Genomic DNA, 57,671 nt, shown 5'->3' on the forward strand with positions numbered 1-57,671 from the left:
GGAATCTCTCAAGCTATTGCCATGTTACCTGGAATTTCACGTTCAGGAGCTACTATTTCAACATCTGTATTATTAGGTGTAGACCGAACTAAAGCTGCTCGTTTTTCTTTTTTAATGGTGGTACCTTTAATTTTAGGAAAAGTTGCTAAAGATATTTTAAGTGGAGATATTAACTTTCAAAGCTCAGAGATCGTTCCATTATCTGCTGGATTTGTTGCTGCTTTTATCTCTGGATTATTAGCGTGTACTTGGATGATAGCCTTAGTTAAAAAGAGTAAATTATCATATTTCTCATTATACTGTGCTATTGTAGGTTTAATTGCCATTGGCTATTCTTTATTTTTCTAGATGACTGCAGAAGATTACAAAAACGGACAGGTTTTACTAATTGATAAACCTTTAGAATGGACTTCCTTTCAGGTAGTGAATAAACTTCGCTGGCATATTCGTAAGCATTTTAATATCAAAAAAATTAAAGTGGGACATGCTGGAACTCTTGATCCTTTAGCTACTGGCTTGTTAATTATTTGTACTGGAAAACAAACCAAAAACATTAACAAATATCAAGGGCAAGTAAAAGAATACACAGGTACGTTTGTTGTGGGTGCTACCACTCCTAGTTATGATTTAGAAACTGAAATTAACGAAACATTCCCTACAGAGCATATAACAGAAGAGTTACTACACAAAACTACTGAGCAGTTTATTGGTAAAATTCAGCAAAAACCACCAATTTTTTCAGCTATTAAAAAAGATGGAAAGCGTTTATATGAATTAGCTCGAAAGGGTGAAACTACTGAAATTAAGGCTCGCGAAGTGGAAATCAACGAGTTTGAAATCACCAAAATTGATTTACCTAACGTAGAATTTAGAATTGTATGCAGTAAAGGAACTTATATTCGCTCTATTGCCAACGATTATGGGGAAGCGTTAAATTCTGGAGCACATTTATCTGTATTACGAAGAACCAAAATTGGAGATTTTTCTGTTGATAACGCACAAAGTGTTGATGAGTTTATCAATAGCCTATAAAAATCTACTATACCAGCTTTCTGTAATAGGTACTTCCCAATAATTTTCTAATTCTATTTTAGTTTGCACTAAATTATCAAAAACTATTGTTTTAGCTGATACAGACTTCTTTTTAAGCAGCTTTTTAAACTCTTTGACGTCTTTGTACTGAATAAATTCTCCTTGCTTAAAACACACATTCATTTTATCTAACAACTCCACTTCATGTTCCTTTTGTAGTTGTAAAATAAATGCCACTTGTTTATCAATATCTTCATTCGTTAATACTAAACCTTCTTCAACAGAAAAAATAATGAAACGATTGTATTTTAACTCAAAAGAAGCTTTGAAATCAGTATCTTCAGGCTTCCACTCTTCTACAAAATGGTGTAATTTTTCTTTTAGCCCGTCAATTTCTTGTGGGTAAAATTTTCGACTTGATGGGTATACCCAAACTTTTGCCTCTTCTGATAAACTACTGAATTCTACAAACATATTTATTCATTATGAGCGCAAAGATACAGAAAACAATTCCCCTTTTTGATGAAAAACAAAAAGGGGAATTTCTAGTTATTTTATACACTTTATTACTGAAGCATTGATATAAGATCTTCTTGTGTATTTTCTCCTTTATTTTTATTGTACCAAACTTGTAAATCTGTTTTAAAATCAGCATCTAAACTACCATGTTTTTCTTTATAATCAACAACCATTTTTGTTGCTTCGGTAGGTCTTGGTCCCCAAGTATTGATTACTTCGTTCTCTTTATTTAAAGCAATCAATTTAGGAATTGATCTTCCTCCATTCGTTAAAAATTCATCCATCAACTCTAAGTTTTCGTCTCGTAAAACTAGTTTTAAATTAATGTTTGGATTTTCTTCTGCTATTTTATTTATTACCGGTAGGTTTTGCGCTGCATCACCACACCATCCTTCTGTTAACACTAACCAAGTTTGCGGCTCTTTTACATCTTTAATTTTAGCTAGTGTTTCTTCAGTTAATTTTACCGTTTTGTCTAAACGCTTCATACGTTTATCATTTAACTTACTATAGTTTAATAAATCATCTGATTGATTAGGTCCTGTAGATTTTCCTTGTGCTATTAAGTCACTTACTAAATCTCTATATTCACTATAAGAGAATGCCTTTTCTAAGCTATTTTGAATAATTTTTTTCATCGTAAATGTATTGTTATTACAAAAGTATTTTATCTATAATAAATCTTAGGTAACCTAAGTTACAATTCATTATAAAACTTGAATAACATAGACGAAAACATAAATACAACCTTACACTTTTGCTGATTCTTCAGTCTTAGCTTGTAAATTGGTAATAATATCTTTAGTCATAGAAGCTAAGTCAAACTGATGTCTCCATCCCCAATCTTTTCTTGCTGCTGAATCATCAATTACTTGAGGCCAACTATCAGCAATGGCTTGTCTAAAGTCTGGATTATAGGTGATGGTAAACTCTGGAATGTATTTTTTAATTTCTGCAGCTATTTCAGCTGGTGTAAAACTAATTGCTGCTAAGTTGTATGAAGTTCTTGTTTTAATATTTTCTTCATCTGCTTGCATTAACTGGATAGTTGCATTGATAGCATCGTCCATGTACATCATTGGTAAACGTGTATTTTCTGACAAAAAGCACTCAAAAGTTCCTTTTTTCAATGCATCAAAGTAAATATCAACAGCATAATCAGTCGTTCCTCCACCTGGTAACGTTTTCCAGCTTATAATTCCTGGATAACGAATGCTTCGTACATCTACCCCATATTTATCATGGTAATAATTACACCAATGCTCTCCTGCTACTTTACTTATTCCATAAACCGTAGAAGGTTCCATAATGGTTTGCTGTGGCGTATTCATTTTTGGTGATGTTGGTCCAAAAGCAGCCATTGAACTAGGCCAGTATATTTTTTGAATATATTTTTCTCTTGCTAACTCTAACACCGCTAATAAGGAAGTCATGTTTAAATCCCAACCTTTTAATGGGTACTTTTCAGCAGTTGCTGATAACATTGCAGCCATTAAGTATACTTGAGTTACTTTATGTTTTTGAACAACACTTAAAATTTGCTCTTGATTAGTAGCATCGATGATTTCAAAAGGCCCTGAGCTCATCATTTCTGCATTTCCTTCTCTAATATCGGAAGCTATTACATTATCTGCTCCATAAATAGCACGTAATTTTTGGGTTAATTCTGTTCCTATTTGCCCGCAAGCTCCTAAAATTAATATCGTTTCACTCATTTTAAATTATTCAAAAATAGATGTTTGCAAAGTTATTAAATTTAAGATTTCGCAAAAAGCATTTGCTCTTTTTTAACTATCTACAAAAGGGATAGCTAATTTACTGATTTCAAACTTCTAATTTAATTCTGTAAAGAATACCAAGTAAAATATGTACTTTTATCGCTTAATTATTTTATTAAAATGAGTCGTTTTTTATTTGTTATTGCTTCATTATTAATTTCAGTTACTTCTTGTAAAAAAAAGAATGAGCAAAAAGAAGAGTTACCTACCAAAACTGAAATGAACATTTCGGTTGAGCATACTGATTACTCTAAAATAAATGAAAAGTACGTTGACGAAATTAAGCCTTGGAAAGAATATTTTATTGTTGAGGATTTTTTGCAAGAGTTGAAAAACACAACTCCTACTGAAGCTTTAAACAATGCTTTAGAGTTAAAAACACTTACAAAACAACTAAAGGACAGTTTAAATATAGAAACTCTAAAAACACCTGCCTTTAAAGCTCGTATTAATGTTTTTGAAAATGAAACTTTACGTTTAGCAGATATGACCTTTATTCCATCAATTTCTGCCAATCAGGTTAACAGTCAGGTTGAAAAAATTATGATGCTTTTTAGCAGTGTTAACGATAAGATTAATACAGTTTACACTAAGAAAAAGTTTGATAGTGAAATAAATCTTGATAGTCTATTTAAGAATCAATAGTTTTTAAGGCTTCGTATATTAAACTACTTTCAAACCCTCTGTATAAAAGGTAGTCAACAATTTTCTTTTTTCTTTTAAAGTGATTTGTTTCAGAAACTGATACATTCTTTTTTTCGACCAAATTATACAAGGTTTTGATATATTCCTCTTCGTCGATTTCTTTCAGGGCTGATTTAATATTATAAGCAGAAATATCTCTAAATTTCAATTCTCTAACGATTCGGTCTTTTCCCCATTTTTTTATTCTAAATTTTCCTCTTGCAAAACTTTTTGCAAAGCGTTCTTCATTTAAAAAATTATGCTCTAGTAAGTGTAATAAAATATGTTCTCTTGCTTCTGGAATTAACTTATACTCTTGCAATTTCTGTTCTACTTCTTTATGACATCGGTCTTGATACACACAATACTGCTCAATCTTTCTTTTTATTTCTTCAACTGTAAAAACGGGTTTATTCATAGCACGAAAATATAAAAAAGGGTTAAAAGCAACTTACTTTTAACCCTTTTTACAGTTAACAAAAAATCAATTATAAAACGCTACGTAACCACATTTTAAACTTAGTGATTAAGTAGAATAATATCGGTACTACAATTAATGTTAAGAAGGTTGCTATGAATAATCCATAAATAACTGTCCACGCTAATGGACCCCAGAAAATCACATTATCTCCTCCAACATATATGTGCGGATTTAACTCACTAGCTAAGGTAAAGAAGTTAATATTCAACCCTGTTGCTAATGGAATTAATCCTAAAATAGTTGTTATTGCTGTTAATAATACTGGGCGTAAACGTGCTTTACCTCCTCTAATAACAGCTTCACCTAAAGTATCTACGTCTACAAATTCATCAGAAGATAAACCATGCTCTACTTTCTTTCTATCTATCAGTAACTGGGTATAGTCGAGCAGTACTACCCCGTTGTTTACAACAATACCCGCTAAAGATATAATTCCCATCATGGTCATCATAATTACGAATGGTTTTGCCGTAATAATTAATCCTCCAAATACACCTATTAAACTTAAGAAGATTGCTAGCATGATGATTGCTGGCTTAGAAACTGAGTTAAACTGGAAAATTAAAATCAAGAAAATTAATCCTAACCCTCCAAAAAATGCTTTCATTAAGAACGCCATTTGCTTGTTTTGTTCTTCAATTTGCCCAGTATAATCTACTTTTACTGAATCTGGTTGTTCAGTAAACGTCTTCATTTCATTTTGAATTTTTGATACAATTGCAGCTGCATCTGTATATCCTGGAGCTAAAGCTGAATATACCGTTACTACTCTTTTTACATCTTTATGTTTAATAGCGCTAAACCCAGAAGTATTTGTTTGTTCTGCTACTGCTGATACAGGAATTTCTTTAATCATCCCTGAAGACATGTCTCTAAAAGTAATTTTTTGGTTAAAAATTGCACTTTTATTATACCTGTTTTCTTTATTAAAACGAACGTAGATATCAAAATCATCACCATCTTCTTTATAAATTCCCGCTTTAGAACCAAAAATAGCATTACGCAATTGGTTTCCTACTTGCGATGAACTTACCCCTAATTCTCCTGCCTTTTTACGATCAACGTTTACTAACATTGATGGTTTAGATTTGTTTACATCAATCTTTAACTCATCAATACCTGCAATACTTTTTGAGTTGATAAAGTCTCGCATTTTTTCAGCAGTGTTGATTAATTCTGCGTAATCTTCTCCTTCCAATTCGATATTAATTGGATATCCTGCTGGTGGACCTACTGCTTCTTTTTCTACAGAAATTTCTAATCCAGGGTAAATTCCTCTTAGTGCTTCGGTTACTTTTCTTTGTAATTCTTTACTATCGGCTCCTCTACGGAATTTATATTCACGCATAGAAGCTGTAATTTTTCCTCTATGAGGCATTTCTGCGGTTGAACCTCCATCAGTTTGTGGATTTCCCGATCCCGCTCCTACCTGAGAAACAGCACTTTCTACTAAGAAATTATAACCATTATCAACATATTCTGGTGAGTTTAAAACTTTATATACACGCTCTTCCAAATCTTTCATAATCAGATTTGTCTTTTCAATGTCAGTTCCTTGAGGGTACTCGATATACACAATAATCTGGTTTGGTGTATTATCAGGGAAAAACTCAACTTTAGTACGTTGACTTCCTATTGAAGCTCCAAAACCTCCAAAAGCAATAAATAATAAAACTAACGTACCTAACGAAATAATGTAAGGCCTCCAACCTCTTAGAGCTCCTCTTAACATTTTTTCATAAAAACGTTCCCAACGCGGTAATACAGTATTTTGAAAACGATTTGCCCAAGGGCGTAGAGCTAATCGATACACCCACAACATAATGGCTGTAAATATCATTACCGTTCCTAACGCCCTATACGTTCCTCCTAAAAGTGCTATCAATAGCCCTATCACTGCCATTACTGATGACAAGATTATGATACGTCTTAATGGCATATTTTTATCTTCAACACTCATAAATTGTGATACTAACACTGAATTAAAAAATATTGCCACAAACAATGACGAACCTAATACTACAGATAATGTTACAGGGAAATAAATCATAAACTGCCCCATGGTTCCTGGCCACATTCCTAATGGAACAAAGGCTGCCACTGTAGTTAAGGTTGAGATAATAATTGGAAATGCGATTTCTCCAATTCCCTTTTTGGCAGCTTCAATTCTAGGCATTCCTTCATCCATTAAACGGTATACGTTTTCAACAACAACAATTCCGTTATCTACCAACATTCCAAGTCCCATAATTAATCCAAAAAGAATCATGGTATTCATGGTATATCCTAGCCAACTCAATATCATTAATGACATAAACATTGACATTGGTATTGCAAATCCAACAAATAGGGCATTTTTGAACCCTAAGAAGAACATCAGTACTAAAACTACTAGGATAACACCAAAGATGATATTATTTACCAAATCATCTACCTGACCAATAGTTTTTGAAGATTGATCGTTAGCGATGGTTACTTTTAAATTACTCGGAAATACATTGGCTTTGGTATCTTCTACTATTCTTTGAATTTTCTCAGCAGCCTCCACCATGTTTTTTCCTGAACGTTTTTTAACATCCAGCATCACTACTGCTTCTCCAAACTCACGTGCATAGGTAGTTTTATCTTTATCTTTAAAAGAAACCTTTGCTATGTCTTTAAGGTAAATTGAGTTTCCTTTTTCTGATTTTACGACAAAGTCTTGTAATTCTTGTGGATCTTCAATCTCTCCTAAAATTCTAACAGTACGTCGCTGTCCACTAGCAATTAAATTACCGGCCGACATTGTTAAGTTACCTCCATTTATCGAATTGATAACATCTTGGAAACTTACTTGTGCTGCCATCATTTTGTAAATATCAACAGCTACCTCAACTTCTTTTTCTTCTGCACCACGGATATCTACTTTTTTAATCTCTTGTAAATCTTCAATTTCATCTTCTAAATACTCACCAAATTCTTTTAATTTATCTACTGGATAATCTCCCGAGATATTAATGTTTAAAATTGGCATTTCTTCAGAGATACTTAGCTCAAAAACATTTGGCTCTACTTTAGCTCCGTTAAATGTAGGCCAATCTTCACCTGAAGTTTCTTGATCTATTTCATCTTTTACCTTTTGTTTAGCTTGATCTACTGATATGTTTTCATCAAACTCAACAATTACCATTGAGTAATCTTCTTGCGATGTAGATGTAATTTCTACTACATTACTTACCGTTTTAAGTCTATCTTCTAACGGATCAGTTATCAACTTCTCAATGTCTTCTGCTGTATTTCCTGGATAGAGAGAACTTATATAAATTTTGGTTTCTCTAATTTCTGGGAAATTTTCTCTTGGCATACTTAAAAAGGCAGAAATACCTGTTATAAGTATCATAACCATCATTACATAGATAGTTGTTTTATTATTTATTGCCCAAGAAGATAAACCAAACTCTTTATCTACTTGCTTTTTTTGTTTTTTATCAGTCATTAGACGAATAATTTTTGGTGTCTTATTTTGCTTCTTCTGAAAGAGTTAATACCTTAACCTCTTGTCCGTTTTTTACACTACGAGCTCCCTCTTCAATAATTTTCGTTCCGCTTTCAATTCCGCTTAAAACTTCAATAATATCTCCTTGCGTTTTCCCTGTAGTTATAATTGTTTGCTTAGCTGTTCCGACCTCATCTTTGATATCTTCTACCACATACACATACTGTTCTCCATTAGCATTTTCTGAAATAATACTTTGAGGAATTAAAATTGCTTTCTCATTAGAGTAATCGTTGATTTTTAACTTTGCTGTTAAGTTAGGCTTAATCTTACCCTCATGGTTAGGCACACCTACTTCTACCTTGAATGTTCTATTTGCTGGATTGATAAAGTTACCTGCTTGACGAATTTTAGATGTTAACTTTTCTCCTAATACTGGGAACTCTACTTCTACATTTTTTCCTTTTTTAATAGAAGTAATATAACTTTCAGGTACATCTGTTTCGATATACATGTTTTTTAAGTTTACAATTCTAAAAACTTCTGACCCCATTCCTGGAGCAACTACAGTTCCTTGCTCTTTAATTACATCATCAATTACTCCTGAAAAAGGTGCAGTAATTACCGATTTTGCTAATTGTCTTCTTAATTGACTAACCGCATTGGTTTGTGCTTCATAATTAGTTTTTGCCTGTAAAAACTGAATTTCAGATCCTATTTTTTGATCCCACAAACGTTTTTGGCGTTTATATGTTGTTTCTGCTAATGCTGCTTGTGCTTCAATTTGCGCTAATTGATTAGCCAAACCTCCATCGTCAATTTTTGCTAAAGCTTGTCCTTTTTTAACATACTGTCCTTCTTTCACATAAATACGTACTAGAAGTCCAGGCATTTCTGGATAAATTAACACATTTTGTTTTGTTTGTACAGCTCCTTGCAATTCTAAATAATGATCAAAAACCTCTTCTTTTGCTGAAAGAACTGTAATTAATGGAACTTTTTTATTCGTGTCTAACTCTGAAATTTTATCATTTAAAACCTTAATTTCATCAGATAGTGTTTGCATTTGTGTATCTAACGACGCTTTTTTCTCTCTAATTTTAGCTAAATCGTTAGATGCTATTACGTCTTGTACAGATTGCTCTTTTTTACCTCCACATGAGGCTAAAAGCAATGTAATTGCGAATAGTGAATATATTTTTCTCATTATAGTTGATTTTATTTTAGTGGTATGTTTAATGCGTTTTCTAATTGTGCTTTCTTAGCAATTACGTTCAACATTGATTGTACATAATTGTTCTGTTGTGTGTATAACTGATTTTGTGCTTGTAGTAAATCGAAGCTTGAAGAAATCCCTTCAAAAAACTTTACTTGTTGCTTTTTTTCTATTCGTTCAGCTAATGCTAAGTTTTTCTTCGCTGTTTCGTAATTTTCAATTCCTAATTGATACTCGCTTTTAGCTCTTTGTACTTGTAAGTTTAACTTTTGCTTTGCTTCTTCTAATCGAATGTCTGCATTTTCCAATGCTATTTTTGCTTGCGCTGTTCTTGAACTTCTTCCCAAACTACTAAAAATAGGTACATTTAAGGTTACTCCAAATAACGAATAGTCAAACCACTTTTGATTGCTATCTAAGAAATTAAAATCGTCTGAATTGGCATTAGCTCCATAGTTTATAAACGCTGATAAGCTTGGTAAAGCTTTACTCTGCTCCAACTTCATTAGCAAACGCTTACTTTCTCTATCATTTTGAGCAATTTTAAAATCTATATGATTATCAATATTAAATTGAGTAGCTAATAAACTTAAATCGGTATTATCAATAACCAGATTATCTAAGGAAGAAGTTAGTGTTAATTTTGTTTCAATCGAGTTTCCTAAAGAAACATTCAGCATTTGGTATGCTATTTCTTTTAATCGTTCAGTGTTTCTTAAATTACTCTCAACATTACCTAAAGTAATTTGTAATTGCTCTACGTTTTCTAATTCTGTTAACCCATTGTCATAGGTTTTCTGGGTTTCATTCAAGTTTTTCTCTAATATCTTTTTGTTATTTTCTAAGATTTCAATTGACTTTTCTGTAACTAATACATTTCCATAAGCATTAATAACAGCTTCGCGTGTTGCTAACTCTGTTTTTACCTTTGCTTGTTCTGAAATTTTCAAGTATGTTTTTGCTGATTGCAGCCCTACTAAATATGACCCGTCAAATAACAGCTGTGTTAACGTTACTGAAGCATTCATTGTTTGTTTTGTTCCAAACCTTAAAGGAACGAATCCTGTTGGAATTACAACTTGTTTTCCGTTTCTAATTACTCCATCAAAATATTCCTCTACCACATCTATTGTGCTTTGAGTATTATCAAAAGCTGCTACTGGTAATAAAGACACCTGTTGTTTTAGCCAATTTTGATATTCTACTTTCCCGTTTATTTGTGGTAAACCAATAGTAGTAGTTTCCCATTTTTTCTTCTTAGCTGCTTCAATATCGTTTAAAGATACTTTATTATCGTAACTGTTCTTTATAGCATAATCAATTGCCTCTTGCATTGATAAACTCATTTCTTTTTCTTGAGCAATTATATACCCTGTAAAAAAGAACACAAATACACTATATATGTATTTCCTCATTATTTTTAGTTTTTGTTTATGTTTTTTAATTGTTTCTCTAATTCTTTTACTCCTTTTGGAGTCGCTATCGCTCTAATATGATATTCTAAAATTTCATATTCAATTTCCATAACCTCTTGCATATCGTTGCTATACAATTCACTTTCAAACACACCAAAAACTAATGTAAAGTAAAAATTTACTAAAAGGTCTCCTTTTATGTTTGTTCGGTACAAACCTTGTTCAACTCCCTTTTTTAAATTATCTACGTTACAATCTCTAAACATACAAACTTCTCGTTCTATTAGTTTTGTATAGGTTTCTGGATAGTATTTTTTTAGTTGGTACATAGGGGAAGTTTTTGCATTTTTAAACATTTCTTTAAAAATTGCCTTCACAGCAAACTCCTCTTCTACAGCATTGTAATTTTGGCTTTTGACCATCTCAATCGTTTCACTTATTGTATTATGAACCGATTCTGTGCTAGCATCTACCAAAGCTGTTTTATTTGAAAAGTACTTGTATAATGTTTTTTTAGACATGCCAAGTTCTTTCGCTATATCATCCATCGTTGTGCTTTTAAACCCTAAGGTTAAAAACATTTCTCCTGCTTTATTAATTATTTTATTTCTCATAATCGGATGCAAATGTACAACAGGAAACTTCAGAAACAAAAAAAGTTTCCAAGGTTTTAAACTTTTTTAACATGTAGGTTATAGTTAAAATTTATCTTTACCTTATTTTTACAAAAATTTTCAGATTTGGACATATTATCATATCAATCAGACTTTATAACTTTTTTAGAATCTCAGAAGTTTACAAAAGAGCCTAAAAATCTTTATCAACCAATAGATTACATCTTGAGATTAGGAGGAAAAAGAATTCGCCCAGTCTTAACTTTAATTGCTGCTGATATTTTTTCTAATAACTATCAAAAAGCTCTACCTGCTGCATTTGCTGTTGAAGTTTTTCATAACTTCACTTTAGTACATGATGACATAATGGATGATGCTCCTTTAAGAAGGGGAAAGGAAACTGTACACGAAAAATGGAATATAAATACAGGTATTTTATCTGGTGATGCTATGCTTATTTTGGCATACCAATATTTTGAAAATTATGAGCCTGAAGTTTTTCAAAAACTTGCACAATTATTTAGCAAAACTGCTTTAGAGGTTTGTGACGGTCAGCAATTAGACGTTGACTTTGAAACTAGAAATGATGTAACCATTAATGAGTACATTGAAATGATTACATTAAAAACATCTGTTTTAGTTGCTGCTGCTTTAAAAATGGGCGCTATTGTTGCTAAAGCTGACGAAGAACAAGCTCAACATTTATACAATTACGGTTTAAATTTAGGAATCGCTTTTCAACTACAAGACGATTATTTAGACACCTTTGGTGATCCAGATTCTTTTGGAAAACAAGTAGGAGGAGATATTATCGAAAATAAGAAAACATATCTTTATTTAAAAGCTTTAGAAGTTGCAAATAGTTCTGACAAAGAAAATTTACTAGATCTTTACAATAGAAAGCAAAAAAATAACACTGAAAAAGTAGCTATTGTTTCATCTATTTTTAGGAAAAACAACATCCCAGAAGAAACACACAAACTTATTGAGTACTACACAGATAAGTCTTTCGAAAGCTTAAATTACCTTAACATTTCTGATCAACATAAAGAAGGGTTACGTACTTTTGGAAAAAATTTAATGAGCAGAAAAGTGTAAAAAAATAGGTGTTTATTTAAAAAAAGTTTTATTTTTGCAATCCAAATTTAACAGGTCCTATAGCTCAGTTGGTTAGAGCACCTGACTCATAATCAGGGGGTCCATGGTTCGAGCCCATGTGGGACCACCTTCTAATGAGTCCAAGTACTAAAAATAGTATTTGGGCTCTTTTTTTTGCTTTAAAATCAAGCATTTACACAAAAACACATTCATTTCAACTCATTTACAAAAGTTAAAAACCATATACAATCTATAAAATGGGTTGCAATTTGGGTTGCAACTCTAAAGTTTTGGGTTGCATATTATTTACTTAAAAACCAAAGAATTAACTAATGACAACAAATAATTATAAAATACTATTTATGATTGCACGTAGCAGAATAAATAAAAAAGGCTTAGCCCCTATTCTATGTAGAATAAACTATAAAAAGAAAAGAAAACCTTTTGCCACAGGGTTATTCATAAATCCAAATCATTGGGTAAGTAAAAAGCAAAAAGCTCATCCTCCTAATGAAGAAAACAACTTTATCAATACACAACTAAGTCTGATTACTCAAAAAGTAAATCAGGCTTTTTTGTTTTTACAGGTTAATAAAACAGATTTTGATGTAGATGATATTTATTTAAAATATAAGGGAGAAGACACAAAACAAGAGAAAACTATTTTAGAAGTATTTGAAATCCATAATAAGCGTGCAGAAAAGCTTATAGGTAAAGACTATGTATTACCAACCATATGGAAGTTTAAACAATCTAAAAACCTATTAAAAGACTTTATACTACACAAATACAAAAAAAGTGATTACTTATTTAAAGATTTAACCTATAACTTTATTACTGAATATGAATTTTACTTAAAAACAGAAAAGAAATTAGCCCAATCAACAACTTGTAAAGCCATTCAGAGATTTAGAAAGATTATTAAAATCGGATTAGCTGAAAAGTATTTACAAAGTGACCCTTTCCTTTTATACAAATGCAAAAGAATTAAAACAGAAATTATATTCTTAACTACCGATGAGTTAAAGAAACTAGAAAAACACAAATTCAAACAACCAAAACTACAGCAGGTAAAAGATTTATTTCTGTTTTGTTGTTATACAGGATTAGCATTTGAAGAAATGTCAAATCTAAACTCAAATCATATTATAAAAGGTTATGATAAGAATGACTGGATTGAAATGAAAAGGAAAAAGACTAAAACTAAAATTTCAATTCCATTATTACCTATTGCAAATAAGATTTTGAAGAAGTACAATTACAAGTTCCCTAATATATCAAACCATAAATTTAACTCCTATTTAAAGGAGATAGCAGATATAGTTGGTATTAACAAACATCTTACTCATCATATTGCTAGAAAAACTTTTGCTACAACAGTCTTACTATATAATGGAGTACCTATGGAAATTGTTTCAGAATTATTAGGACACTCTAAAGTCAGTATAACACAAGAATATTATGCTAAGGTCATAAAGAAAAGTATTAGCAACGAAATGAAACTTCTTAAAAAGAAGCTCTAGATACGGAAAACCTCATAATTATCAACCAAAACATTTATAGCTTTAGCTTTTAAAATTAAGTGTTATTTTTACAATTGAAAATATAAATATAGGTGTTTACTTATAACAAGCTCCTTAATCAGGAATCCGCCAAATTTCTTTAGAAATCACAGGGGCAGTACAATAAGTAGATACACACTCAATTCGGGTGTGTTATCTCTGTGCTGTTTAGTGTGGTTTAGGTTCTTGGCGGAGCCTCTGATTAGCTGAATAAGTAGGAGAGCACACCTTTCTTTTTTACTAACAATTCTGTTAGCTTCTCCACAGAAACAAATATTATTAATTATGAAAAATATTTTAATCTTATCATTAACTCTATTTACTTTATTATCATGTTCATCTGATGATGAAACAGTAGATGCTACAACAATTTTAGGAACTTGGAAATTAATTAGTCATTCAGATTTAACTACTCTTCCAGATTGTATGAAAAACTCTGCAATAAATTTTAAATCAAACAATACATTATCAGGTATTGCATATGAACCAAACGGAAATAACTGTGATCAAAACAATGTTACAGGTAGCTACTCAAAAGAAACTGAAACCTTATATAAAATAACAATCTCTAACGCTAATTCTGACACAGAAATAACAGCAGAATTAAACACTAATAAACTGATTTGGAAAGAGAAAAGCCCAACCAAAACAAGAGTGTTGAATTTTACAAAAAACTAGCTTAAACCTCATGAAATCAAACACAACAAATCTGCTTTATTTCAAGAATTTAATGGGTGTTTGTACTATTAAATGTAAAGGTTGTCATTATAAAACAGAAGAATTTACAGTGCATGTAAAACTGAATGTAAAAGACCCACATCAATGTCAAGAATGCGGAGTAATTTCAGAGACAAAAGAAGCTATTTGTAATCATACCGATTCAATATCTAAAACTGAACCGATATTTTGCTTAAAGTGTAAATCCACTAATATAACACCTACTATAGAATATATTTAATTATGGAAAAAACACTACTGTTGTTACTTTTACTTTTCTCCAATATTGTAGCTTCTCAAAATTTCAATGGAGAATATAAAAGTTACTTAACTAGTTTTAAAAACGAATTAGACAACACAAAGAATTATAAAGAAAAGGCAGAGTTTAATCTTTTAATTACTGATACTTATATAGTGATTCAAGATATAAGACTACCAGAAAAACCTCTTATATATAAATGCAAGAAACCTCTAAAAAGTTTACCTAATTTATATGTAAAAGAAAAGTGTATTAACGAGCATTTAGAAAATAATTCAACTTCTACAATTACATTTTATAGAAAAGAAAACAACTTAAATATAATGACTTCAGATATAAACTCTAGTCAAGTTTTCTTTGGATTACAAAAAACAATTAAAAAATGACATTTCTTTTAAAAAGAATATTAATTCTAATTATGTTTTATTCTATTACCAGTTGTAATAGTCAAACGAAAGAGACTTTTAAATTTGAATATTTGAATGCAAACAACGACAAGTTAAAAGATTCAACTAAACTAAAATTAAAGTTTTACTTCAATGAGTATTCATTGAAAAGAACTAATAAATATTTATCCAATCTTGAAAGTTTTAAAAAATTAAAACAGAGATTGAGTAAAAAATCAACATTTTCGTATTTGAAAGATTTTGATGAATCTTATTATGCCCCTAGTTATTTAAAAAGGAAAAAAATTAAAAACAAATCTGGTTTTACTGACTTTGTATTAGACACCCTTTTTTATGAAAATATTAAAATTGAAAGTTTAAAGTTTATTTCCGAACAACATTATGACAGAATAGAAAACTTAAGATTAACCAGATTAGAATACGACAAAAATATCAACAGTATAATTAAGTTTGAGTATAATTTAAAATCACCGATTTATTTTATTGGCAATAAAAATAAAATAAGATTTAATATCAACTTCTTAAATATTTCTTCAAAAGACATTAAGTCTTTTAAAGGAACTATTTTTATTAATAATAACGAAATGGAAAATATTTTTAGAGCTAATATAGATTCAAAAATATTGCCTTATCAAAATGATTTAAAATCCGAATTAGAAAATTGGGATACAAGAGTTATAAATGAATATAGAACAGATACAAACGAATTAGAAATAGAAGTTTCTAGCTACATAAAGTCTATTCTAAAACAAAATATTAAAAAATTAAACTTGACTTTTATACCAACCAAAATAACCTTTAAAGACGGAAGTATTATGCATCAATAAAATTTTTTTTAAAATTTTTCAAGACACTTTTATCATAGTGTACATGGAGTAATCTAATATCAACCTGCCCCCTTTTACCTCTGGGGCTTTGTACCCCCGTATTAATGTTTAATTTTTAAATTTAAAATACTATGGTAAAAATTATTGATTACAAGACATGTGAAAGAACAGATGGTTCAGAATTTAACGTACTAATTGTACAAGGAGGATTAGAAACAGTTACAAGCAGAGAAACTGGTAAAACCTATTTCACCGCTAGAAAAGCTAATGTTCCCTGTACATTTAATGAAACAGTATGCAAAAGCTTACTAGGAACAGATTTAGAAGGAAGTATACAAAAAGTTGAAGTCACACCGTATGAATATACAGTACCATCAACAGGAGAAACTATTACATTACAACACAGTTATCAGTATATAAGTAAAGAAGAAAGCATTGTTAGAAACAATGTAGTACAACAACAGGAAGAAGTGTATTAAGCACTTTACCACATAGATAAATAAAGGGTTTCAGTAAAATGAAGCTCTTTTTTTGTCTTTAAAATTAGAACAACTAATCATTTAAAATGATACCACATAATTAAAAACATTATGGAATTAAAAAAAACACAAAGAAACCAAGTAAAACTACGTATCGGATTGTCTGGAGTTAGTGGAGTTGGCAAGACACATTCAGCCTTATTACTAGCCTACGGAATCACAGAAGATTGGAATAAAATAGCTGTCATTGATACAGAAAACAATTCAGCAAGTTTATATGCACATCTAGGAGATTTTAACGTCGTAAACTTAGAAGCCCCATATAGTCCAGAAAGATATGTTGAAGCCATACAATTATGCGAAGCAACTAAAAATATTGACGTCATTATTATAGATGGTATCTCCCAAGAATGGAATGGTATAGGTGGTTGTCTACAAATCCACCGAGAATTAGGAAGTAGATTTCAAGATTGGGGCAAAGTAACACCACGACACAATAGGTTTATCAATACAATTCTACACTCAAATTGTCATGTAATAACAACCACACGAAGAAAAGTAGATTATTCACTAGAAAAAGACCCAAATGGTAGAACTAAAGTAGTAAAACACGGAACTAAAGAAATCACAAGATCTGGATGGGAATATGAATTGACTGTAAACTTTGAATTTACAAACATTTCAAATCACATGGTTAGAACTAGTAAAGACAGAACAGGGCTATTTAAACAACATGAATTTGTGATTACAAAAGGAGTAGGAAGAAGGTTAAAAGAATGGTGTCAACAAGGAAAGGATATAACTGTTCAGAGCCAGCTAGTACAAAATAATGAAGTAGTTAAGTAAAGTAAATGCGAACTAATCTAAAAGCACCATTATTTCAAGATTACAGCGTATTTAAAGTAGTTACGACAACATATAATATAGCTAAATCGTCAAGATTCCCACTATATAATAACAATAGAAAATGAATGATAAAGAACTAGCAGAAATACTTAAATACAGTAATCCTAGGCAACTTTATGTAGTAACGTGGAACAATGTATTAAAACTACTGTTTTGTCCGTTTAAAGTACAGGTATTACAAGATGCAGGAGAGTTAAAGAAAGATGAAATTGTTTGGGTGGAAGAAGTAAAAGTAACATCAGATTTAAAAACTGTATATAAAATCAAAAGCAAATTATATTATTACTATTATTTTAACATAAAATCAAATTAATTTTACATTATGATTAGTATTAAATGTAATTAATTAAAAATAATTTAATAAAAATTTGCATATGTTAATAATTTGACATATCTTTGTAATAATCCTAATTTTTAAAGGGTTATCGTGTTGGACAGGAGAAGATAATGTAGTGAGGAAACCAACATAACTTCAGCAGTAGAACTGTACAGAATCAATTCTGTTAATTATCCCAACGTTTTAGTAGATGTAACAATATTAAGTATAGATAATTTACTTGATAGTGAACGTAATCATTGAGATTACAAATGAAAAGAAAGATATATGAACAAGAATTATTTTATTCCATTCAATTTGGAGCTAGATGCATTAGTTTATAGTAATTACCCAGAATTTAAACCGTTTAAGAAAGATAAATTAGCGTATATATTATCGTTATTAAATGAGTTGATAGTTTCTAATAAAGATTTGGTCTATAGTCGTTACACCCCGTTAAATGCTCAAGTACTACAAGGGTATGTAAAGAATTATAAACAGTATTTGAATTATTTAATACACGATTTAAAGATTGTAGAATCCGATAATATGTATATAGCAGGAGAAAAATCAAGAGGTTTTAGATTTATTGATAAATACCAGACAATGGTGAAACCTTATAAAACAATGGATTGGACAATGAGAAAGAAAATGAAAGTAGAAAATAACAAAGCATTATTAACAGTAAAAAACTTGAAATATTTAACAAAATGGTTTGATGGACTAGAAATCAATTTTGATAAATGTTATGATTTTATAAATCAAGAGTATCAGATAAAAAGTAAATACAAAGAGTTGAGAGATTATGATGTTGTTAATGAAGAGTATAAAGACCCGCTAAAGCATTTTAATCGTTCAGTAATTACTGCCAGTAATATTAATAATAAAACATACTTTTTAAAGCGAGATAATAATGTTAGTAGATTTCATAGTAATTTGACGAATATTAGTAGTATGCTGAGAAATGGATTAACTTTTAAAGGAGAAAAATTAGTTAGTATTGATATAACGAATTGTCAACCGTATTTAAGTACAATTTTATTTAGAAAAGAATTCTGGGGAAAAGAGTATAAAGATTCAGGATATATTAATTTCTATAATATTCGTAATAGTATTAATTATTACATTATGTTAGGAGAAATGTCTGTATCCCCTGTAAATAAAGGGGTTGAGCGTTATGTGGATTTAGTGGTAAATGGAAGGTTTTATGAGTATTTACAGGATCAGTTTAAAGAAGAACTTGGTTTAGACTATGTGGATAGAAAACAAGTGAAAACAGCGGTGTTTCAGACATTATTTACAGGTAACAGATTTATAGGACAAAGTAAAGCTGCTCCAAAGAGATTATTTGCAAAATTATTTCCAGAAGTATATGAGGTTTTTAAACAGATGAAAAAGAAAGATAAAACTTTATTACCTCGTATGCTTCAATCCATTGAGAGCTATTTAATTGTTGATGTAATTTGTAAGAGAATTAGTAAAGAGCTTCCAAAAGCGCCGATATTTACAATACATGACAGTATTGCAACTACTCCAGTTTATGTAGAGCAAGTAAAAAACATAATGCTGGATGAATGTAAAAAAGGTATTGGATTTGAACCGAAGTTAAAATTAGAATATTGGAATGAAGAGAATATGGACATGTATATAGGAGAACTTAAAAATAGAATATCTAAGAGTATTGCTTAAATAAAAACTGTTTTCAACTATACAGAAATATTTTTTTAATGTTTTTTCATATATTAGTCCCTAAAACCTCCGAAACAATATGAATCTATCAAATAATGTAACACAAATCGTGTTAGCTATAGTTGCTCTATTCGCAGTAGGTATAGTTGTGAAAATTGTTAATAAGAACAAAAAAAATAATAATGTCAATCAAAAAAACATTTCCATTGGTGGAAATGGAGATGTAGTAGGAAGAGACAAGATTACTAAAAATGATTAGAAATGGAGGGCAATCTGACATCTCCATAGGCGGAGATGGTGATGTAGTTGGTGGAAATAAAATAACCCACATTCATAATTCTAAAGGAACAAGACTAAGCAGACTCTTTGATGCCCTTAACAGAGAAGTTCAAAATGACAAGAAACTTCAAAATGTATGTGAAGAATTAAATAGATACCTTACAGATAAAGACACTATTGGTTTAGAACGAAAACTTGAAGATGGTGGTTTTGACGAGGACTATATAATTGAAGCTATAGAACAGAAAGAGTATTTTTCAAAAAAATTATATAAATATCAAGAGTATGAATCTGCTCAATTTATTTATGTTGACTTACTCGCTCTTATTAAGACCAACTTTACAGACTACATCTATCCTTTACTAAAACAAAAACCTGACTTATTAACACTTAACTCTGAATTAAGAGATAAAATAGTTAATCCTATACTTAACACTTTAAATACTGATGGTGCTGGGGATAGTATTTTAAATTTAAACGCTGAAGAAGTTAAGGGTATGGTTTATTATTTAACAGGCAGATGCCATATAAAATGGAGTAAATGATAGTATATAACCAAGCATTTGACATATATCATACAATTTTCAGAATTGGAACTATTTTAAGATATTACAAGGGAGAAAGTGTTGATATAGAAAGATTAAGAATTTGGGATTTTTACTTGGCTTACCCTAGGGAAATCTCACATATAAGATTTGGAACTTCACCAGAAGATAGAGATATAAAAAAAATATTTCCTAAAAAAGATAATCCATATGAAAAGCTACATAATCCAATTAAGTTTTTTTCAAGAATGAAACCCTACCAACTAAACGCTATCAAAACTTTAGCTTCATATGGGGTAATAAACAAAGATTACTTAATCACAAACAAAATTAATTTCATTGAAAAAGAAATGCTAAATCAGTTCACAGATGAAAATTTTTATTTTACAAATAGAGAGCTAAACATAGTTAAAATAATGACTTCTTATTTTAATAAGATGCCTTTATACGGAGACAAAGGATTAAAAAGCAGAACTAACCTTTTAGAATACAGATACGATGCTTAATACTTTATTTTTAAAAAGATTACTTATACTAAAAGAATCTAAAGGAATAGCTTATGATGAAAATTTTCATAAAGGTGTCAACATTATAAGAGGAGCTAATAGTAGTGGTAAATCTACAATAACTCATTTTATCTTCTATGCCTTAGGAGGCTCCTTTAACAACTGGACAGACGAAGCCAAATTATGCGAAGAAGTTTATGCTGAGATAGAATTAAATGGAATTTCTTTGACTTTAAAAAGATTCATTTCTGAATCAGGCAACCAACCTATGTATATTTTTTTAGGAGACATAGATGAAGCCTTAGATATAGAGTCTGCTGGATATTGGAAAAAATTTCCATACAACTCAACCAATGACAAAATAAGTTTTTCTAATTTTTTATTTGAAACTTTAAACATACCCATAGTCTATGGTGACAATAACATCACTATGCATCAACTACTAAGGCTACTATATATAGATCAAGACTCTCCAACAAGTTCTTTCTTTCTATATGAGCAATTTGACTCAGGATTAACAAGACAAACAATTGCTGACTTATTATTAGGTGTATACGACTCTTCCTTATACACAGATAGAATTGACAAAAGAGAATCAGAAAAAAAATTAACTGATGTAGAATCTGACATCAGAACAATGCGTAAACTTTATGACGACTTGAGGTTATTAAATGTTAATCATGTTAAAAATTTAATAGAAAATAATCAAGTAGACATAAAGTTAGTGAATGATGAAATTTCTAAATTAAGAGAAGATAAAAAGAGAATCAACTTTGGAAAAAATTCTAAACTAAATTTTCAAAAACTTAACAATGATGCAATAACACAAAGAAAAAGAGTTTTGAATTTATCAAATCATATAGATAAACTAGAATATGAAATCAATGACTCTATTTTTTTTATTGAAACATTAGAACAAAAAAAAATTGCCTTAGAAAGATCAATATTGACAAGAGATTATTTCAAAAGTTTTCCTTTTAGGTATTGTCCAGAATGTTTAAGTGAATTAGAAGTTCCAGATGAAAACCACTGTAAACTTTGTAAACAAGAAATAGACGACAAACAAAACAGCATTATAACTAAAAGAATGCTGCAAGAAATATTATTTCAAATCAAAGAATCAAAAAAACTATTAAATATCAGAGAGGATGCTTTAAAAGATAAATTATCAGAATACGAAGCAAACAACATTCTACTAAATGACTTGCAAAAACAAGTTAATGTAGCTATGAAAGATGTTAAATCTTTTAAAAGTGAAAAAATAGATCAGCTTTTAATTTCCAAAGGAGAGTTAGAGGGTATGATGATTCAATATGCCAACACTTTAGAAATAGCAGAAAGATATGAACTTTATATAACGCAGAAAGCAGAATTAAAAATTAAAATTGAAAAATTAACAGACTCCATTTCTACCAAAGAATACAAACAAAAAAAACTAGGAGAAAAAATAAAACTATCAATTGAACAATATGCTCTTGACCTACTTAAAAATGATTTAAATAGAGAAGTTGGTTTTAAAGAAGCTACTTCTTTAGATATTAATTTTTATGACAACTCAATTTATGTTGATGATAAGAAAAAAAAGTTCTCTGCTAGTTCTGAGTTTTACTTAAAAAACACAGCTAGGTTTTCTTTGTTTTTTAGTAGTCTAGATATAGAAAGAATGAGATTCCCTAGGTTCATCTTAAGTGATAATATGGAAGATAAAGGAATTGAAAAAGTAAGAGCTCAAAATTTCCAAAGACTAATAATTAAAAAAGCAAATGAATCAATAAACAAGGATTTTCAAATAATATACACAACCTCATTTATACCAGAAGAACTAGAAGGTAGTAGCTATTGTGTAGGAGATTTTTATTCTGAAGAAAACGGCAGAAAATCTTTAGATATTTAGAAACAATAAAGCTTTATAATATACTATAAAAGGATTGAACTTAGGTCAACAAAAAAAGAATACAGAAATAAACAACTATTAATCAGCGAGTTAAAAACAATTTCAGAGCCCATGTGGGACCACCTTTTAAAGCTTCACTTTTTGTGAAGCTTTTTTTGTTTACACAAAACACATAAACAAGCACTTACATATCATTTGCAAGTGCTTTTTATAAAATTTTTCTTTTACCTCCCCTTTTTAATCAGTACCTTTGCGGCCTTATGATAAAAAAACTCAAAGACAAAAAGAACAAACGAGTATTCAGTTTTAACTTTTTAGTTTTTAGGAATCAATCAGATAAATTCATTCCCCCTTCAAGACAACCATCATTCTTTTAAGCTAAAAAGAGAACTCTCTTCTCCTTTCACTTGAGCATGTACTTTTACAAGTACACTTCCTTTACATTTATCAATATTAATAATGAATTTCACAAAAAAAAGCCTAATCTTGGTTGCTTTTTCTTTTGTTACAGTTATGTTTTCACAAGAAAAGCCTGAGGTTAAAATTGGCGGAGCACTACGATTTAACTATAACCTATCTTCTTGGAAAGATGGTCAAAAAAAACGTGGAGGCGATTTCGGTTTCGACGTCTTCAGAATTAACGCTAAAGCAAAATACAAAGGAATAAAACTTAATGCTGAGTACCGTTTTTATTCTCAAAGTTTTGGAGGAGGTATGCTTAAACAAGGTTGGCTAGGGTATGATTTTAATGAAAAAGACAACATTCAATTAGGATTAACGCAAGTACCTTTTGGTATTACTCAATACAATTCTCATAGCTGGTTTTTTGGTATTAACTATTACCTTGGTTTAGAAGACGATCATGATATGGGTTTAAAATTCACACACAAAGGCAAAAAATGGGAATATGCTTTAGCTTTTTTCAAAAATGCTGAAGAACTTAATTTTGGAAGTAACTCTGATGTTTCCGATAGTCGATACTCATACGATGTTGCTTCTATAGACATTAATGGGGATGGCTCCTTAGACTTAAGGTATAAAGAAACAAACCAATTAAATGGAAAAGTAAATTATCACTTCGGAAATAAAAACACACAACACAAAATAGGTTTTTCTGCACAATATGGTGGTCTCTATAATCTAGACACCGAAGACACCTATAGCCATCATGCCTTTGCCTTACACTATCAATTAAACGTGAAAAACTTTGATGCTAAAGCACAAGTATCTAAATACAAATACAACACAAAGAATACTACTTATAAAGATCTTATAGCCTTAACTGCTTATGGAGCTCCTTACCTTACTGCAACAGAAGCAACAACATATACTTTAGGCGCTGCATATACCTTCCCTGTAAAATGGAAACCTATTTCTAGCATACAAGTTTATAATGACTTTGGTTATATGGATAAAACAGCTGAGAATTTTGAAGACAGTATTATGAATGTTTTTGGGCTCTTGGTAACAGCTGGTAATGTTTATACTTATATAGACTTTGCAGCAGGAAAAGATCATCCTTGGTTAGGACCTGTATGGACAAATGCTTTAGCCAACGGAACTCCTAATGCTAATTGGGACATGAGATTTAACATAAATATTGGATATTATTTTTAATAGAACAAAACATTAACACATGAAGAAAGCAAAAAAAATAATTAGAAGTGACGAACGGAAATCAATTTTTGGACTCAATGTTAACGGACCTGTATTCTTCACATCTTCAATTGTAATTATACTTAGTGTAGCTTTAACTTTGCTTTTTAAAGAAAGAGCTCAATCATATTTTGACATAACACAAAATTTTATAGCTAACAAAACCGGTTGGCTATTTATCTTAGCTGTGAATATTTTTGTAGCGTTTATGCTTTACTTAGCTTTTAGTAAGTATGGAAGCTTACGTATTGGTGGAGCAAAAGCTAAACCAGAGTTCTCGACCACTTCTTGGTTTTCCATGCTTTTTAGTGCTGGTATGGGTATTGGATTACTCTTTTGGAGTATTGCTGAACCTGTTTATCATTTTTCTTCTCCTCCTTTAGCTGATCCTAATACCGCTGCTGCTGCCAAAGAAGCCATGAATGTTACTTTTTTACATTGGGGATTACATGCTTGGGGTATTTATGCTTTGGTGGGGTTATCTTTAGCTTATTTTACGTATTCCAGAGGACTTCCTTTAACAATCCGCTCTGTTTTCTACCCATTTTTAGGAGATAGAATTCATGGTAGAATTGGTGATATTATAGACATTTTTGCTGTTTTAGCTACTGTTTTTGGTTTGGCAACCTCTCTTGGCCTAGGTGTTAAACAAGTTGCCGCTGGTTTAGAGCATGTTTTTGGTTTAGATTCAGGAATTTCGCTACAAATATGGTTAATAGTTGGAATTACATTAATTGCTACCATTTCTGTAATCTCAGGAGTTGACAAAGGTGTTAAATTTTTAAGTGAAATGAATATGCGCATTGCAGTACTTTTATTACTTGCTGTAGTAATTCTAGGGCCTACCATTTTCATTTTAAAGTCATTTGTACAAAATACAGGTAGTTATGCAAATGATTTAATTAGCCTTTCCACATGGGCTGAAGCTTATACTGGAACAGAATGGCAAAACTCATGGACTATTTTTTATTGGGGATGGTGGATTGCTTGGTCTCCTTTCGTAGGTATGTTTATTGCCCGTGTTTCTAAAGGAAGGACTATTAGAGAGTTTATTCTTGGAGTATTGATTGTTCCTACATTGATTACCTTATTTTGGATTACGGCTTTTGGAGCAACCTCGTTACATGAGATTTTAGGTGGAGATACAACTATTGCAGACGGTGTAAATGACAATGTTGCTACCGCTCTTTTTGTCTTCTTAGAAGATTTCCCTTTTTCCATGGCACTAAATATTATCGCTATTGTACTTATTGCTAGTTTCTTTGTTACCTCATCAGATTCTGGTTCTTTAGTGGTAGATAGTTTAACTTCTGGAGGAAAAATTGACGCCCCAGTAGGTCAACGAATATTTTGGGCACTTGCAGAAGGTGCTGTGGCTGCCGTTTTATTATTAGGAGGTGGCTTAAAAGCTCTTCAAACAGCATCTATTGCAACCGGACTTCCTTTTACCTTACTTTTGTTATTAATGTGCTATTCTCTTTTTAAAGGATTAAAAGAAGATTATAAAGAACATCTCAAACGTCTAAACCAAAAAGAAAAGGAAGAATACCAGGAAACTGTGAAAAGATTAATAGATTCGAAAAAACAAAAATCTTAAATTATGAAAATTAAAAATATACTAGTTGCCTTAGATCTTTCCGAACTAGATGTTACACTTATTAAGTATTGTAGCATGCTTGCAAAAAACCATGAAACAGAGAATGTATATTTTATTCATAATGTAAAAAAGTATGAAATAAGCAACTTATTTTCTGAACAGTTAGAAAACATTAGTATTGAAGATATTATTGAAGAGGAGTTAGACAACAGCATCAACAAACATTTTGATGCCGATTGTAATTATGAGTTATTAGTTTCTGACGATGCTTATACAGAGAGCTTAATTAGCTATGTTGCTAATAAATATCATGCTGATTTAATTATTTTAGGTAATAAAAACACCTACAAAGGATCTGGATCGGTTTCAGGAAAGCTATTACGAATGGCAAAATGCAATATTCTTTCCATTCCTAAAGAAGCCAATCTAAATCCAGAAAACCTAATGATTGCAACCGATTTTTCTTCGGCCTCTCTTAAAGCTTTCAACACCGCTTCTTCCATTAACAAAAAGAAAGAACAACCTACATTAAAAGTATTAAATGTTTTTAAAATCCCTCAGTTATTTTTTCCTTACATTAAAATAGATAAAGCTCGCGAAAAAGTGGAAAAACACGTTAGCTTGCAATTTGAGAAACTACTTAATAAAACAAAAGCTTCAAACGTAGAAACAATAAAAGCTTCTGCTGGTGATGACAGTATTCCTGAAAAAATAAGAGCTATTGCAGAAAAAGACAAAACTGATATTTTATTTGTAGCAGATAAAGGGCATAATAACTTCACTTCTCTTTTAGTAGGAAGTGTAACAGAAGAGTTATTTACACAAGATTTACATATTCCTTTATGGGTTGTAAAACACTATATTGCCTCATAAAAAAGGGAGTTGAAAATTCAACTCCCTTTTTTATAATACTATTCAAGTTTATTTTTAAAAACATCTACCATTAAAACCCTATGAAATTTTCAGGGTTTTATCTCTAATTCTTTTTTTATAAATTATTAAATTTATTCGGTAAAAATTAACTTAACTATGAAAACTAACAAACTCTTCTTTATTTTAATCCTCATTACTGCTTTTCTTTCTTCTTGTAGTATTCTTAAAACAGCTCCATACGATCAATACTCATTTCAAAAAACTATTGAAATAAAAATAGATGCCACTCAACTTATAGATAAAGCTGAAAACTCTTATAAAGAAAACAGTAAAGAAATTGAAAAACTACAAAATGAAATTGCTAAAATTGTTGAATACGAGAAATACAAGCCCAACAACGAGATAACCTATAAAATGTGGTTGTTATTAGCTGACCAAGACAAAAACTTACTTGCTGGTTTTTTAAAACGATGGAAAGAAAAGGATAAGCTTTCTCCTTTTTTTATCACGGAAGCTAAAGGGCAAATAACTGAGGCATTTAATCTGTTACTTGAATACGAAAGTAAAAAAGAACCTGCTACAAAAAACAAATTACTACAACTTCTTTCAAACAATTAATACGCTATGGATTTCGAAAAAATATTACAAGAATTAAAAAAATCACTAATCTCTTTATTTAGTGATAAGTTTAGTGAATTTTCACAAGAATCTAAAAAAGACATTGAACTATTCTTGAATGATTCAAAAGACAAACTAGAAAGATGGACGTCTTTATTAGCACAAGGAAAACTTACCGTAGAAGATTTTGAATGGCTTGTAAAAAGCCAGAAAGACTTATTTCAAATGAAAGCTTTACAAGCCGCAGGTATTTCAAAAATAAGCTTAGGTCATTTTAAAAATAAAGTTCTTAATACTATCGTAAGCACAATAAAAACTTTAATTTTTTAAAACTAGAAAACGATGAATATTTACCCTTTCATCGTTTTTAATTTTTCTTGACGCTCCTCTACTAAAAAATGGGGGTTTTCTTGAAATTTCTTCCAAAGAGATAATAATTTTTTAAAAATTAGCATTTCAGTAGCTCTGTCACCATATTGAATAATTAGATATGATAACAAATTATAACAAGCAGTATACTCCCCACATGCAATAACACTGTTTAACATACCATTTGCCTTATCTTTTTTCGTGAACCATAAAGTTGTGCCAAACGATGCGCTTTTATTTGAATTTTTAATAATTGCTTCGCTTATACCCCCTGTATATTTCTTTATTTCCTCCCAACCTCTCTCGTTCTCTGGTCGGGTTGTTTGATTTCCTGAAGCATCTTTACATCGTAGCTCATACACTGTAGATGTAATTATTTTATTTGGAAAAGTACTATAAATCGCATTTGCATGTTGCCTCCTATCATTTTTAAGAAAAACTACACTTGCCATGCGAACCAACGATTTTGCTCTGTTAAGTATATAAAAACCAACTCTTCTTGGCGGTAAATATAACCTTTGATCTACACCTGTTTCATTTTGCATTAATTTAGATAATGAAAAAAACAGAAAGTGAATAAACACCAAAAAAGCTAATACTACAACACTTATTGTGTACCAAACCATCATCTTTTGTACTCCAAAAAACACGGTAACTATCAACATAAATAATAAGGTAAAAGCGCTAGACACATAGGACACATACTTACTAAACCAAGAATCAGAAGCAAATTTAAAACCCTCTCCTGGATATGGTGATGAAACATCACACAAAAAATATAAGTCATGAAGTTCAGGTTTTCCTTCACATTGATTTTGCGCTTCAGACACAAAAACAGAAGCACCTTGATTATCTACAATACCTCCATCCATCAATCCTATTTCCTCTAAATCATTATGCTTCGGAGTAAAATCGTACGGAAAACCTATAGGCTCAAATCCTCCCGGAAATGCTGTAGAAGCAGCTATTACATCTCCTAATTTTATATCATTAATAACTCCTTTATATTTGCTATGTGCTTTTCCATTTCCAAACCTTTTTTGATTTCCTTTTATATTTTGAAACCTAAACTGATGTGTACTATCAAAATCTGTTGCATTAAAAATCACCCTTTCTAAATGCGTTTTTCCTTCGCTAATTGCATCTTGAACCTCTCCCAAAGTTGCATTATCTGTTAACTTATTATACTCTATAGCAAACGCATTAATCGGATTTTTTCGCTTGTGCTTATTTTCGGGCTGATTCCAAATTAAAGGCCATCTCAAGTGACTAAGTGCATTACTTGTTAACTCATCCTTTGCTAACCACGCATAATACTCATCAAAAAAAGTTTGAAACTCTTTTCCTTCAATTTGAGATTGTGCATACTTAACCCCGGTAATTGTTCCTCCAGAAACGGTAGAAATTGCTTTTACATTTTCTAGTAAACCTACTTTTTCTAATAAAGACAATGTTCCTAATGAAAAACAAGCAGCTCTATATCCTCCTCCAGAAAAACATAAGGCAATAGACTTAAATAGTTCCATGGTTTTCATACAATTTTTATAATTTTATCTTATCCTCTTAAAGCATGTAATCTAGCTACATATTTCCCAATCACATCAAATTCTAAATTCACTTTGGTACCTATTTTAAAGTTTTTAAAGGTTGTATGCTCGTAAGTATATGGAATAATAGCCACACTAAACTCATCCTTTTTAGAGTTTACCACAGTTAAACTTACTCCGTTTATAGTAATCGAACCTTTTTCAATCGTAACATTAGAGCCATCAAAATCATATGAAAAAGTAAAAACTGTACTCCCTTCAGCATCTTCTATATTTTTACAAACCCCTGTTCCATCTACATGTCCCTGTACTATGTGCCCATCTAATCGAGCCCCTAACTTCATTGCTCTTTCAAGGTTTATCTCATCCCCTACCTGCAAATCACCTATATTCGTTTTGTCTAGTGTTTCTTTTATAGCTGTAACTGTATACTCATCCTTATCAATTGCAACAACTGTTAAGCAAACACCATTATGTGCTACACTCTGATCTATTTTTAATTCATTGGTTATTGTACTTCTTATTGTAAGGTGTAAATTCTCTTTTTCACGCTCAATCCCTTTTACAATTCCAAGAGTTTCTATTATTCCGGTAAACATTCTATAAAAATTTAGTTACTTTTGTTAGCATCAAAAATACAACTTTACCTACGAAAGTAAACTATGGATAAAGCAAACAAAATTATTGTCGGAATTTCGGTTGGGGACATCAATGGAATTGGTATCGAAATTATTTTAAAGACATTTGAAGACAAACGAATGCTTGATTTTTGCACTCCAGTTTTATTCGCTTCAAACAAATTAATTTCATATCATAAAAAGACGTTAAGACTTAACACCAGTATTCATGGAATTACTTCTTTAGATAAACTTGTTCATGGTAAAGTTAATTTATTAAACAGTTGGAAAGAAGAGGTTAAGGTAGACTTAGGTAAAACTACTGAAGAAGGTGGTAAATTTGCCTTAAAATCATTACAAGCAGCTGTTGGGGCTTTAAAAAAGAATCAAATAGATCTTATTGTTACAGCTCCTATTAACAAAGAAAATATTCAATCTGAAGAATTTAAGTTCCCAGGGCACACAGAATATCTAGAAGAGAACTTTGATGGAAGAAGTTTAATGATTTTAATGACAAATGAATTACGTATTGGTTTAATAACTGGTCATATTCCTGTTTCTAAAGTTTCTGAAACCATTACTCCTGAGCTTATAAAATCTAAAGTTGAAATCATGTACAACTCTTTAAAACAAGATTTTAATATTAGCAAACCTAAAATTGCAGTATTAGGGCTAAATCCACATTGTGGTGACAATGGGATAATTGGTACTGAAGATGACGAAATTATTCGCCCTACTATTACTGAAATTAAAGAAACTGGTAAATTAGTTTTTGGCCCGTATGCAGCCGACGGTTTCTTTGGTTCAAAAACCTATGAACAATTTGACGGAGTTTTAGCCATGTATCACGACCAAGGTTTGGCTCCATTCAAAGCTTTATCGTTTGGAAATGGTGTAAATTTCACTGCTGGTTTGAGCAAGGTAAGAACCTCTCCAGACCATGGAACTGGATTTGATATTGCTGGTAAAAATAATGCCAATCCCACATCTTTTAAAGAAGCCTTATTTACCTCATTACAAATATTTAAGAACCGAAAAGAGTATCAAGAACTTACAAAAAACGCATTAAAAGCAAAATAGTTCATTTTTTTTACTCAAAACATAAAAGTAAAAACATTTTTTATATCTTTGCACGCTCAAATTGATAGTTGTAGATGAAAGACTTAAAACAATTCAACATACCTTTTGTAGGTTTAAAAGAAGGAAGTCATTTGTTTGAATATCAAATTGACAAAACGTTCTTTGAAGCATTTCAGTTTGACGAGTTTAACAACGCTAACATAAAAGCTGATATTACATTTGTTAAAAAAAGCACTTTATTAGAGCTAGCTTTTAACATAAGCGGAACAGTTAATGTTCCTTGTGATATTACCAATGAGTTATTTGATTTACCAATCAATGGTAATTTAGATTTAGTTGTTAAGTTTGGACCTGAGTTTAATGATGAACACGATGAAATCTTGATACTTCCACATGAAGCTTATCAAGTAAATGTTTCTCAATATATATATGAGTTAATTGTGTTATCAGTACCGAGCAAAAGAGTACACCCAAATGTTGTTGATGGTACTATGCAATCGGATGCTTTAAGAAAATTAGAGGAATTAAAAATAAACGAAGAAAAAACTGTTGAAGAAACATCAACAGACCCTAGATGGGATAAATTAAAGGATTTACTAACAGATAAATAAGACATAAAATGGCACATCCAAAGAGAAAAATATCTAAAACTAGAAGAGATAAAAGAAGAACTCACTATAAAGCTTCTGTACCTCAAATAGCTGTTGATCCTACAACTGGAGAAGCTCATTTATACCACAGAGCTCACTGGCATGAAGGAAAACTTTATTACAGAGGTCAAGTAGTATTAGAAAGTGCTGCTGCTGAGGCTTAAAAACTAGTTTAAAAAATAAAAAAACCCTCTACTTTGAGGGTTTTTTTATGTTTTTACATCAAAAAATACTCTTTTTGATGTTTTTTTCTATAAAAAAGTGAAATAATTTTCATTACTTTGAAAACTCGTTTTACTACAAAACAAACAACTATGACTAAAATAACTGCAGCTATAACAGCGGTAGGAAAATATATTCCAGAACATGCTCTAACTAATAAGGAGCTAGAAACAATGGTAGACACCAATGATGAGTGGATTACTACGAGAACAGGAATCAAAGAAAGAAGAATTTTAAAAGGCGAAGGTCTTGGAACTTCTTTCATGGCAATAAAAGCAGCAGAAGATTTACTTCAAAAATCAAATACAAACCCTGAAGATATCGACATGGTTATTGTAGCAACTGCTACTCCAGATATGCCTGTAGCTTCAACAGCAGCTTATACAGCTTCTAAAATAGGAGCCGTAAATGCTTTTTCTTATGATTTACAAGCGGCTTGCTCTAGTTTTTTATACGGTATGTCAACTGCCTCTAGTTATATTGAAAGCGGGAGATATAAAAAAGTATTGTTAATTGGTGCCGATAAAATGTCATCAATTATTGATTATAGCGATAGAGCTACTTGTATCATCTTTGGAGATGGGGCAGGTGCTGTTTTATTCGAACCTAATAACGACGGTTTAGGGTTACAAGATGAATATTTAAGAAGCGACGGAATTGGTCGAGAATTCTTAAAAATCGATGCAGGTGGATCAATTTTACCAGCATCAGAAGACACTGTTAAAAACAAGCAACATTTTGTTCATCAAGAAGGAAGAACTGTATTTAAGTTTGCTGTTTCTAACATGGCAGATGTTTCTGAAAAAATGTTAACCAGAAACAACTTAACAAAAGATGACATTCAGTGGTTAGTACCACACCAAGCTAATAAAAGAATCATCGAAGCTACTGCTAATAGAGTAGGCTTAGAAGATGATAAAGTAATGATGAACATTCATAAGTATGGAAATACAACGTCTGCTACTTTACCGTTGTTACTTGCTGACTATGAAAAAGAGTTGAAAAAAGGAGATAATTTAATTTTTGCCGCATTTGGTGGAGGCTTCACATGGGGAGCTATCTATTTAAAATGGGCCTATAACTCATAAACTAAACAACTAAAATTTAGGAAAATGGACATTAAAGAAATTCAAAGTCTTATAAAGTTTGTAGCTAAGTCAGGTGCAAGTGAAGTAAAGCTAGAGATGGAAGATATTAAAATCACCATTAAAACTGGAAGTGACACTCCTGAAACTACTATTATTCAAGCCCCTGCCCCTGCAGCAGCTACACAAATGATGGCTCCTGCACCAGTAGCACAACCAGCTACACCAGCTGCAGCCCCAGTAGCAGCTGAATCTACTGACGACTCAAAATATGTAACTATAAAATCACCTATCATTGGTACTTTCTACAGAAAACCTTCCCCAGATAAACCTAATTTTGCTGAAGTAGGAACAGAAGTAAAAGTTGGTGATACTGTTTGTATCATTGAAGCAATGAAATTATTTAACGAAATTGAATCAGAAGTATCTGGTAAAATCGTTAAAGTATTAGTGGATGATTCTTCTCCAGTAGAATTTGATCAACCATTATTTTTAGTAGACCCATCATAATTTTTGGTTTAGAAGTTTTAAGTTTAGAAGTTTAGCTATGCTAAACTCTTAAACAACTAAACCCAATAAACTCATAAACTAAAAGACATGTTTAAAAAGATATTAATTGCCAATAGAGGCGAAATCGCGCTACGTGTAATTAGAACCTGTAAAGAGATGGGGATAAAAACAGTAGCTGTTTACTCAAAAGCAGATGCTGAAAGTTTACACGTACGATTTGCTGATGAAGCTGTTTGTATTGGACCTGCCCCAAGTAGCGAGTCTTATTTAAAAATGGATCGCATCATAGCAGCTGCAGAGATTACAAATGCTGACGGAATTCACCCAGGATATGGTTTCTTAGCAGAAAACGCTAAATTCTCAAAACTATGTGAAGAGCACGAGATTAAGTTTATCGGAGCTTCTCCTGAGATGATTGATAAAATGGGAGACAAAGCGAATGCTAAAGCTACCATGAAAGCTGCTGGAGTACCGTGTGTACCAGGTAGTGACGGTGTAATTACCACATTTGAAGAATGTGAAAAAGTCGCTTTAGAAACGGGATACCCTGTAATGTTAAAAGCATCTGCTGGTGGTGGTGGTAAAGGTATGCGTGCTGTTTGGAAAGCTGAAGATTTAAAAGATGCTTGGGATTCTGCAAGACAAGAATCTAAAGCTGCTTTTGGAAATGACGATATGTATATGGAGAAGTTAATTGAAGAACCTCGCCATATTGAAATCCAAGTAGTAGGTGATGCTTATGGTAAAGCTTGTCACTTATCTGAAAGAGATTGTTCAGTTCAACGTCGTCACCAAAAATTAACTGAGGAAACTCCTTCTCCATTCATGACAGAAGAATTACGTGATGCTATGGGAGCTGCTGCTGTAAAGGCTGCTGAATATATTAAGTATGAAGGTGCTGGTACAGTTGAGTTCTTAGTAGACAAACACCGTAACTTCTACTTTATGGAAATGAATACTCGTATTCAGGTAGAGCATCCAATTACTGAAGAAGTTGTAGACTATGATTTAATTCGCGAACAAATCTTAGTTGCGGCTGGTGTGCCAATTTCAGGTAAAAACTACAAGCCACAATTACACTCAATTGAATGTAGAATTAATGCAGAAGATCCTTATAACGGATTTAGACCTGCTCCAGGAAAAATAACTTCATACCATGCTCCAGGTGGTCATGGTGTTCGTATCGATACTCACGTGTATGCTGGGTATATGATTCCACCAAACTATGACTCAATGATTTCTAAGTTAATTGTTACTGCACAAACTCGTGAAGAAGCGATTAACAAGATGAAACGCGCATTAGATGAGTATGTTATTGAAGGTGTAAAAACAACAATTCCTTTCCACAGACAATTAATGGATCATCCAGATTACGTAGCAGGTAATTATACCACTAAGTTCATGGAAGATTTTGAAATGGAATCATAACATATTTCAACATAGAATAAAAAATCAGTGAGTAACTTCACTGATTTTTTTATTTCATAAATTCGCATAATGAATTTTTTATACAATTTACTTCTTTCTGTAGTATCTATATTACTCCCATTAATAGCTTTATTCAACAAAAAAATAAAGTTATTTTATGAAGGGAGAAAAGAAACATTTTCAAGACTAAACAGTATTTCCAAAACTGATAAAGTAATTTGGTTTCATGCTGCTTCTTTAGGGGAATTTGAACAAGGAAGACCTATTATTGAAGAGTTAAAACAGCTTTATACAGGTTACAAAATAGTTGTTACTTTTTTCTCCCCCTCTGGTTATGAAATCAGAAAAAACTATCCATTAGCTGATGTTATTTGCTATTTACCATTAGACACAAAATCGAACGTTAGAAAATTCATCAAAAAAGTACATCCAGATATGGCTATTATGATAAAGTATGAGTTTTGGCCTAATCTTCTTTCAGAATTAAAAAAACATAATGTTCCTACGATTTTAATTTCAGGAATTTTTAGAAAAAAACAATCCTTTTTTAAATGGTATGGAGGTTTTATGCGTGAAAAACTAACTGTTTTTAATCACTTTTTTGTACAAAACAAAGCTTCTAAAGACTTATTAAATTCTATTAATTTTAATAACGTAACCATTGCTGGTGATACACGATTTGATCGCGTATACGATATTTTACAACAAGATAACTCGTTAGATTTTATTTCTGAGTTTAAAAATAATAATTACACTGTTGTTGCGGGAAGTACTTGGAAAGAAGATGAAGAACTTATTGTAGATTATTTAAATAATCACGCAACTGATGATGAAAAGTTTATTATTGCTCCACATAACATCAATAAAAAACAGATTAAAGAGTTACAAAACTCAATCAATAAAAAAACTGTTCTTTACTCTGAAAACCTAAACAAAGAGTTATCAGGATATCAAGTTTTTATAATTGACACTATTGGCTTACTTACAAAAATATATTCATACGCTGATGCTGCCTATGTAGGTGGTGGACTCGCTACTGGTTTACATAATATTTTGGAACCAGCAACATATGGTGTTCCTGTTATTTTTGGTGGTAATAAATACAGTAAGTTTCAAGAAGCAATTGATTTACTAGAAATAGGAGGTGCAAAGACCGTTACAAATACTAATGAATTTTCCAGTAATTTTGCTTTATTACAATCAGACAAAAAACTAAGAGAGCAAATGGGGAAAGTTAACCACAATTATATTTTAAAAAATGTGGGAGCAACAAAAAACATTATCACTTATTTAAAAAACATATTATAATGGATTTTATATTACAACCATGGTCGTGGTATGTATCTGGGCCACTTATCGCCTTTATACTATTTTTATTCTTTTATTTCGGTAAAAATTTTGGAGTATCAACTAATTTAGAAACCATGTGTACCATGGTTGGAGCAGGTAAAGTATCTGATTATTTTAAGAAAGATTGGAAAGAACGTGATTGGGCTATTGTTTTTTTAATTGGTTTAGTAATTGGAGGATATATAGCCATTAACTACCTCTCTGCTACACCAAAAATTGATTTAAACCCAACAACTGTAAATGAATTAGCTAATTTAGGTTTTCAAAATGCAGGAGAAACCTATGTACCTAATGAAATTTTCAGCATTGAAAACATGTTAACCTTAAAAGGTTTTACAATTTTATTAATTGCTGGAATTTTAATTGGATTTGGAACTCGTTATGCAGGAGGATGTACCTCAGGACATGCCATTACAGGACTAAGTAGTTTTCAATTACCTTCTTTAATTGCAGTAATTGGTTTTTTTATTGGTGGTTTAATAATGACTTGGGCTCTATTCCCTTTAATATTTGGTTAAGATGAAGAATATAAAATTTTTAGTTATTGGTATAGTTTTCGGAATTATTTTATCTAAATCAGAAGCTGTTTCTTGGTATCGAATTTATGAAATGTTTAGATTCCAATCTTTTCACATGTATGGTATTATTGGTTCTGCCGTAGCTATTTCTGCAATACTTATGTATTTCTTTAAAAGTGGAAAGGTTAAAGATTATTTAGGGAACCAAATTAACATTAGAGAAAAGAAAAAAGGATTTATTAGAACTTTAGTTGGCGGCACTATATTTGGGTTAGGTTGGGCACTAGCAGGCGCTTGTCCTGCTCCTATTTTTGTTTTGATTGGACAAGGAATAATCCCAATGATTATTGTACTCTTAGGAGCTCTTATAGGGGCTTTTATTTATGGTTTATTGAGTAAGAAGTTACCTAATTAATATAAAAAACCTTGGATAATTTAGTCCAATGTTTTTTGTTACTTCGTCGTTATATCTATAAGGTATGGTTGTAATGGATATCCTTTATTAGATTGAAATACATCACTAACTAACAACTGTTGCCTTAAGTTTGACTTTAATGAGACTTCATAAACTAATTTAGTTTTATCTTTTGACCACCCCTTGAAACCAGTAAACTGTATTACATTTTCCTTTCCCAAAGGCCCAAATTTAAAATTACTAAAATGATTCATGGGTTCAGAAAACTCAATAGTTAGTGTTTTTATAGCTGGGTCTACATCTGTATCATTATTCTTAAATTCTTTTATAGAAACCACATAAGGTCTATGCATTTCATTTTCTTTTCTTATTTCAGAAATTGGTTTATCAAAAAACTTAACTGAATCTACAAATTCAATGATGGTTTCGTTATTACCATAATCTAACTCTATAAGATTTTTTATTGCTAAATTTTTATCTTTATCAGAATCTTCATAGTATTTTTCAGCAATTTTATATCCAATGAAATATCCTAAATCTCTCTGATTAAATTTATTTGACATCGAACTCCACAACCAATAAGAATAAGCTTTGTTGAACATTTCTATTTCAAATTGATCTTTAATAACTTGAGTATTTTTCTTACCGTATTCTATACCTTCCATACTAGACTTTTCTCCTAAAGCTTTTTCAGCAACAAACTCTGCTACTCCTTCATATAGGCTTGCTACTAATAAACTCTCTCTTGAAAAAGGTTTTTGTTGTGTATGAACAAACTCATGAACTCCTGTAAACTTTACATTATTGATTGGATTTGTTTTTTGAAAATTTTTTACATTATCTAGGCTTTTTTTTAACTCAGAAGTATTAATGTTTTCATCCAACATTTGCATATCTACACCAAAAATCACTAAACTATCTACTGCTGTTCCTCCAGTTCTAAATGCTCCAACAGTAAAGTACACTTTAGCCGGTTTTAAGTCTGGGTAAATTTGCTTTAATTTTTGTAGTCCATTGTCTATCTCTGAACTTAAACCTTTACTTTTTATAGTATTTTCCTTAATAGAGTTCCAAAATTTGGGATAATCATTAATGTTTTCTATGTACTCTTGAGGAGTGCAGTTTCTAACTTTAAACATTGTTTTTTGCCCAATAGAAGCTTTATCTAAAAATTCTTCTTTTAAATATTTTGATTGTAAAACTGAATCTTTGGTAGAAGTTATCTTATCGTACGCTTTCCAATAATTGTCTACATCTTGGGTATAAATTAGCTTTTCTTTTTCTTCTTTTTTACATGCCATTAATACCAAAAATAGCATAGCAATTCCATATATTTTTCTCATAACTTATTTTTAAACTACATCAAATATACTTTTAAAAAATTAATCTTTTAACAACAACGATTCAAACATCTCTGAGTTAGTATTATCCACCACTTTCCAATTATAAATTTTAGAAAGTTGGTAAATCTTAGATAATTCTTCAAATAAACGTGTTTTAGCATCTTTTTGTAGTCGAGAAACCGTTATTGTTGATTTAATCTTTTCAATAGCTTTAGTGTTGAGCTTGTTTAGTTCTTGCTTAGAAAAAGTATTAAACTGACTTTGCTGCAAATCAAAATACTTAATATCAGGGGAAATTATAATTTCTTCCTCAGGAATTTTTTTAATAATAATTTGTTTATCAACACTATCTATTTGAATTTCTAATTTCGATAAGTCGTAACCAACCTCAACCTTTGCATTCACAGAAAGCATTGCTTTTTTTTCAAATGTAAGATATCCATAAAAGTATTTTTTAGCATCTGTAAAACTGTACATTTCAGAGAAATTTCCTTCTGAAACTACTAATTTACTTAGGTTTTGGATTCCGTTTAAAACCACCTGAATTTCTTCTTGCTCGTACTTTTCTTCCTTCTTCTCATACCAGAATTTTGCAATTAAAAATCCTAGTACAAAAACAGCAAGATATTTTAATAAACGCATGGTTTTCTTTTTCTATAAATATAGGAAAAGTATCTAAAGTACTTTTATGAAGCTTGTTTTGTTTCTTCTTCTTTTGGAAATGCTTGCTTATTAAATAAAAATAGTAAAGCTACTCCAATCGTTATCCAAGAATCTGCACCATTAAAAATAGCATTAAAAAAGGTAAAGTTTTCTCCTTCGTAAATAGGAAAGTATAACATATCTACTACTTTTCCATGAAATAATTCTCCGTAAGGATTATCTGAAAAAAGTGTAGCAACATTATGGTAAGAAGAGTCGAAAATTACACCATAAAAAACAGAATCGATGATATTGCCTACTGCTCCTGCTAAAATTAATGCAATAGCGACAATAACAGCGGTATGTGCCTTTCGTTTTATTGTTTGCCATAACCAATACACAATACCTGTAACTGCAACAACTCTAAATAAAGTTAAAAACAACTTCCCTGTTTTCCCTCCAAATTCAAAGCCCCATGCCATACCATTATTCTCGGTAAAATGGATTCTAAACCAATCATTAAAAACAACTACTTCTTCTCCTAGCTGAAAATGTGTTTTGATGTAAATTTTACTAATTTGATCAATTAAAATTGCCAGAATTACGGTAAGTATTGCGATGTGTTTTTTAGACATTTTTTTTATTTAATGGAAACAAAAATAAGAAAACTATTTTTATGTTTTTCTTCTGATTTATAGAAAGAAAAAGACCAATAGACTTTTAGTCATACTGGTCTTAATTTATATTAATAAAAAGAAACTATCCTTTTAACCAAGCTTTTCTTAGTTCTTTTTGCTTTTGTGTTGCATTAGGATCATCTTTTAAACTAGTTCCTTTTGTATATGATTGAGTTAAAGTTGTTTTAATAACCACCTCTTTACCATCTCTTTCTAATTTTACTTCAACTTCGTTTCCTGGTTGCCACATAAACATTTTCGTAAAAATTTGATTTGCACTTTCCTTTGTCACAGCCACTCCATCAACTTCTTTGATTGCATCATTAGGTTGTGCTCCATTTTCAGCCCAAAAGCTGTTGTCTTTTACAGCTTCTGTAAATCGGATAGTTTGTGTCGCTTTATCTGGTCTAACAATCATAGCTCCATCATTTTGGATATAATTTGTTTTCACTTTTGATTCATCTAACACTAATCCTGCTTTAGCAAAAAACTCATTATAATTAATTGGTGTACCTCCTACTACGTGTGTGTTTAAAAATGCTCCTATTGATGGATAGGTCATTTCAGTAATTTCTCCAATTAACTTATCATCTTCAAATGGTTTGTTTTTCCCATATTTTAATGACAACTCTTTCATTAATGATAACACACCTCTATTTCCATTACTTTCTTCACGCATTAAAATATCAATACACATACCTATTAAAGCTCCTTTTTGATACACATTGTAATACTGAGAAGCATAAGGCTCGTCTAATACATTTTCACTCATTTTAGTAAAACTCATAGCATCATTCATAGAAGATGCAGTTTTAATTTTACCCATAATTTTACTGTAAAATTCATCTTCTGTTACCAAACCTTGGTTTACTTGAAATAATGTAGCAAAGTATTCTGTAATTCCTTCATACATCCATAAATGTTTAGAGAATGTTGGTTGGTTGTAATCGAAGTAATGTACATCTTCTGAATGTACACTTAACGGAGTTACAATATGAAAAAACTCATGAGATACTACATCTATCATGCTTTTTGCTAATGCTTCATCTGGCATTGCTTCTGGTAATACTACTACTGTTGATGTATGATGTTCTAAAGCTCCAAATCCTTTAGGTGCTTTTTCAGTTCCATCAGATAAGTATAAATAAATATCATAACGTGCCGTACTATTAATGCTTCCTAAATATGCTTTTTGCGCTTGCATCATTTTTTCCATTACAGCTTTAATTTTTTCAGCTGAGTGTTTTTTGTTTGGAGAATATACACTTAATACAATTTTAATATCACCAACTTTGAACTCTTCTACATCTAATTCTCCATAAAACATAGGGTTATCTGTAATATCAAAATAACGTGGAGCAAAATAGCTCGACGTTAAAGTTGAGCCGTCTTCACTTGTTTTTGTTCCAACTTCTTGTAAAGCGGAAGTTCTTTTAAAATTGGTAGGCGAAACAACATCTAACTTATATTGATTGTTTTTTAAAGAATCAAAATAACCCACAAATCCGTGAAGGTTAAGCACATAATTTGTAGACTCTATATTTGTTCCTGCGGGTGAAAATGGGGTTTCTCCTCCAATTCCCCCTGAAACTTCCATATCAAAAGTGTCGTTTACTAAATACGTTACTTTATCTAATTTTTCAGCATTGGTAATTTCCCAAGTATTCGTATCAACTTTTGTTACCTCTAGTTCATTTCCTTCATAATCTAAAGCCTTAAAGCTCTCTACATATTTACCAAAATCACTCACAGAATATGTTCCTTGGACAACTCTTGGCAATCTATATGTTACTTTTTCAATTGTAAACCTGCCTGGATTAACAGTTACTGGTACTTTATCATTGTCTACTTTTGTTAAATCTAAAGTCGTTACAATGGGGGTTTGAACAGCTAAATCATTTGTTGTTTTTTTAGTAGAATTACAGCTTGTTAATAATAATGCTGCAATGGTTGCTGTGGTTAGTATGCTTTTATTCATTTCTTAGTTTTTAATTAACCATTAGACAAAATGAAACTTCTTTTGTTACGTCTAATTTTTATAATTTTTTGTTAATTACTTTAATTCAATATTAATATTCGCATGAATAGAATTTATAGTAAGTATTTTAGAAACAGGTGTCACTTCTTTAGAAAATGGAGATATTTTTCTTTTTCCATTTATAAGGATTGTTCCGTTGTTAGTTTTTAAACCCAAACCTGTTTGTTTATCAATATTAGCAAAAACATTGCCTTGGAAAAGATCTATATTTGAGTTTCCTTTAACTGTATTTAACTTTATATTTCCTCTTTCTATATAAATATTTACATCTCCTTTATAACTTTTTGAAGTTATTCCGATAGTTTTTCCATGAATGCTTATATGTTTGTTTTTGGGAACTTTTATAACTGCCCTGGCTCTTTCTAGCCTCCTCGTTATATATTTTCGAAAGACTTCGTTTTTTAATGTTGGAATATTTAATTCAAATGCTATTGTAAAGACTTCACCTTCTTTTTTGAATAGGATATTGTGTGTATGTGGATTTTCATCTAATAAAACTACTTCGAGTTGTTCATCTTTTGAATTTTCAATTACAATATCATCCAAGCCGAAAGTAATGACTTCGAGTTCGTTTACTAACATTTTTCTTTTCTGCATTACTTTTTCTTGACAGTAAAGAAATTGGATGCTTAGCATAAGTAATAACAATAGATATTTTTTCATACAAAAAAAGCCTCTAAAAGAGGCTCTATTTATTTTAACTTTAAAAGTTATTGTTTTCGTTTTGCTTCGATACTTAAAGTAGCATGTGGTACTAACTTTAAACGTTCTTTTTGAATTAGCTTACCAGTAACTCTACAAATACCATAGGTTTTATTTTCAATACGAACTAAGGCATTTTTTAAATCGCGAATAAACTTTTCTTGACGAATAGCTAACTGCATGTTTGCCTCTTTAGCCATCGTATCAGATCCTTCTTCAAAAGATTTAAATGTTGGCGACGTATCATCGGTTCCGTTATCTGAACCGTTTTTATATGATGCTTGTAGCAACCTTAAATCTTCTTCTGCTTTTTCAATTTTCTTTTGAATGATTTCCTTAAACTCTTGTAAATCACTGTCTGAATATCTTATTTTAACATCATCCATAATGCTATATTTTTTCAATTAACATTCTACTTTTAATGGTATCAAACTCAATTTCTGTACCATTACTTAAAACATCAACAAAAACTAATTCGTTTGTTAATGTTTCTGCTTTAATGTAGTTTTCATTTGCCAATACCGATTCTTTTAAATCATCAGCCTGCAAAATGGTTAATTTTATTTTATCGGTTACTTCTAAACCTGTGTCTTTTCGTGCGTTTTGAATTCTATTAACTAATTCTCTTGCCACACCTTCTTTGCGTAATTCGTCGTTTATTGTAACATCTAAAGCTACAGTTAACCCTTCTGCGTTGGCTACCAACCACCCTTCGATATCTTTCGATGAAATCTCCACATCAGCGGTTCCTAAAGTAATCATTTTATCGTTAATTTCCACAGAAATTTCACCTTCTTTTTCTATTTTAATGATATCTTCTTGTGTAAATCCTTGTATCTTATTAGCTATCAACTTCATTTCCTTACCAAATTTAGGTCCTAATGCTTTAAAATTTGGTTTGATTTGTTTTACTAAAATTCCTGAAGCATCGTCTAATAATTCGATCTCTTTAACGTTTACTTCTGACTTGATTAAGTCTGCAACAGCTAAAATTTCTTCCTTCTGAACTGCATCTAATACAGGAATCATTATTTTTTGTAACGGCTGGCGCACTTTAATTTTCTCTTTAGCCCTTAGAGATAGAACTAATGACGAAATTGTTTGTGCATTTTCCATTTTACGCTCTAACGACTTATCAACTAGATCAGCATTGTATTTTGGAAACTCTGCTATATGTACACTTTCAAAACTTTCTTTTCCTGTAGCATTCACTAAATCTTTATATAAACGATCCATAAAGAAAGGAGCTACTGGAGATCCTAATTTAGCTACCGTTAACATACAGGTGTATAACGTTTGGTATGCAGAGATTTTATCTTGTGCATACTCTCCTTTCCAGAAACGTCTTCTACATAAACGTACATACCAGTTACTTAGGTGATCTTGCACAAAATCAGAAATAGCTCTGGTTGCCTTGGTAGGCTCATATTCAGCATAGAATTTATCTACTTTTTGAACTAAGGTATTTAATTCAGATAAAATCCAACGATCAATCTCTGGTCGTTCATTAATAGCTATTTCAGCTTCACTATACGTAAAGTTGTCAATATTTGCATATAGTGAGAAGAATGAATAGGTGTTATATAAAGTTCCGAAGAATTTACGTTTTACCTCTTCTATTCCTGCAATATCAAATTTTAAGTTATCCCATGGGTTCGCATTCGAAATCATATACCAACGCGTAGCATCTGGACCGAACTCTGACAATGTTGTAAACGGATCTACCGCATTTCCTAAACGCTTTGACATTTTTTGCCCGTTCTTATCTAACACCAATCCGTTAGATACTACATTTTTATAGGCTACAGAGTCAAACACCATTGTTCCTATTGCATGTAAGGTATAAAACCATCCACGAGTTTGATCTACGCCTTCAGCAATAAAGTTTGCAGGGTAACTTTCTTTATCTTCTATTAATTCTTTATTTTCAAACGGATAATGCCATTGTGCATATGGCATAGAACCAGAATCGAACCAAACATCAATTAAATCACTTTCGCGCTTCATTGGTTTTCCTGATGCCGAAACTAACGTGATTTTATCGACTACATTTTTATGTAAATCGATTTTATCGTAGTTATCTTCAGACATATTTCCTACTTCAAAATCAGCAAAAATATCTTCAGACATTACTCCTGCATCCACTGACTTTTGGATTTCTTCTTTTAATTCAGCTACAGAACCAATACAGATTTGTTCTGTTCCGTCTTCTGTTCGCCAAATAGGTAATGGAATTCCCCAAAAACGAGAACGTGATAAGTTCCAGTCATTCGCATTTTTTAACCAGTTACCAAAACGTCCTTCTCCTGTTGATTTTGGTTTCCAGTTTATCGTTTCATTTAAATCGAACATCTTATCCTTTACATCGGTTACCTTGATAAACCAAGAATCTAATGGATAGTATAAAATTGGTTTATCGGTACGCCAACAGTTCGGATAACTGTGCACATATTTTTCAACCTTAAAGGCTTTATTTTCTTCTTTTAATTGAATCGCTAGCTCAACATCTACTGATCTTTCAGGAGCTTCTCCATCAGCATAGTACTCGTTCTTCACATATTTACCTGCGAACTCTCCCATTTCTGGACGGAATTTCCCTTGTAAATCTACTAACGGAACTGGGTTCTCATTTTCGTCTAGCACCAACATTGGCGGAACTTCTGGAGTTGCTTGTTTTGCAACTAACGCATCATCAGCTCCAAAGGTAGGTGCTGTGTGTACGATACCTGTACCGTCTTCTGTAGTCACAAAATCTCCTGAAATTACCCTAAAAGCATTTTCTGGATTTTGATATGGTAAAGTAAATGGTAATAACTGTTCATATTTGATACCTACTAGGTCCTTTCCTACAAATTCTTTTACAACTGTGTAAGGAATTTGCTTGTCTCCTTCAGCGTAGTTTGCCAATTCAGCTACATCTTCAACTTCATTAAACTTCTTCCCTACAAATTGTTTTGATACTAAGTTTTTAGCTAATACCACTTGAATTGGTTCAAAGGTGTATTGATTGAATGTTTTTACTAAAACATACTCAATCTTTGGGCCAACCGTTAATGCTGTATTTGATGGGAGTGTCCATGGAGTTGTTGTCCAAGCTAAAAAATGTACATCTCCTTCAACTTGTAAAAACTCTGGTAACGTTTCTTTGATTGTTTTAAACTGAGCTACTACTGTAGTATCTGTAACATCTTGATACGTTCCTGGTTGATTTAACTCATGCGAGCTTAATCCTGTTCCTGCTTTTGGTGAATACGGTTGAATAGTATATCCTTTGTACAGTAAATCTTTATCATAAATTTGCTTTAACAACCACCAAACCGACTCCATATATTTTGGTTTATAAGTAATATATGGATCTTCCATATCTACCCAATACCCCATTTTTTGAGTTAAGTCATTCCAAATATCAGTGTAACGCATTACAGCTTTTTTACAAGCTTCATTGTATTCTTCAACCGTAATTTTTGTTCCAATATCTTCTTTGGTGATTCCTAATTCTTTTTCAACCCCTAATTCTACAGGTAAACCGTGTGTATCCCAACCTGCTTTACGCTTAACTTGGTATCCTTTTTGGGTTTTATAACGACAAAAAATATCTTTAATGGCACGTGCCATTACGTGGTGAATTCCTGGCAAACCGTTTGCTGAAGGTGGCCCTTCAAAAAACACAAATGGTTCGTTTCCTTCACGTGTAGTAATACTTTTTTCAAAGATGTTGTTTTCTTCCCAATAGTTTAATATTTCTTCAGCTACTTTTGGTAAATCCAATCCTTTGTATTCAGTAAACTTCTTACTCATTTTGTCGGTTTATTAATTGAATGTGCGAAATTACGTATTTTCTTGTAATTGTTGAATTTGAGATATAAAAAAACACCTCAAAATTGAGGTGTTTTTGATACTTTATAGGTTATAATTGTTATTTTTTAACTATATAAAAATAAGATCTTCTATTTTTTTGATGCTCTTTTGTAGAGCAGTTTGTTGTATCATCACAATTATTTAATAGTTTTTCTTCCCCATAACCTACTGCTTTTTCTATTCTTTCTGAAGAAATCCCTCTAGAAACAATGTAAGCTTTTGTTGATTTTGCTCTTTTATCAGATAGCTTTTTATTGTATTCTTTCGATCCTCTACTATCTGTGTGTGATTCTATTCTAATTATCATTTCTGGGTGATTTTTCATTACCGAAACAATATGTTCTAACTCATATTCTGCATCTTTTCTTATTGTATGTTTATCAAAATCAAAATAAATAGGACTAATCACAATTTGATCTTCTATAATCAATGGTTTTAACGATAAATTTACTGTAACAAGCTGTTTATTTACATCAAGAGTTTGTAATTGTTTTGGGTAAGCTTTATAATCTTCTTTTTCTGCTATAACTGTAAATTTTTTCTCACAATCAACTTCAACAAACCTATAGTCTCCATTTTTTCCCGTTACTTGTTGTGCTTGAACCTTACCATTAGAATCAATTAATTTAACTGTTGCTCCTAATATTGGTTTATTGCTTTTTTCTTCTGATACTACACCTGTTATATCTTCTTTACAGTTATATAAAATAAAGCTATAAATGTCATCGTCTCCTTTTCCTCCTTTTCTATTAGAAGAGAAGAAACCTTTGTTCTTTTCATCGTCTATCACAAAAGCAAAATCGTCATACGATCCATTTATTGGAGCACCTAAATTATTTGGTTTTTGATAAGTACCTGAATTATTTTTTGATTCAAAAATATCAAGGGCACCTAAACCTAGATGTCCGTCTGAAGCAAAATACAAGGTATTATCTTTAGCGACGAAAGGAAACATTTCTCTTCCTTCAGTATTTATTTCTTTTCCCAAATTTACTGGTTCTCCGTAAGTGCTATTTTCTAAAAGTGCAACCTTGTATATATCTGTTTTCCCAAAACCATTTGGCATATCTGAAATAAAATACAATGTTTTCTCATCTGCGCTTAAAGTTGGATGTCCCGCAGAATAATTATCATTATTAAATGGAAGTTCCTTTATATTTCTCCACTCTCCATTTTCAAACTCTGCTTTATATATTTTAAGATATGCTATTTGATTATCTCCTCCTTCTAATTTCTTTCCATTGAAATTTGTTCTGGTAAAGTACATTGCTTTACCATCTGAAGTAATTACAGCATTGGATTCGTGATATTGTGAACTTAATGATGAAATTATTTCTTCTTTTTCTAAATCTATTAATTGTTTTTCTTCATTATAAACTTCATTTGCTTTGTAGATATTTAAATGCGGTTGATTGTTCCATTTATATAGTTTGTCATTTTCTCCAACAGGTTTTGTAGAGGCAAAATAAAGTTTATTATCATAGGTAAACCCACCAAAATCAGAATACTGAGTATTGACTGAGAGATTGGTTATATTTATAAATGTTTTCTTTTTTCCATTACTATATTTATTAAAATAACCTTCATTTTTCTCTAAAGCTTGCCCTCTTGAGTCATTCTCTTTAATTTCACTAAACTTTAAAAGCCATTTATCAGATTCTTTAATTTTTCCATTACTTTTTAAAGATTGTGCATATCTAAAAAAATATTCTGGCTCTGTAATACTCTCATAGTTTTCCATTAAAATTTTATACCATTTCTCTGCTTCTAAAAACTCTGAGTTATAATAATGAGAGTCTCCTAAACGACTAACAATTTCGTACGAATTATTTCCTTTATCATAAATTTTCTCATATAGTTCTGCTGCCTTTTTATAAGCAAAAACTTCAAAATATTTGTCGGCTGTGTATTTTCTTTGCCCTAAGCAAATTCCACTAAGAAAAATAAATATTACTACTAACTGTTTCCCCATGTCTCTTATCTTTTGTAGTTAAATAACACTAAAATAATTATCTTTTTTTATTCTAGCTTATTCCTCGCTCTTTTTTTATCTGTTCATAAGCTGCTTGTATTTTTTGGAATTTTTCTTTAGCTCCTTTTTTATGTTCTTCTCCTAAATTTTGAAGTTTATCTGGATGGTATTTTTTTGCCATTCTTCGATATGCTTTCTTTACCTCATCGTTAATGGATTCTTTTGTTATTTCAAGCATTTTATAAGCACTATCAGATTCGTCATAAAACATTGCCTTTATTGAAGAATAATCATATTCGTTAATATACAAGTAACTTGCTATCTTTCTAATCTCTTCTTCCTCTACACTAGTTACTTGTCCATCTGCTTTTGCTATTCCGAATAAAAAATGTAGTAACTGTAATCGTGTAGCATGTGACATATACTGACGTATTTGTAAACAAACTTGTCGCGTAGATACTTGTTTCTTAATAATACCGTTGAATAATTTAAACGCATGATTTGCTCGTTCTTTACCATACATTTTCACAAAATACATACGAACATAGTCCAGTTCACGCCTATCTATTTTTCCGTCAGATTTAATAACTACCGAAGCTAATATTAACAAGCTTATTTCAAAATCTCCTGATGTAGCTCTTCCTCTTCTTGGTTGTCCCCCTGTCTTTTTTTGATATTCTTGCTGTTCTTGTACAAAATCTTCTACAGAAATTCCATCAATAAGACTTCCTACAGCAAACCCTATAATAGCTCCTATTGGACCTCCTAATGTAAAACCGGCTCCTGCTCCAAGCCATTTTGCAAATTTTCCCATTGTTTGTTTTTTAGAAGCCACAAAGATAAAACATTACCAATCTATCTACCATACTTATTTCGGGTTGATTGTTGGCACTAAAAGAAGTATCTTTGCCTTAAATTTTAATTCAAAAATATGTATCCAGAAGAATTAGTAAAACCAATGCGTGATCAATTAATTGACGCTGGTTTTGAAGCTTTATATACTGCTGAAGATGTTGACAATGCTTTAGCCAAAGAAGGAACTACATTAGTAATGGTAAACTCTGTTTGTGGATGTGCTGCAGGTACTGCAAGACCTGGTGCTATTGCTTCTTTAGGAGCAGATAAAACTCCTACGAACTTAACTACAGTTTTTGCAGGTGTAGAGAAAGAATCTACAGCGAAGGCAAGAGAATATATGATTCCTTTCCCTCCATCATCTCCTGCAATAGCTTTATTCAAAGATGGTAATTTAGTGCACATGTTAGAACGTCATCATATCGAGGGGCGCTCTGCACAAGCTATTGCTCAAAATTTAGCAGCTGCTTATGACGAATTTTGTTAATCTTTTTAAACAAAAGGTTTCAAAACAAAAAACAACTAAAAAATCCAGTAATTTTACTGGATTTTTTTATACTTTCTTAATTACATTAGTTACAACTCCCCAAATAATAAAATTATTTTCTTCTGTAATTTTTATGATTGGGTAGTCTGGATTTTCAGGCTGCAACCAAACTTCACTTCCTTCAACTCTTAATCGTTTTACCGTAAACTCTCCATCTAAAAAGCAAACCGCTATCTTATTATTTGTTGGCGGAATACTTCTATCAATTACCAGTAAATCATTATCATCTAAACCTGCACCAATCATCGACTGACCACTTACTCGTGCAAAAAAAGTGGCTTCTTTATTTCTAATAAGTTCTTCATCTAATGAAATACGCGTTTCCCTGAAATCATCAGCAGGAGAAGGAAAGCCCGCAGAAATACCTGTATCCATAAAGATAGCTCCCTCTCTTTCATTTAACTCTTTTGGTAAGAAAAAAGTCAATGCTTCTGATGCTTTTACTGGTTTTAATTTTCGTAACATCTTATTATTTGTTATTTAACTAAGCTTATTTTACTTTAATAATATCGTTAATATTTGTAGTATATTTTGGTGATAATCGCTCTTGACGCATCTTCCAAGTACGTTGTAAATCTTGGTTTGCTAATTTAATCTTATCTGCTTTATAAGTCTGATTAATTTTATCTATTACACTCATTAAAGAAGCATGCTTCGGGTCTTCCTTTGCAAACATATCTAATTGATAATTGTCTGAAGGCACCAACCCTGTTACAATTACTCCTGCTCTTTTATACTTTATTCCCTCCTTAAAAATAGTAGTTACAGCTTGTACTGCACTTTTACTTATTGTTAATGTAGAGTTTGTCGGATATGGAAGTACAATAGTTTTACTTGCTCGATGTTGTTTAGTCTCTTTTTTATGATAATCACTACGCAATAACACTATTACCATATGGCAACTTGAGTTTTGCTTACGTAATTTTTCTGCACAACTTACAGCAAACGTTGAGATTCTTTCTTTAATATTATCTAGATCCGAAAATGTATATTCAAAACTTCGGGTTGTTGCTATTGCTTTTTTGTTAGTAGGCTCATCTAGTTGTATTTTAGGATCTCCTTCTAAATCTTTTTTCAACTTCCAACCTGTAATCGATAAATTTTTCAGCACCCAATCGTCATTTAACTGTGTAAAATCATACGCTTTTATACATCCTTTAGCTTGTAGTCTTTTTTGTATACCTCTTCCAATTCCCCAAACACTTTCTATAGAAGTCCATTTTAATGCTTTTATTCTTTTTTCTTCGGAATCAATCACACACACTCCACCTGTTTCTTTCAAGAATTTTCGAGCAATTTTATTAGCTACTTTACTCAATGCTTTTGTTGGTGCAATTCCTACACAAGTTGGAATACCCGTCCATTGTAAAATTCTACTTCTTATTTCAGTTCCGTAAGAATTAAAATTATATTCATTAAAACCTTTGAATTGTAAAAATGCTTCATCAATAGAGTATACTTCCACATCTGGAGAAAATTGTTCTAAAATTTTCATCACTCTAGCGCTCATATCACCATACAACGGATAATTTGAAGATAGCACTGAGATATTATTGTTTTTACAAAACTGATCCCACTTAAAAATTGGAGCTCCAAATGGAAGTTGCAAGTCTTTTGCTTCGTCACTCATTGAAATAACACACCCATCGTTATTACTTAAAATAGCCACAGGTTTTCCTTGCAAATTCGGATTAAAAACCCGTTCGCAAGAAGCATAAAAGTTATTACAATCTACCAACGCATACATAACTGTAAAGGTACAGAATCTTCTGTTTTTACTCCTCTACAAATTCTAAAATATCTGCGGGTTGACAATCTAATGCTTTACAAATAGCTTCTAATGTTGAAAAACGAATCGCTTTAGCTTTTCCTGATTTTAAGATGGACAGGTTTGCAGTAGTAATTCCTACAATTTCTGCCAATTCTTTACTTTTCATCTTTCGTTTGGCAAGCATTACATCTAGGTTTACAATAATTGGCATACTTATATGGTTAAATCGTTTTCTTGTTTTAATTCTTTTGAAACTCTAAATACCTCTGAAAGCACCAAAAAGAAAAGTCCAAAACAGATACTTAAATAATGAGCTCCAATTCCAAAATCAAAATTTATAGTTGATGTTGTTGTTAGCTTTAAACCAATTCTAGCAACAATCATCAAAATACCTGAGATAAGTAATAAATTTCCTGTTCCCTTTAAGTTTGTAATTACTTTATCTGAAAACATCTTAGTTCTAACAAATTCTGTTAACACTACTCTAAACTTATAAATTGCATTATAAACTAGTACATACACCAATAAAAAAATCGCTACAAATACTTTTGAAATTATACTTGTGCCTACATTAAAGTCTAACCCCATTATTTTAAAATTGCCTTGTTCTGTTACAAAAAATATAAGAGGAATACCTATAGCAAGAAAAGGAACCATAAGACTATATACAATAAAAATCAAGTCTATTAAGCTTTTTAAAATTTTTAATTTTCTCATAATTATTTTTTAGATGGTTAAATCGTTTTCTTCTTTCAGTACATTTCCTTTTCCCACAATGAAAGAAATAAATTGCACAAATAATGCTATAACAAATATTGGTAGTACTTTATTTATTGAAGCCCCTACCTTATACCCAAATATATATCCACTACTATAAGCTAGGTCTGAACCTGAGCTTAAAGTTGAACCACCTTCAATTATTAAACCTAGTACTGTTGTAAAACATAAGACTATAATTCCGTAAATAATTAACCCTTTTCCCACTTTTCGTAGTCGGTCACTATTCTCCTTTGTAAAAACACAATCTTTTGAAAAATTAAAAATTACTTTTCTAAATTCAACAAGTAAAAACATCACATACCCCATTAATACTAAAGCTATCAGAGACAAAAAATAATAATATTCATCGCTCCAGTTTTCTGGAATTGTCAATTTAAATATCTTCGTTTTACTTCCTCCATAAATGGTATAATGAACTATCTTATAAAATATTTCAAAAAGTTTTACACCTACACTAATTACCAATAGTGTACAAAATACTTTTAAAATGTTTAATGTTGATTTCATATTCAATTTTGTTATTTTGATGATGGTTCAAATATAATAAAATTACCGAAAAACAATAATTTATTATTTTTTATTGGTAATTAAACTTTCCTTATTTTTGTTTCATGGTTAGAAAATTAAAAATTGACGGAATTGATAAAATAATTATTAAACGTCTTGTAAAAGATGCTCGTACACCTATTTTAAGTATTGCCCGAGAAGTAGGTATATCTGGTGCTGCCATTCATCAACGATTACGAAAGTTAGACGAATCGGATTTAATTGATGGTTACAAAATGATATTAAATCCAAAAGCATTAGGCTATACCACTACCGCTTTTGTTGGTGTATTTTTAGATTCTTCTAGCTTATACTCTTCTGCAATTAAACGTTTAAAAGAAATTCCTGAGATCGTAGAAAGTCATTACACTACAGGTAACTATGCTATTTTCATTAAAATACTGTGTAAAAACAACGAAGACTTAATGCATTTGTTAAATAAGGATATTCAAACCATAAAAGGAGTTTCAAGAACCGAAACTTTTATATCTTTAGACCAACAAATAGATCGACAAATAAAAATTTAAAAACCCCTAATGAACGATTTTATCTTCTACTTTAAAATGGGCTTGTTTCATGTATTAGACTTTAAAGCCTATGACCATATTTTATTCTTAATTGTATTAGCTGTTGTGTATCAATTTAAACAGTGGACAAAAGTTTTATGGTTAATTACTTTGTTTACTATTGGACACTCAATAACTCTAGCGCTTTCAGCATACGGAATTTTAAATGTACGAGCAGATTTAATTGAGTTTTTAATTCCGTTAACTATTTTTATTACGGGATTAATGAATGTATTAACCGCAAAAAAAGCATCGGTAGGAAAAGAAAACCAAAATTTATTTTTTGCTTTGTTTTTCGGGTTAATTCACGGACTTGGTTTTTCTAACTATTTTAAAATTATGATTGGAAAAACTTCTGATAAATTTTTACCTTTATTAGAATTTGCCTTAGGTGTAGAAGTAGCACAAATTATTATTGTATTAGGTATTTTACTAATTGGAGCACTAGTGCAATCAATCTTTAGTGTAAATCGTCGTGATTGGATTTTAATCATGTCATCAATCGTAATTGGTTTTGCTTTACAAATGATGTTTGACCGTGTTTTTTGGTAAAAAATTAACGCCTAACTAACACAAATCTAACTACCTTAGCTTATCTAAGAAAAATCGTACTGAAAATTTTGAAGAAAAAACAATTAAAATATGACATTGCCTATTTAAAAATGGCAAATGAATGGGGGCAACTTTCACACTGTATTCGTAAAAAAGTAGGCGCCTTAATTGTTAAAGATCGAATGATTATTTCTGATGGTTATAATGGTACTCCTTCTGGTTTTGAAAATTATTGTGAAGATGAAGAAGGGTACACCAAATGGTATGTGTTGCATGCCGAAGCCAATGCTATTTTAAAAGTAGCTTCTTCTACACAATCATGCAAAGGAGCTACTTTATATATTACACTTTCTCCTTGCCAACAATGCAGTAAATTAATACATCAAGCAGGAATAAAACGTGTAGTATATGCACAAGCATACAAAGACCGATCAGGATTAGATTTTTTAGAGAAAGCGGGTGTTGAACTGACTTATTTACCTTATGAACAAGAATAATTTACCTATATATTTATCTATTGCAGTTATTTTCGGTATTCTTATTGGGACCTTTTTTAGCAACGGAAAATCAAGAAATCTTATTGGGAAAAGCTCATCAAGTGAACGAAAAATAAAGCGTTTAATTGACTACATTCAAAGTGATTATGTTGATGCTGTTAACACAGATGATTTATTAGATGGAGCCATTGCAGAGATGTTAGGTAAATTAGATCCTCATTCAGTATACATTCCTAAAGAAAACTTACAATTGGTTACCGAAAACATGCAAGGTAATTTTGTAGGAATAGGTGTTCAATTTCGTATGATTGGTGATACTATTACCGTTATAGAACCTATTAAAGGAGGACCAAGTATTGAAGCAGGAATTAAAGCAGGTGATAGAATTTTACTTGCAGACAAGGATACACTCTATGGGAAAAAACTGCAAACTTCCCAAATAATGAAAGCTTTAAAAGGAAAGCCAAACACTAAAGTTGATTTGCAAATTTATAGAAAGACCAATGATAGTATTTTTAACATTACTATTAATCGTGGTAAAGTAAATATTAAAAGTGTTGATATTGCTTACATGTTAAACGATAGTATTGGCTATATAAAACTAGATCGTTTTGCACGTAACACCTATATTGAGTTTAAATCTTCTTTAAACAAATTACTTACAAAAGGAATGACTGATTTGGTCTTAGATCTTCGCGGAAATGGTGGTGGTTTTATTGATATTGCTAATGATATTGTTGACGAATTCTTAGAAGATGAAAAACTGATTGTATTTACAAAAAATAACAAAGGTGATATTGTAAAATCTTTCGCTACTGATAAAGGTGATTTTGAGCACGGTGGGTTATATGTACTAATTGATGAAAACTCCGCTTCTGCTTCTGAAATTGTAGCTGGCGCCTTGCAAGATAATGATAAAGGTATTATTATTGGACGTCGTTCTTTTGGAAAAGGGCTAGTACAGCAAGAAATGGACTTAGGAGATGGTTCTGCGGTTCGATTAACTACGGCTAGGTATTATACTCCAACAGGGCGTTCTATTCAAAAGCCTTATAAAAAAGACGCAGATTCTGAAGAATATAGTCATGATTTTGAACATCGACTAGAAAATGGGGAGTTGTTTACCAAAGACAGTATTAAAACTATTGATAGTTTGAAGTATACGACTCCTAAAGGTAAAGTAGTATATGGTGGCGGTGGAATTATTCCTGATTATTTTGTAGCGGTAGATACCTCAGCTTATATTCCTACAATTTTCTTCCGTCCTTTAAATGATTTCGCTTTTTCATATGTAGATGATAATCGTAAAAAACTCGCTTCATTAACCGTTGAGGATTTTATTAATAATTTTGATAAAGACAATAAGATTTCTAATAAATTCTTAGCAGAACTCAAAGATTTTAGACTTCCTGAAAGAACAAAAAATCAACTTCGCAATAACTTAAAAGTATTGATAGCTCGTGAACTTTTTAGTGACGAAGGTTTATACAAAGTAGATCAGCGAGATGATAAAATGCTGCAAAAAGTATTTGAGTTAGAACAAAAGCAAAATGAATAAGAAAATATTTAAAGTAATCATAGCGCTTTTTGTAATAGTGTTGACTTTTAAATTCTTCAGTTTTATTACTGAGAACTTCATACACGGATGGAATGCTCCTAACTAAAACTTCTTTTTAACCTAAATTGTAGTCTTTACACTACTTTGTTATATACATAATAGTAAATTTGTGCTGTATGTAAATTAATAAAGAGCAAGCTACAACAAATGAAGAAATCCGCGAACACCAGAGCAACTATTTTACAACAAGCTTTTGAACTTATTTATAAGAAAGGATATCAATCTACAAGTATTGATGAAATTATAGCGACTACTAAAGTAACAAAAGGTGCTTTTTATTATCATTTTAAAAATAAAAAGCAAATGGGAATTGCTGTTATTAAAGAGGTAATACAATCCAAAACCATTGATTTTTCTGTAAGTTTTCTTTCTTCTTCTACCAGTTTACATGATTCTTTATATACAATGATTGAAGAATTACTTTTACAAAATTCTTTTTTAACCATAGAATATGGTTGTCCTCTAGCTAACTTAATTCAAGAAATGTCGCCTTTAGACAATGATTTTAAAGAAGCTCTTGATAAAGCAAAGTCATTATGGACAAATGCTATTGCCACTTCTATTACCAAAGAACAGCAAAATAATACTTTTAACTCAAGTATTAATGCTGAAGAAGTTGCTAATTTTATTATAGCTAGCTATTGGGGAGCTAGAGCTTTAGGAAAATTAAGTAACAAGACAGATACTTATACCCATCATTTAAATCAATTAAAACTTTACTTAACTACTTTAAAATAATCTTAATCCTAAAAAACATACTAGTTAGTATGTTTTTGTTTTATCTTTGCTTTGTTCTAAAAAACAAGCAATGCAAATACATAATAATTATAGTCCATCTGTACTCAACAGAAAAGAAATCCAACAGTTTAAAAAGCTTTTAATTACCTCAAAATTAAAAGAGAGTTTCACTAAAACATTATATAAAATCGGTATTAAATCTAAAATAAAGTTTGATCTTGATACTATAAAAATTCCTGACTCTAAGCTATCTAAACTAGCTTTAGAAGAAGCAAATGAGTTATGTAACCCTATATTACTTTACCATTCTTACAGAACCTTCTTTTGGTCTGCTGGTATTGCTCTTTCAGAAAAACTACACTATGATGAAGAGTTACTATTTGTTTCATCAATGCTACATGATGTTGGTTTAACAGATACCCACAATCATGTGTGCAGTAAACAATGTTTTGCCAATTATGGAGGCTCTTTCGCAAATGAATTTGTGAAGAAAAACGATAGTGAAGATAAAGCTTCCACTATTAAAACTGCTATTGATATGCACTTATACCCTACTGTCGACAAGAAGAAGTTTGGTAACGAAGCTTACCTACTTTCAAAAGGTGCAGCTATGGATGTAATTGGTTCACACTATTTTCAAGTTCCAACTTCTTTTATTAAAGAAGTTCATAAAACATATCATAGAAATGGTTTTAAGGAAGATATTATTGAAACTATGGAAACATTAAACCATAAA

Annotated in this window: 61 protein-coding genes and 1 tRNA gene (2 of these 62 only partly in view); 38 read left to right on the forward strand and 24 right to left on the reverse strand. The window is 31.0% G+C overall.

The window, feature by feature from the left end; all coding sequences use genetic code 11:
* Positions 1–348 carry the 3' portion of an undecaprenyl-diphosphate phosphatase gene (locus ACXIHB_RS08385; protein WP_073182106.1) on the forward strand. Its footprint begins 447 nt before the window's first position, so the window shows 348 of its 795 coding nt (coding positions 448–795); its start codon lies off the left edge, out of view; the stop codon is at positions 346–348.
* Entirely contained in the window at positions 349–1,032 is a 684-nt protein-coding gene (gene truB, locus ACXIHB_RS08390) for a tRNA pseudouridine(55) synthase TruB (protein WP_073182108.1), read from the forward strand. It begins immediately after the preceding gene.
* On the opposite strand, the gene ACXIHB_RS08395 is transcribed toward truB, so the two are convergent.
* The 3 genes from ACXIHB_RS08395 to ACXIHB_RS08405 form a co-directional block, all read right to left on the reverse strand.
* Positions 1,027–1,506, reverse strand: coding sequence for an ABC transporter ATPase (locus ACXIHB_RS08395; protein ID WP_073182110.1), 480 nt, complete (start codon positions 1,504–1,506; stop codon positions 1,027–1,029). The genes truB and ACXIHB_RS08395 overlap by 6 nt on opposite strands.
* A gap of 92 nt (positions 1,507–1,598) precedes the next feature.
* The gene (locus ACXIHB_RS08400; protein WP_047789965.1) at positions 1,599–2,189 is read right to left on the reverse strand and encodes a thioredoxin family protein; all 591 of its coding nucleotides are present in this window, start codon (positions 2,187–2,189) and stop codon (positions 1,599–1,601) included.
* Positions 2,190–2,300: 111 nt separating this feature from the next.
* Positions 2,301–3,266 carry an NAD-dependent epimerase/dehydratase family protein gene (locus ACXIHB_RS08405; protein ID WP_047789964.1) on the reverse strand — a complete coding sequence of 322 codons (966 nt, stop codon included), beginning with the start codon at positions 3,264–3,266 and terminating at the stop codon, positions 2,301–2,303.
* Between the two features lie 183 nt (positions 3,267–3,449).
* Between ACXIHB_RS08405 and ACXIHB_RS08410 the strand changes: the two genes are divergently transcribed.
* Complete coding sequence (locus ACXIHB_RS08410) at positions 3,450–3,974, forward strand: hypothetical protein (protein WP_159493497.1); 525 nt, start codon at positions 3,450–3,452, stop codon at positions 3,972–3,974.
* Here ACXIHB_RS08410 and ACXIHB_RS08415 read toward each other — a convergent pair.
* The 5 genes from ACXIHB_RS08415 to ACXIHB_RS08435 all read right to left on the reverse strand — a co-directional run bounded on the left by ACXIHB_RS08415 (position 3,961) and on the right by ACXIHB_RS08435 (position 11,214).
* Positions 3,961–4,431, reverse strand: a complete 471-nt coding sequence (locus ACXIHB_RS08415; protein ID WP_281980027.1) for a regulatory protein RecX — start codon at positions 4,429–4,431, stop codon at positions 3,961–3,963. The two genes, ACXIHB_RS08410 and ACXIHB_RS08415, sit on opposite strands and share 14 nt — an antisense overlap.
* Positions 4,432–4,501: 70 nt before the next feature.
* Complete coding sequence (locus tag ACXIHB_RS08420) at positions 4,502–7,969, reverse strand: efflux RND transporter permease subunit (protein WP_167712967.1); 3,468 nt, start codon at positions 7,967–7,969, stop codon at positions 4,502–4,504.
* A 22-nt stretch (positions 7,970–7,991) separates the two neighbouring features.
* Positions 7,992–9,176: an efflux RND transporter periplasmic adaptor subunit gene (locus ACXIHB_RS08425; protein WP_173358877.1), complete on the reverse strand. Its 1,185-nt coding sequence runs from the start codon at positions 9,174–9,176 to the stop codon at positions 7,992–7,994.
* A gap of 11 nt (positions 9,177–9,187) precedes the next feature.
* A complete protein-coding gene (locus ACXIHB_RS08430; RefSeq protein WP_462098049.1) occupies positions 9,188–10,600 on the reverse strand; it encodes a TolC family protein in 1,413 nt (470 codons plus the stop codon).
* 5 nt (positions 10,601–10,605) lie between these two features.
* Positions 10,606–11,214 carry a TetR/AcrR family transcriptional regulator gene (locus ACXIHB_RS08435; RefSeq protein WP_047789959.1) on the reverse strand — a complete coding sequence of 203 codons (609 nt, stop codon included), beginning with the start codon at positions 11,212–11,214 and terminating at the stop codon, positions 10,606–10,608.
* A 126-nt stretch (positions 11,215–11,340) separates the two neighbouring features.
* On the opposite strand from ACXIHB_RS08435, the gene ACXIHB_RS08440 reads away from it, so the two are divergent.
* From ACXIHB_RS08440 to ACXIHB_RS08530, 19 genes are all read left to right on the forward strand, one after another.
* The gene (locus ACXIHB_RS08440; RefSeq protein ID WP_437823354.1) at positions 11,341–12,312 is read left to right on the forward strand and encodes a polyprenyl synthetase family protein; all 972 of its coding nucleotides are present in this window, start codon (positions 11,341–11,343) and stop codon (positions 12,310–12,312) included.
* 53 nt (positions 12,313–12,365) lie between these two features.
* Positions 12,366–12,439: transfer RNA gene (locus ACXIHB_RS08445), tRNA-Ile, on the forward strand.
* Positions 12,440–12,644: 205 nt separating this feature from the next.
* Positions 12,645–13,835, forward strand: coding sequence for a site-specific integrase (locus ACXIHB_RS08450; RefSeq protein WP_462098050.1), 1,191 nt, complete (start codon positions 12,645–12,647; stop codon positions 13,833–13,835).
* 324 nt (positions 13,836–14,159) lie between these two features.
* Positions 14,160–14,552, forward strand: a complete 393-nt coding sequence (locus ACXIHB_RS08455; RefSeq protein ID WP_462098051.1) for a lipocalin-like domain-containing protein — start codon at positions 14,160–14,162, stop codon at positions 14,550–14,552.
* Between the two features lie 282 nt (positions 14,553–14,834).
* Positions 14,835–15,236, forward strand: coding sequence for a hypothetical protein (locus ACXIHB_RS08460; RefSeq protein WP_462098052.1), 402 nt, complete (start codon positions 14,835–14,837; stop codon positions 15,234–15,236).
* Positions 15,233–16,084 carry a hypothetical protein gene (locus ACXIHB_RS08465; RefSeq protein WP_462098053.1) on the forward strand — a complete coding sequence of 284 codons (852 nt, stop codon included), beginning with the start codon at positions 15,233–15,235 and terminating at the stop codon, positions 16,082–16,084. Before ACXIHB_RS08460 ends, ACXIHB_RS08465 begins: the two co-directional genes overlap by 4 nt.
* A 131-nt stretch (positions 16,085–16,215) precedes the next feature.
* The gene (locus ACXIHB_RS08470; protein ID WP_462098054.1) at positions 16,216–16,563 is read left to right on the forward strand and encodes a hypothetical protein; all 348 of its coding nucleotides are present in this window, start codon (positions 16,216–16,218) and stop codon (positions 16,561–16,563) included.
* 111 nt (positions 16,564–16,674) lie between these two features.
* Positions 16,675–17,409 carry an AAA family ATPase gene (locus tag ACXIHB_RS08475; protein WP_462098055.1) on the forward strand — a complete coding sequence of 245 codons (735 nt, stop codon included), beginning with the start codon at positions 16,675–16,677 and terminating at the stop codon, positions 17,407–17,409.
* 121 nt (positions 17,410–17,530) lie between these two features.
* The gene (locus ACXIHB_RS08480) at positions 17,531–17,782 is read left to right on the forward strand and encodes a hypothetical protein (protein ID WP_462098056.1); all 252 of its coding nucleotides are present in this window, start codon (positions 17,531–17,533) and stop codon (positions 17,780–17,782) included.
* A gap of 291 nt (positions 17,783–18,073) precedes the next feature.
* The gene (locus ACXIHB_RS08485) at positions 18,074–19,474 is read left to right on the forward strand and encodes a hypothetical protein (protein ID WP_462098057.1); all 1,401 of its coding nucleotides are present in this window, start codon (positions 18,074–18,076) and stop codon (positions 19,472–19,474) included.
* Positions 19,475–19,553: 79 nt separating this feature from the next.
* Positions 19,554–19,733, forward strand: a complete 180-nt coding sequence (locus ACXIHB_RS08490; RefSeq protein WP_462098058.1) for a hypothetical protein — start codon at positions 19,554–19,556, stop codon at positions 19,731–19,733.
* On the forward strand, positions 19,726–20,298 hold the full coding sequence (locus tag ACXIHB_RS08495) for an ABC-three component system protein (protein ID WP_462098059.1): 573 nt from the start codon (positions 19,726–19,728) through the stop codon (positions 20,296–20,298). Before ACXIHB_RS08490 ends, ACXIHB_RS08495 begins: the two co-directional genes overlap by 8 nt.
* Positions 20,295–20,804 carry an ABC-three component system middle component 5 gene (locus ACXIHB_RS08500; protein WP_462098060.1) on the forward strand — a complete coding sequence of 170 codons (510 nt, stop codon included), beginning with the start codon at positions 20,295–20,297 and terminating at the stop codon, positions 20,802–20,804. Before ACXIHB_RS08495 ends, ACXIHB_RS08500 begins: the two co-directional genes overlap by 4 nt.
* Positions 20,797–22,698: a hypothetical protein gene (locus ACXIHB_RS08505; RefSeq protein WP_462098061.1), complete on the forward strand. Its 1,902-nt coding sequence runs from the start codon at positions 20,797–20,799 to the stop codon at positions 22,696–22,698. Before ACXIHB_RS08500 ends, ACXIHB_RS08505 begins: the two co-directional genes overlap by 8 nt.
* Positions 22,699–23,157: 459 nt before the next feature.
* The gene (locus ACXIHB_RS08510; protein WP_462098062.1) at positions 23,158–24,315 is read left to right on the forward strand and encodes a hypothetical protein; all 1,158 of its coding nucleotides are present in this window, start codon (positions 23,158–23,160) and stop codon (positions 24,313–24,315) included.
* Between the two features lie 19 nt (positions 24,316–24,334).
* On the forward strand, positions 24,335–25,951 hold the full coding sequence (locus tag ACXIHB_RS08515) for a BCCT family transporter (RefSeq protein WP_239178130.1): 1,617 nt from the start codon (positions 24,335–24,337) through the stop codon (positions 25,949–25,951).
* Between the two features lie 3 nt (positions 25,952–25,954).
* A complete protein-coding gene (locus ACXIHB_RS08520; RefSeq protein ID WP_053056727.1) occupies positions 25,955–26,824 on the forward strand; it encodes a universal stress protein in 870 nt (289 codons plus the stop codon).
* Positions 26,825–26,980: 156 nt separating this feature from the next.
* The gene (locus ACXIHB_RS08525; RefSeq protein ID WP_159614306.1) at positions 26,981–27,442 is read left to right on the forward strand and encodes a hypothetical protein; all 462 of its coding nucleotides are present in this window, start codon (positions 26,981–26,983) and stop codon (positions 27,440–27,442) included.
* Between the two features lie 6 nt (positions 27,443–27,448).
* Positions 27,449–27,772: a hypothetical protein gene (locus ACXIHB_RS08530; RefSeq protein WP_073182128.1), complete on the forward strand. Its 324-nt coding sequence runs from the start codon at positions 27,449–27,451 to the stop codon at positions 27,770–27,772.
* A 20-nt stretch (positions 27,773–27,792) separates the two neighbouring features.
* Here the strand turns inward: ACXIHB_RS08530 and ACXIHB_RS08535 are convergent, their stop codons facing one another.
* Positions 27,793–29,337, reverse strand: a complete 1,545-nt coding sequence (locus ACXIHB_RS08535) for a patatin-like phospholipase family protein (protein ID WP_172644855.1) — start codon at positions 29,335–29,337, stop codon at positions 27,793–27,795.
* 29 nt (positions 29,338–29,366) lie between these two features.
* Positions 29,367–29,957, reverse strand: coding sequence for a riboflavin synthase (locus ACXIHB_RS08540; protein ID WP_047789951.1), 591 nt, complete (start codon positions 29,955–29,957; stop codon positions 29,367–29,369).
* Between the two features lie 63 nt (positions 29,958–30,020).
* Here ACXIHB_RS08540 and pdxA point away from each other — a divergent pair, with 63 nt between their 5' ends.
* The 9 genes from pdxA to ACXIHB_RS08585 all read left to right on the forward strand — a co-directional run bounded on the left by pdxA (position 30,021) and on the right by ACXIHB_RS08585 (position 37,233).
* Entirely contained in the window at positions 30,021–31,055 is a 1,035-nt protein-coding gene (gene pdxA, locus ACXIHB_RS08545) for a 4-hydroxythreonine-4-phosphate dehydrogenase PdxA (RefSeq protein WP_047789950.1), read from the forward strand.
* 74 nt (positions 31,056–31,129) lie between these two features.
* Entirely contained in the window at positions 31,130–31,666 is a 537-nt protein-coding gene (locus tag ACXIHB_RS08550; protein ID WP_462098063.1) for a YceD family protein, read from the forward strand.
* Between the two features lie 8 nt (positions 31,667–31,674).
* Positions 31,675–31,869 (forward strand): 50S ribosomal protein L32, encoded by a 195-nt coding sequence (gene rpmF / locus ACXIHB_RS08555; protein ID WP_047789948.1) that lies wholly within the window; start codon positions 31,675–31,677, stop codon positions 31,867–31,869.
* 150 nt (positions 31,870–32,019) lie between these two features.
* On the forward strand, positions 32,020–33,015 hold the full coding sequence (locus ACXIHB_RS08560) for a beta-ketoacyl-ACP synthase III (protein WP_047789947.1): 996 nt from the start codon (positions 32,020–32,022) through the stop codon (positions 33,013–33,015).
* Between the two features lie 24 nt (positions 33,016–33,039).
* Positions 33,040–33,522: an acetyl-CoA carboxylase biotin carboxyl carrier protein gene (accB, locus tag ACXIHB_RS08565; protein ID WP_047789946.1), complete on the forward strand. Its 483-nt coding sequence runs from the start codon at positions 33,040–33,042 to the stop codon at positions 33,520–33,522.
* Between the two features lie 87 nt (positions 33,523–33,609).
* Positions 33,610–34,950, forward strand: a complete 1,341-nt coding sequence (gene accC / locus ACXIHB_RS08570; RefSeq protein ID WP_047789945.1) for an acetyl-CoA carboxylase biotin carboxylase subunit — start codon at positions 33,610–33,612, stop codon at positions 34,948–34,950.
* A gap of 69 nt (positions 34,951–35,019) precedes the next feature.
* The gene (locus ACXIHB_RS08575; RefSeq protein ID WP_047789944.1) at positions 35,020–36,258 is read left to right on the forward strand and encodes a 3-deoxy-D-manno-octulosonic acid transferase; all 1,239 of its coding nucleotides are present in this window, start codon (positions 35,020–35,022) and stop codon (positions 36,256–36,258) included.
* Positions 36,258–36,818 (forward strand): YeeE/YedE family protein, encoded by a 561-nt coding sequence (locus tag ACXIHB_RS08580; protein WP_083574772.1) that lies wholly within the window; start codon positions 36,258–36,260, stop codon positions 36,816–36,818. The genes ACXIHB_RS08575 and ACXIHB_RS08580 overlap by 1 nt, the downstream gene beginning before the upstream one ends.
* Before the next feature lies 1 nt (position 36,819).
* Complete coding sequence (locus ACXIHB_RS08585; protein ID WP_073182143.1) at positions 36,820–37,233, forward strand: DUF6691 family protein; 414 nt, start codon at positions 36,820–36,822, stop codon at positions 37,231–37,233.
* Positions 37,234–37,271: 38 nt separating this feature from the next.
* On the opposite strand, the gene ACXIHB_RS08590 is transcribed toward ACXIHB_RS08585, so the two are convergent.
* The 9 genes from ACXIHB_RS08590 to ACXIHB_RS08630 all read right to left on the reverse strand — a co-directional run bounded on the left by ACXIHB_RS08590 (position 37,272) and on the right by ACXIHB_RS08630 (position 49,279).
* Complete coding sequence (locus ACXIHB_RS08590) at positions 37,272–38,576, reverse strand: hypothetical protein (protein ID WP_462098064.1); 1,305 nt, start codon at positions 38,574–38,576, stop codon at positions 37,272–37,274.
* A 39-nt stretch (positions 38,577–38,615) separates the two neighbouring features.
* Positions 38,616–39,218, reverse strand: a complete 603-nt coding sequence (locus ACXIHB_RS08595) for a DUF4230 domain-containing protein (protein ID WP_462098065.1) — start codon at positions 39,216–39,218, stop codon at positions 38,616–38,618.
* A 44-nt stretch (positions 39,219–39,262) separates the two neighbouring features.
* Complete coding sequence (locus ACXIHB_RS08600; protein WP_047789939.1) at positions 39,263–39,853, reverse strand: lipoprotein signal peptidase; 591 nt, start codon at positions 39,851–39,853, stop codon at positions 39,263–39,265.
* 124 nt (positions 39,854–39,977) lie between these two features.
* The gene (locus ACXIHB_RS08605) at positions 39,978–41,873 is read right to left on the reverse strand and encodes a M61 family metallopeptidase (protein WP_394420539.1); all 1,896 of its coding nucleotides are present in this window, start codon (positions 41,871–41,873) and stop codon (positions 39,978–39,980) included.
* Between the two features lie 75 nt (positions 41,874–41,948).
* Positions 41,949–42,530, reverse strand: a complete 582-nt coding sequence (locus tag ACXIHB_RS08610; protein ID WP_239178141.1) for a DUF4097 family beta strand repeat-containing protein — start codon at positions 42,528–42,530, stop codon at positions 41,949–41,951.
* A gap of 113 nt (positions 42,531–42,643) precedes the next feature.
* A complete protein-coding gene (locus ACXIHB_RS08615) occupies positions 42,644–43,021 on the reverse strand; it encodes a TraR/DksA family transcriptional regulator (protein ID WP_047790047.1) in 378 nt (125 codons plus the stop codon).
* 4 nt (positions 43,022–43,025) lie between these two features.
* Positions 43,026–46,433: an isoleucine--tRNA ligase gene (gene ileS, locus ACXIHB_RS08620; protein WP_159614324.1), complete on the reverse strand. Its 3,408-nt coding sequence runs from the start codon at positions 46,431–46,433 to the stop codon at positions 43,026–43,028.
* Between the two features lie 118 nt (positions 46,434–46,551).
* Positions 46,552–48,465: an OmpA family protein gene (locus tag ACXIHB_RS08625; protein ID WP_462098066.1), complete on the reverse strand. Its 1,914-nt coding sequence runs from the start codon at positions 48,463–48,465 to the stop codon at positions 46,552–46,554.
* 52 nt (positions 48,466–48,517) lie between these two features.
* Positions 48,518–49,279 (reverse strand): TerB family tellurite resistance protein, encoded by a 762-nt coding sequence (locus ACXIHB_RS08630; protein WP_462098067.1) that lies wholly within the window; start codon positions 49,277–49,279, stop codon positions 48,518–48,520.
* A gap of 117 nt (positions 49,280–49,396) precedes the next feature.
* Here ACXIHB_RS08630 and ACXIHB_RS08635 point away from each other — a divergent pair, with 117 nt between their 5' ends.
* On the forward strand, positions 49,397–49,807 hold the full coding sequence (locus ACXIHB_RS08635; RefSeq protein ID WP_073182156.1) for a BrxA/BrxB family bacilliredoxin: 411 nt from the start codon (positions 49,397–49,399) through the stop codon (positions 49,805–49,807).
* Positions 49,808–49,873: 66 nt separating this feature from the next.
* Here ACXIHB_RS08635 and ACXIHB_RS08640 read toward each other — a convergent pair whose 3' ends face one another.
* From ACXIHB_RS08640 to ACXIHB_RS08660, 5 genes are read right to left on the reverse strand one after another with little or no spacing between them, the layout of a single operon-like run.
* Complete coding sequence (locus ACXIHB_RS08640; protein ID WP_462098068.1) at positions 49,874–50,332, reverse strand: LexA family protein; 459 nt, start codon at positions 50,330–50,332, stop codon at positions 49,874–49,876.
* A gap of 25 nt (positions 50,333–50,357) precedes the next feature.
* Entirely contained in the window at positions 50,358–51,614 is a 1,257-nt protein-coding gene (locus ACXIHB_RS08645; protein WP_159493479.1) for a Y-family DNA polymerase, read from the reverse strand.
* A gap of 28 nt (positions 51,615–51,642) precedes the next feature.
* Entirely contained in the window at positions 51,643–51,849 is a 207-nt protein-coding gene (locus ACXIHB_RS08650) for a helix-turn-helix domain-containing protein (protein ID WP_047789930.1), read from the reverse strand.
* A 2-nt stretch (positions 51,850–51,851) separates the two neighbouring features.
* On the reverse strand, positions 51,852–52,355 hold the full coding sequence (locus ACXIHB_RS08655) for a DUF2975 domain-containing protein (protein WP_047789929.1): 504 nt from the start codon (positions 52,353–52,355) through the stop codon (positions 51,852–51,854).
* Positions 52,356–52,364: 9 nt separating this feature from the next.
* On the reverse strand, positions 52,365–52,925 hold the full coding sequence (locus ACXIHB_RS08660) for a DUF2975 domain-containing protein (protein ID WP_462098069.1): 561 nt from the start codon (positions 52,923–52,925) through the stop codon (positions 52,365–52,367).
* A 104-nt stretch (positions 52,926–53,029) separates the two neighbouring features.
* On the opposite strand from ACXIHB_RS08660, the gene ACXIHB_RS08665 reads away from it, so the two are divergent.
* From ACXIHB_RS08665 to ACXIHB_RS08690, 6 genes are all read left to right on the forward strand, one after another.
* The gene (locus tag ACXIHB_RS08665) at positions 53,030–53,491 is read left to right on the forward strand and encodes an Lrp/AsnC ligand binding domain-containing protein (RefSeq protein ID WP_047789927.1); all 462 of its coding nucleotides are present in this window, start codon (positions 53,030–53,032) and stop codon (positions 53,489–53,491) included.
* Between the two features lie 9 nt (positions 53,492–53,500).
* Positions 53,501–54,082 carry a HupE/UreJ family protein gene (locus tag ACXIHB_RS08670; protein ID WP_047789926.1) on the forward strand — a complete coding sequence of 194 codons (582 nt, stop codon included), beginning with the start codon at positions 53,501–53,503 and terminating at the stop codon, positions 54,080–54,082.
* A 65-nt stretch (positions 54,083–54,147) separates the two neighbouring features.
* Positions 54,148–54,579, forward strand: a complete 432-nt coding sequence (locus tag ACXIHB_RS08675; RefSeq protein WP_047789925.1) for a deoxycytidylate deaminase — start codon at positions 54,148–54,150, stop codon at positions 54,577–54,579.
* Positions 54,566–56,137: a S41 family peptidase gene (locus tag ACXIHB_RS08680; RefSeq protein ID WP_462098070.1), complete on the forward strand. Its 1,572-nt coding sequence runs from the start codon at positions 54,566–54,568 to the stop codon at positions 56,135–56,137. Before ACXIHB_RS08675 ends, ACXIHB_RS08680 begins: the two co-directional genes overlap by 14 nt.
* A gap of 207 nt (positions 56,138–56,344) precedes the next feature.
* Positions 56,345–56,935, forward strand: a complete 591-nt coding sequence (locus tag ACXIHB_RS08685; protein WP_281980042.1) for a TetR/AcrR family transcriptional regulator — start codon at positions 56,345–56,347, stop codon at positions 56,933–56,935.
* 70 nt (positions 56,936–57,005) lie between these two features.
* Positions 57,006–57,671: the 5' portion of an HD domain-containing protein gene (locus tag ACXIHB_RS08690; protein WP_047789922.1), read on the forward strand. Its footprint extends 90 nt past the window's final position; only the first 666 of its 756 coding nucleotides appear in the window; its start codon is at positions 57,006–57,008; its stop codon lies beyond the right edge, outside the window.

Source organism: Tenacibaculum sp. IMCC1, assembly GCF_054906355.1.

Coding starts and splice junctions, on each gene's coding strand:
- truB (WP_073182108.1), top strand. CDS start 349: ATGACTGCAGAAGATTACAAAAACGGACAGGTTTTACTAATTGATAAA.
- ACXIHB_RS08395 (WP_073182110.1), bottom strand. CDS start 1,506: ATGTTTGTAGAATTCAGTAGTTTATCAGAAGAGGCAAAAGTTTGGGTA.
- ACXIHB_RS08400 (WP_047789965.1), bottom strand. CDS start 2,189: ATGAAAAAAATTATTCAAAATAGCTTAGAAAAGGCATTCTCTTATAGT.
- ACXIHB_RS08405 (WP_047789964.1), bottom strand. CDS start 3,266: ATGAGTGAAACGATATTAATTTTAGGAGCTTGCGGGCAAATAGGAACA.
- ACXIHB_RS08410 (WP_159493497.1), top strand. CDS start 3,450: ATGAGTCGTTTTTTATTTGTTATTGCTTCATTATTAATTTCAGTTACT.
- ACXIHB_RS08415 (WP_281980027.1), bottom strand. CDS start 4,431: ATGAATAAACCCGTTTTTACAGTTGAAGAAATAAAAAGAAAGATTGAG.
- ACXIHB_RS08420 (WP_167712967.1), bottom strand. CDS start 7,969: ATGACTGATAAAAAACAAAAAAAGCAAGTAGATAAAGAGTTTGGTTTA.
- ACXIHB_RS08425 (WP_173358877.1), bottom strand. CDS start 9,176: ATGAGAAAAATATATTCACTATTCGCAATTACATTGCTTTTAGCCTCA.
- ACXIHB_RS08430 (WP_462098049.1), bottom strand. CDS start 10,600: ATGAGGAAATACATATATAGTGTATTTGTGTTCTTTTTTACAGGGTAT.
- ACXIHB_RS08435 (WP_047789959.1), bottom strand. CDS start 11,214: ATGAGAAATAAAATAATTAATAAAGCAGGAGAAATGTTTTTAACCTTA.
- ACXIHB_RS08450 (WP_462098050.1), top strand. CDS start 12,645: ATGACAACAAATAATTATAAAATACTATTTATGATTGCACGTAGCAGA.
- ACXIHB_RS08455 (WP_462098051.1), top strand. CDS start 14,160: ATGAAAAATATTTTAATCTTATCATTAACTCTATTTACTTTATTATCA.
- ACXIHB_RS08460 (WP_462098052.1), top strand. CDS start 14,835: ATGGAAAAAACACTACTGTTGTTACTTTTACTTTTCTCCAATATTGTA.
- ACXIHB_RS08465 (WP_462098053.1), top strand. CDS start 15,233: ATGACATTTCTTTTAAAAAGAATATTAATTCTAATTATGTTTTATTCT.
- ACXIHB_RS08470 (WP_462098054.1), top strand. CDS start 16,216: ATGGTAAAAATTATTGATTACAAGACATGTGAAAGAACAGATGGTTCA.
- ACXIHB_RS08475 (WP_462098055.1), top strand. CDS start 16,675: ATGGAATTAAAAAAAACACAAAGAAACCAAGTAAAACTACGTATCGGA.
- ACXIHB_RS08480 (WP_462098056.1), top strand. CDS start 17,531: ATGAATGATAAAGAACTAGCAGAAATACTTAAATACAGTAATCCTAGG.
- ACXIHB_RS08485 (WP_462098057.1), top strand. CDS start 18,074: ATGAACAAGAATTATTTTATTCCATTCAATTTGGAGCTAGATGCATTA.
- ACXIHB_RS08490 (WP_462098058.1), top strand. CDS start 19,554: ATGAATCTATCAAATAATGTAACACAAATCGTGTTAGCTATAGTTGCT.
- ACXIHB_RS08495 (WP_462098059.1), top strand. CDS start 19,726: ATGATTAGAAATGGAGGGCAATCTGACATCTCCATAGGCGGAGATGGT.
- ACXIHB_RS08500 (WP_462098060.1), top strand. CDS start 20,295: ATGATAGTATATAACCAAGCATTTGACATATATCATACAATTTTCAGA.
- ACXIHB_RS08505 (WP_462098061.1), top strand. CDS start 20,797: ATGCTTAATACTTTATTTTTAAAAAGATTACTTATACTAAAAGAATCT.
- ACXIHB_RS08510 (WP_462098062.1), top strand. CDS start 23,158: ATGAATTTCACAAAAAAAAGCCTAATCTTGGTTGCTTTTTCTTTTGTT.
- ACXIHB_RS08515 (WP_239178130.1), top strand. CDS start 24,335: ATGAAGAAAGCAAAAAAAATAATTAGAAGTGACGAACGGAAATCAATT.
- ACXIHB_RS08520 (WP_053056727.1), top strand. CDS start 25,955: ATGAAAATTAAAAATATACTAGTTGCCTTAGATCTTTCCGAACTAGAT.
- ACXIHB_RS08525 (WP_159614306.1), top strand. CDS start 26,981: ATGAAAACTAACAAACTCTTCTTTATTTTAATCCTCATTACTGCTTTT.
- ACXIHB_RS08530 (WP_073182128.1), top strand. CDS start 27,449: ATGGATTTCGAAAAAATATTACAAGAATTAAAAAAATCACTAATCTCT.
- ACXIHB_RS08535 (WP_172644855.1), bottom strand. CDS start 29,337: ATGGAACTATTTAAGTCTATTGCCTTATGTTTTTCTGGAGGAGGATAT.
- ACXIHB_RS08540 (WP_047789951.1), bottom strand. CDS start 29,957: ATGTTTACCGGAATAATAGAAACTCTTGGAATTGTAAAAGGGATTGAG.
- pdxA (WP_047789950.1), top strand. CDS start 30,021: ATGGATAAAGCAAACAAAATTATTGTCGGAATTTCGGTTGGGGACATC.
- ACXIHB_RS08550 (WP_462098063.1), top strand. CDS start 31,130: ATGAAAGACTTAAAACAATTCAACATACCTTTTGTAGGTTTAAAAGAA.
- rpmF (WP_047789948.1), top strand. CDS start 31,675: ATGGCACATCCAAAGAGAAAAATATCTAAAACTAGAAGAGATAAAAGA.
- ACXIHB_RS08560 (WP_047789947.1), top strand. CDS start 32,020: ATGACTAAAATAACTGCAGCTATAACAGCGGTAGGAAAATATATTCCA.
- accB (WP_047789946.1), top strand. CDS start 33,040: ATGGACATTAAAGAAATTCAAAGTCTTATAAAGTTTGTAGCTAAGTCA.
- accC (WP_047789945.1), top strand. CDS start 33,610: ATGTTTAAAAAGATATTAATTGCCAATAGAGGCGAAATCGCGCTACGT.
- ACXIHB_RS08575 (WP_047789944.1), top strand. CDS start 35,020: ATGAATTTTTTATACAATTTACTTCTTTCTGTAGTATCTATATTACTC.
- ACXIHB_RS08580 (WP_083574772.1), top strand. CDS start 36,258: ATGGATTTTATATTACAACCATGGTCGTGGTATGTATCTGGGCCACTT.
- ACXIHB_RS08585 (WP_073182143.1), top strand. CDS start 36,820: ATGAAGAATATAAAATTTTTAGTTATTGGTATAGTTTTCGGAATTATT.
- ACXIHB_RS08590 (WP_462098064.1), bottom strand. CDS start 38,576: ATGAGAAAAATATATGGAATTGCTATGCTATTTTTGGTATTAATGGCA.
- ACXIHB_RS08595 (WP_462098065.1), bottom strand. CDS start 39,218: ATGCGTTTATTAAAATATCTTGCTGTTTTTGTACTAGGATTTTTAATT.
- ACXIHB_RS08600 (WP_047789939.1), bottom strand. CDS start 39,853: ATGTCTAAAAAACACATCGCAATACTTACCGTAATTCTGGCAATTTTA.
- ACXIHB_RS08605 (WP_394420539.1), bottom strand. CDS start 41,873: ATGAATAAAAGCATACTAACCACAGCAACCATTGCAGCATTATTATTA.
- ACXIHB_RS08610 (WP_239178141.1), bottom strand. CDS start 42,530: ATGCAGAAAAGAAAAATGTTAGTAAACGAACTCGAAGTCATTACTTTC.
- ACXIHB_RS08615 (WP_047790047.1), bottom strand. CDS start 43,021: ATGGATGATGTTAAAATAAGATATTCAGACAGTGATTTACAAGAGTTT.
- ileS (WP_159614324.1), bottom strand. CDS start 46,433: ATGAGTAAGAAGTTTACTGAATACAAAGGATTGGATTTACCAAAAGTA.
- ACXIHB_RS08625 (WP_462098066.1), bottom strand. CDS start 48,465: ATGGGGAAACAGTTAGTAGTAATATTTATTTTTCTTAGTGGAATTTGC.
- ACXIHB_RS08630 (WP_462098067.1), bottom strand. CDS start 49,279: ATGGGAAAATTTGCAAAATGGCTTGGAGCAGGAGCCGGTTTTACATTA.
- ACXIHB_RS08635 (WP_073182156.1), top strand. CDS start 49,397: ATGTATCCAGAAGAATTAGTAAAACCAATGCGTGATCAATTAATTGAC.
- ACXIHB_RS08640 (WP_462098068.1), bottom strand. CDS start 50,332: ATGTTACGAAAATTAAAACCAGTAAAAGCATCAGAAGCATTGACTTTT.
- ACXIHB_RS08645 (WP_159493479.1), bottom strand. CDS start 51,614: ATGTATGCGTTGGTAGATTGTAATAACTTTTATGCTTCTTGCGAACGG.
- ACXIHB_RS08650 (WP_047789930.1), bottom strand. CDS start 51,849: ATGCCAATTATTGTAAACCTAGATGTAATGCTTGCCAAACGAAAGATG.
- ACXIHB_RS08655 (WP_047789929.1), bottom strand. CDS start 52,355: ATGAGAAAATTAAAAATTTTAAAAAGCTTAATAGACTTGATTTTTATT.
- ACXIHB_RS08660 (WP_462098069.1), bottom strand. CDS start 52,925: ATGAAATCAACATTAAACATTTTAAAAGTATTTTGTACACTATTGGTA.
- ACXIHB_RS08665 (WP_047789927.1), top strand. CDS start 53,030: ATGGTTAGAAAATTAAAAATTGACGGAATTGATAAAATAATTATTAAA.
- ACXIHB_RS08670 (WP_047789926.1), top strand. CDS start 53,501: ATGAACGATTTTATCTTCTACTTTAAAATGGGCTTGTTTCATGTATTA.
- ACXIHB_RS08680 (WP_462098070.1), top strand. CDS start 54,566: ATGAACAAGAATAATTTACCTATATATTTATCTATTGCAGTTATTTTC.
- ACXIHB_RS08685 (WP_281980042.1), top strand. CDS start 56,345: ATGAAGAAATCCGCGAACACCAGAGCAACTATTTTACAACAAGCTTTT.